Annotated in this window: 45 protein-coding genes (2 of these 45 cut by a window edge); 25 read left to right on the plus strand and 20 right to left on the minus strand. The window is 68.0% G+C overall.

Going from position 1 to position 57671, the window contains the following annotated elements; translation table 11 throughout:
• The 3 genes from QHF85_RS01260 to QHF85_RS01270 form a co-directional block, all read left to right on the plus strand.
• Positions 1–264, plus strand: partial view of an MgtC/SapB family protein gene (locus tag QHF85_RS01260; RefSeq protein WP_281325150.1) — the 3' portion only. 423 nt of this gene lie to the left of the window's left edge; 264 of the gene's 687 nt are visible here — the last part of the coding sequence; the start codon falls outside the window, past its left edge; it ends in the stop codon at positions 262–264.
• A 263-nt stretch (positions 265–527) separates the two neighbouring features.
• Positions 528–2492 (plus strand): PDZ domain-containing protein, encoded by a 1965-nt coding sequence (locus tag QHF85_RS01265; protein ID WP_281325151.1) that lies wholly within the window; start codon positions 528–530, stop codon positions 2490–2492.
• Positions 2493–2675: 183 nt separating this feature from the next.
• Positions 2676–3719, plus strand: a complete 1044-nt coding sequence (locus QHF85_RS01270) for a GntR family transcriptional regulator (RefSeq protein ID WP_281325152.1) — start codon at positions 2676–2678, stop codon at positions 3717–3719.
• A 167-nt stretch (positions 3720–3886) separates the two neighbouring features.
• Here the strand turns inward: QHF85_RS01270 and QHF85_RS01275 are convergent, their stop codons facing one another.
• From QHF85_RS01275 to QHF85_RS01285, 3 genes are all read right to left on the minus strand, one after another.
• Positions 3887–4579 carry a hypothetical protein gene (locus QHF85_RS01275; protein ID WP_281325153.1) on the minus strand — a complete coding sequence of 231 codons (693 nt, stop codon included), beginning with the start codon at positions 4577–4579 and terminating at the stop codon, positions 3887–3889.
• An 85-nt stretch (positions 4580–4664) separates the two neighbouring features.
• Positions 4665–5396 carry a hypothetical protein gene (locus QHF85_RS01280; protein WP_281325154.1) on the minus strand — a complete coding sequence of 244 codons (732 nt, stop codon included), beginning with the start codon at positions 5394–5396 and terminating at the stop codon, positions 4665–4667.
• A gap of 35 nt (positions 5397–5431) precedes the next feature.
• Positions 5432–7390: a serine/threonine-protein kinase gene (locus QHF85_RS01285; RefSeq protein WP_281325155.1), complete on the minus strand. Its 1959-nt coding sequence runs from the start codon at positions 7388–7390 to the stop codon at positions 5432–5434.
• Between the two features lie 300 nt (positions 7391–7690).
• On the opposite strand from QHF85_RS01285, the gene QHF85_RS01290 reads away from it, so the two are divergent.
• Complete coding sequence (locus QHF85_RS01290; protein ID WP_281325156.1) at positions 7691–8503, plus strand: calcium-binding protein; 813 nt, start codon at positions 7691–7693, stop codon at positions 8501–8503.
• A 6-nt stretch (positions 8504–8509) separates the two neighbouring features.
• On the opposite strand, the gene QHF85_RS01295 is transcribed toward QHF85_RS01290, so the two are convergent.
• Both QHF85_RS01295 and QHF85_RS01300 read right to left on the minus strand, forming a co-directional pair.
• Positions 8510–10243: a hypothetical protein gene (locus tag QHF85_RS01295; RefSeq protein WP_281325157.1), complete on the minus strand. Its 1734-nt coding sequence runs from the start codon at positions 10241–10243 to the stop codon at positions 8510–8512.
• 83 nt (positions 10244–10326) lie between these two features.
• On the minus strand, positions 10327–11121 hold the full coding sequence (locus tag QHF85_RS01300) for a hypothetical protein (protein ID WP_281325158.1): 795 nt from the start codon (positions 11119–11121) through the stop codon (positions 10327–10329).
• Between the two features lie 147 nt (positions 11122–11268).
• Here QHF85_RS01300 and QHF85_RS01305 point away from each other — a divergent pair, with 147 nt between their 5' ends.
• The 3 genes from QHF85_RS01305 to QHF85_RS01315 all read left to right on the plus strand — a co-directional run bounded on the left by QHF85_RS01305 (position 11269) and on the right by QHF85_RS01315 (position 14877).
• Positions 11269–12513: a hypothetical protein gene (locus tag QHF85_RS01305; RefSeq protein WP_281325159.1), complete on the plus strand. Its 1245-nt coding sequence runs from the start codon at positions 11269–11271 to the stop codon at positions 12511–12513.
• 133 nt (positions 12514–12646) lie between these two features.
• Complete coding sequence (locus QHF85_RS01310) at positions 12647–13441, plus strand: energy transducer TonB (RefSeq protein ID WP_281325160.1); 795 nt, start codon at positions 12647–12649, stop codon at positions 13439–13441.
• Between the two features lie 359 nt (positions 13442–13800).
• A complete protein-coding gene (locus tag QHF85_RS01315; RefSeq protein ID WP_281325161.1) occupies positions 13801–14877 on the plus strand; it encodes an SMP-30/gluconolactonase/LRE family protein in 1077 nt (358 codons plus the stop codon).
• On the opposite strand, the gene QHF85_RS01320 is transcribed toward QHF85_RS01315, so the two are convergent.
• The 6 genes from QHF85_RS01320 to QHF85_RS01345 form a co-directional block, all read right to left on the minus strand.
• Positions 14864–15688: an AraC family transcriptional regulator gene (locus QHF85_RS01320; protein WP_281325162.1), complete on the minus strand. Its 825-nt coding sequence runs from the start codon at positions 15686–15688 to the stop codon at positions 14864–14866. The two genes, QHF85_RS01315 and QHF85_RS01320, sit on opposite strands and share 14 nt — an antisense overlap.
• An 88-nt stretch (positions 15689–15776) precedes the next feature.
• Complete coding sequence (locus QHF85_RS01325) at positions 15777–16802, minus strand: DUF2891 domain-containing protein (RefSeq protein WP_281325163.1); 1026 nt, start codon at positions 16800–16802, stop codon at positions 15777–15779.
• On the minus strand, positions 16780–17730 hold the full coding sequence (locus QHF85_RS01330; protein ID WP_281325164.1) for a DUF979 domain-containing protein: 951 nt from the start codon (positions 17728–17730) through the stop codon (positions 16780–16782). Before QHF85_RS01330 ends, QHF85_RS01325 begins: the two co-directional genes overlap by 23 nt.
• Entirely contained in the window at positions 17727–18404 is a 678-nt protein-coding gene (locus QHF85_RS01335; protein ID WP_281325165.1) for a DUF969 domain-containing protein, read from the minus strand. Before QHF85_RS01335 ends, QHF85_RS01330 begins: the two co-directional genes overlap by 4 nt.
• A gap of 39 nt (positions 18405–18443) precedes the next feature.
• Positions 18444–19388 (minus strand): polysaccharide lyase, encoded by a 945-nt coding sequence (locus QHF85_RS01340; RefSeq protein ID WP_281325166.1) that lies wholly within the window; start codon positions 19386–19388, stop codon positions 18444–18446.
• A gap of 61 nt (positions 19389–19449) precedes the next feature.
• The gene (locus tag QHF85_RS01345) at positions 19450–20100 is read right to left on the minus strand and encodes a HutD family protein (RefSeq protein ID WP_281325167.1); all 651 of its coding nucleotides are present in this window, start codon (positions 20098–20100) and stop codon (positions 19450–19452) included.
• A gap of 111 nt (positions 20101–20211) precedes the next feature.
• Here QHF85_RS01345 and QHF85_RS01350 point away from each other — a divergent pair, with 111 nt between their 5' ends.
• The 13 genes from QHF85_RS01350 (at position 20212) to QHF85_RS01410 (ending at position 41258) form a co-directional block, all read left to right on the plus strand.
• Positions 20212–20688 carry a MarR family winged helix-turn-helix transcriptional regulator gene (locus QHF85_RS01350; RefSeq protein WP_281325168.1) on the plus strand — a complete coding sequence of 159 codons (477 nt, stop codon included), beginning with the start codon at positions 20212–20214 and terminating at the stop codon, positions 20686–20688.
• An 84-nt stretch (positions 20689–20772) separates the two neighbouring features.
• A complete protein-coding gene (locus QHF85_RS01355) occupies positions 20773–21396 on the plus strand; it encodes a hypothetical protein (RefSeq protein ID WP_281325169.1) in 624 nt (207 codons plus the stop codon).
• 79 nt (positions 21397–21475) lie between these two features.
• Positions 21476–22279, plus strand: coding sequence for a hypothetical protein (locus QHF85_RS01360; RefSeq protein ID WP_281325170.1), 804 nt, complete (start codon positions 21476–21478; stop codon positions 22277–22279).
• A gap of 177 nt (positions 22280–22456) precedes the next feature.
• Positions 22457–23809, plus strand: a complete 1353-nt coding sequence (locus tag QHF85_RS01365; protein ID WP_281325171.1) for a hypothetical protein — start codon at positions 22457–22459, stop codon at positions 23807–23809.
• 268 nt (positions 23810–24077) lie between these two features.
• Positions 24078–24677, plus strand: coding sequence for a hypothetical protein (locus tag QHF85_RS01370; RefSeq protein ID WP_281325172.1), 600 nt, complete (start codon positions 24078–24080; stop codon positions 24675–24677).
• 135 nt (positions 24678–24812) lie between these two features.
• Entirely contained in the window at positions 24813–27386 is a 2574-nt protein-coding gene (locus QHF85_RS01375) for a tetratricopeptide repeat protein (RefSeq protein ID WP_281325173.1), read from the plus strand.
• Between the two features lie 97 nt (positions 27387–27483).
• Positions 27484–29736 carry a DUF4215 domain-containing protein gene (locus tag QHF85_RS01380; RefSeq protein ID WP_281325174.1) on the plus strand — a complete coding sequence of 751 codons (2253 nt, stop codon included), beginning with the start codon at positions 27484–27486 and terminating at the stop codon, positions 29734–29736.
• Between the two features lie 179 nt (positions 29737–29915).
• Entirely contained in the window at positions 29916–30335 is a 420-nt protein-coding gene (locus QHF85_RS01385; RefSeq protein WP_281325175.1) for a hypothetical protein, read from the plus strand.
• 396 nt (positions 30336–30731) lie between these two features.
• Positions 30732–35102 carry a myxochelin non-ribosomal peptide synthetase MxcG gene (mxcG, locus tag QHF85_RS01390; RefSeq protein WP_281325176.1) on the plus strand — a complete coding sequence of 1457 codons (4371 nt, stop codon included), beginning with the start codon at positions 30732–30734 and terminating at the stop codon, positions 35100–35102.
• 34 nt (positions 35103–35136) lie between these two features.
• Positions 35137–36456: an aminotransferase class III-fold pyridoxal phosphate-dependent enzyme gene (locus QHF85_RS01395; RefSeq protein WP_281325177.1), complete on the plus strand. Its 1320-nt coding sequence runs from the start codon at positions 35137–35139 to the stop codon at positions 36454–36456.
• A gap of 7 nt (positions 36457–36463) precedes the next feature.
• Positions 36464–39010: a TonB-dependent siderophore myxochelin receptor MxcH gene (gene mxcH, locus QHF85_RS01400; protein WP_281325178.1), complete on the plus strand. Its 2547-nt coding sequence runs from the start codon at positions 36464–36466 to the stop codon at positions 39008–39010.
• Positions 39011–39042: 32 nt separating this feature from the next.
• Positions 39043–40290: a hypothetical protein gene (locus QHF85_RS01405; protein ID WP_281325179.1), complete on the plus strand. Its 1248-nt coding sequence runs from the start codon at positions 39043–39045 to the stop codon at positions 40288–40290.
• Between the two features lie 74 nt (positions 40291–40364).
• Positions 40365–41258, plus strand: coding sequence for a PepSY domain-containing protein (locus QHF85_RS01410; protein WP_348652704.1), 894 nt, complete (start codon positions 40365–40367; stop codon positions 41256–41258).
• 19 nt (positions 41259–41277) lie between these two features.
• On the opposite strand, the gene QHF85_RS01415 is transcribed toward QHF85_RS01410, so the two are convergent.
• From QHF85_RS01415 to QHF85_RS01450, 8 genes are all read right to left on the minus strand, one after another.
• The gene (locus QHF85_RS01415) at positions 41278–42054 is read right to left on the minus strand and encodes a 2,3-dihydro-2,3-dihydroxybenzoate dehydrogenase (protein ID WP_281325181.1); all 777 of its coding nucleotides are present in this window, start codon (positions 42052–42054) and stop codon (positions 41278–41280) included.
• A complete protein-coding gene (locus tag QHF85_RS01420) occupies positions 42038–42970 on the minus strand; it encodes an isochorismatase family protein (RefSeq protein WP_281325182.1) in 933 nt (310 codons plus the stop codon). Before QHF85_RS01420 ends, QHF85_RS01415 begins: the two co-directional genes overlap by 17 nt.
• A 19-nt stretch (positions 42971–42989) precedes the next feature.
• A complete protein-coding gene (locus QHF85_RS01425; RefSeq protein ID WP_281325183.1) occupies positions 42990–44636 on the minus strand; it encodes a (2,3-dihydroxybenzoyl)adenylate synthase in 1647 nt (548 codons plus the stop codon).
• Positions 44636–45871 carry an isochorismate synthase DhbC gene (gene dhbC, locus QHF85_RS01430; protein ID WP_281325184.1) on the minus strand — a complete coding sequence of 412 codons (1236 nt, stop codon included), beginning with the start codon at positions 45869–45871 and terminating at the stop codon, positions 44636–44638. Before dhbC ends, QHF85_RS01425 begins: the two co-directional genes overlap by 1 nt.
• A gap of 52 nt (positions 45872–45923) precedes the next feature.
• Positions 45924–47384, minus strand: coding sequence for a 3-deoxy-7-phosphoheptulonate synthase class II (locus QHF85_RS01435; RefSeq protein ID WP_281325185.1), 1461 nt, complete (start codon positions 47382–47384; stop codon positions 45924–45926).
• A gap of 14 nt (positions 47385–47398) precedes the next feature.
• Complete coding sequence (gene mxcK, locus QHF85_RS01440) at positions 47399–48661, minus strand: myxochelin export MFS transporter MxcK (protein WP_348652705.1); 1263 nt, start codon at positions 48659–48661, stop codon at positions 47399–47401.
• A gap of 375 nt (positions 48662–49036) precedes the next feature.
• Entirely contained in the window at positions 49037–49930 is an 894-nt protein-coding gene (locus tag QHF85_RS01445; RefSeq protein WP_281325187.1) for a metallophosphoesterase, read from the minus strand.
• Positions 49931–50072: 142 nt separating this feature from the next.
• Positions 50073–51002: an SMI1/KNR4 family protein gene (locus QHF85_RS01450; protein ID WP_281325188.1), complete on the minus strand. Its 930-nt coding sequence runs from the start codon at positions 51000–51002 to the stop codon at positions 50073–50075.
• A 360-nt stretch (positions 51003–51362) separates the two neighbouring features.
• Between QHF85_RS01450 and QHF85_RS01455 the strand changes: the two genes are divergently transcribed.
• Together QHF85_RS01455 and QHF85_RS01460 are read left to right on the plus strand one after the other, a co-directional pair.
• Entirely contained in the window at positions 51363–53000 is a 1638-nt protein-coding gene (locus tag QHF85_RS01455) for a S8 family serine peptidase (RefSeq protein ID WP_281325189.1), read from the plus strand.
• A 50-nt stretch (positions 53001–53050) separates the two neighbouring features.
• Entirely contained in the window at positions 53051–53608 is a 558-nt protein-coding gene (locus QHF85_RS01460) for an NADPH-dependent FMN reductase (protein WP_281325190.1), read from the plus strand.
• 33 nt (positions 53609–53641) lie between these two features.
• Here QHF85_RS01460 and QHF85_RS01465 read toward each other — a convergent pair whose 3' ends face one another.
• Entirely contained in the window at positions 53642–54487 is an 846-nt protein-coding gene (locus QHF85_RS01465) for an oxidoreductase (protein ID WP_281325191.1), read from the minus strand.
• 101 nt (positions 54488–54588) lie between these two features.
• Here QHF85_RS01465 and QHF85_RS01470 point away from each other — a divergent pair, with 101 nt between their 5' ends.
• The 3 genes from QHF85_RS01470 to QHF85_RS01480 all read left to right on the plus strand — a co-directional run.
• Positions 54589–55551, plus strand: coding sequence for a LysR family transcriptional regulator (locus QHF85_RS01470; protein WP_281325192.1), 963 nt, complete (start codon positions 54589–54591; stop codon positions 55549–55551).
• A 101-nt stretch (positions 55552–55652) separates the two neighbouring features.
• Positions 55653–56093 (plus strand): hypothetical protein, encoded by a 441-nt coding sequence (locus QHF85_RS01475; protein ID WP_281325193.1) that lies wholly within the window; start codon positions 55653–55655, stop codon positions 56091–56093.
• Positions 56094–56138: 45 nt separating this feature from the next.
• A protein-coding gene (locus tag QHF85_RS01480; RefSeq protein WP_281325194.1) for a hypothetical protein crosses the window boundary here: on the plus strand, positions 56139–57671 show its 5' portion. Its footprint extends 66 nt past the window's final position; 1533 of the gene's 1599 nt are visible here — the first part of the coding sequence; it begins with the start codon at positions 56139–56141; its stop codon lies off the right edge, out of view.

Genomic DNA, 57671 nt, shown 5'->3' on the forward strand with positions numbered 1-57671 from the left:
GGCAAAAGCAACGCGCTCGTCCGGAGGCGCATCGCGGTGGTCCTCGCCGAGGACTCCAAGCAACTCGACAACGTGGAGGCGCTCCTCAAGCAGCTCGGTGGCGTCGTATTCAACATCGAATACGAGCGGCGCCTCGACGAGAAACGGAGGATCACGCTCGCCTTCGACGTGGGTTTTCCCCCGGCGCTCCGCGTGAGCGACCTGATCGAGCGGCTCGAGCGAATCGAGGATGTTCGGCGGGTGCAGGTCGAGAATACGCACTGATTCGTTCCAGCGCTCCCCGCGAAATCTCGATATGCGTCAGGCAGAACGCGCGCGGTGTCACGCGCCTGATACGTTGTCACGTGGCCGTTACACCCTCTGTGACGCGCATGTACCGGCCCTCCCCGAAGACTCTGGATCCGAGCCTCGCGCGCACGCACGAGCGACACCGAGACGGAGGCCCCGCCACGCCACCACGCGCCGGCACGTGCCTTGCTGTATGTCCCGGCATGAATACCAGATTCCACTTCAGAATCGGTCTCATCATGGCTGCCCTGTCGTGTATGACGGGGTGCCCCGATGGGTCTGTCCAGGAGGGGGCCGGACCCGACGGCATCTACTGCGACGCTGAAACTCCCGACAGACACTACTACAGCCTGGATGCGTATTGCTCGATGCCCCAGCTCTGGGCCATCAACAGCCTCACGAAGGATTGCACGGTCGACAATTGCTTCGCGATCAATCAATATTGCCTCGACGAGATGGAGGCCGTCGTCGCGGATATCGTCGAGGGGACGCCGAACTATGGTACGACAGCGGTCAAGAACGCGTTCCTCACGGCGTTGCAGCAGCTCTTCTATGGGCCGATGGCTCGCGAGGTCGGTACCACCGCCGATCCCGAGACCAGCCTCGTCCTGCCGCCGAGCCTCGGGCATGTGGACACCTCCGACCTGTGTTACTCGTCGACCCATAATAGCACGAGCTTTTACCTGGGTCTGATCGATGACATCCCCGAGATTCCGGACATGCCTTACCCCGTCATCGTCGGCTCGGAAGGGTCGTTCCGCAACGAGCGGCACTATCAGTTCGTCCTCGAGCGCCTGAGCGGCATGCGTATCGATTTCGATTCCGACGCCAGCTACAACGCCGCGAACAAGGCCAACAAGAAGCTCATCCTTACCCCGAAGTTCGCCGCCGGAAGCAGCATGTTCGGTCCCGCGCACAAACTCATGCACGAGTTGACACACGGCCTGGGCGGTGACTTCTTCCAAGAGCACCACCTCGGTTCGGTGCACGTGGATGCGAATTGCCCGATCACGGGCACCGAACAATGTGATCAAACCAAGTACAGCGCCTATGGAATGGGGATCCTCACCGAGCACGCGCTGGCCCTGGGGTACCAGAATACCCGCGGTCATATCGAGGACCTCCAAAATGATCCGGTGACCGGCGAGGTGATCGACGTCGGCCCGGATATACGGGCGGCTTGCGACGCTTCCATCAAAAACGCCTACTGGAACTCCTGTGAATGGGCTCAGGAGAAGATCGTCGACGTCTTCACGGAAGACCCCCCGAGCACGTACAATTGCGCGAGCGAAGCCGCGACCTACCTGAGCACGCACGCGGTGAGCGGGACGATCGAGCCCACAAGCTGCCTGATCACCCTCACCACCAGCCTCGACACGATGGTCTGCGGCGACTTCGCCGCCGATACGACCGGCGTCGCCCTCAGCTCGACCACGAACACGGTGACGCTCCCACGGACGATCCACGACGAGCTTCTGAGTGACCCCGCGCTGCTGATCAGCGATGTATACTCTTCGCGCGTGGGTATGAGCGTAACGCAGGACGTCACGGGCGCCGACGTGTTCACATTCACGGACGTTCACGCGTCGTCGCTCGCCTACAAGGCGGGGATCTTGGCCGGCGACAAGCTGACGCACGTGAATGGCGCTCCCCTCACGCTGGCCAGCCTCGCCGTGCACGCGGCCCATCCCGAGCGCGTGGAGAGCTTCACGCTGAGCCGCCCGCTCGTGAGCGGGGGCTGGCAATCGATCACGAGAACCATTCGCGAGGACGGCGGCGGATGCGCCGCGACGTCTGCGGTTCAAGGCGAGCAGGCATTCACGTCGAGCATGGTCGGCTGCGCGGGCACCGTCACGTGGGCGAATCGCGCCAACCTGTGCAAGGACGGCTGGCACGTCTGCAGCGCCGATGAATACGTCGAACGAAACTTCGACGCGCCCGTCACGACGAACGCGCCGACGTATCACTACTGGACCGACGACAACCTCCGGTACTCGGGCACGAATGGCAGCTGCTCGGTCTCCACGAGCTCCGGGACGACCTGCTCGAGCCCGATGCGGGTCTGCGCGCCGACCAGCACCGGCTACGACCCACTGAACAACCAGTGCAACTGGACCAATTGCGGCTACGACGGTAACAACACGAATCGCTACTTCGGTGGTTGCGCCGGGAACCTCACGGCCGGCACGCTGTGCTGCAAGTGAACCTTTGGTAGGACGCTGAACGAGGGCGATCGTGAAACGCGGTCGCCCTGCCCCGCCTCCCTTGGCCACGTTCGATACGATCACGACGCTCACGGTCGACGTCGCCCGCGCAGTACGGGCAACGTGGTTACACGAGCACCTTGCCCCGTGGGATATCCGCCGTGATAGTCTCCGCGTCGGACCATGCCTGCGCGGAAAGTCGAAGCCATCGCGCGACTGCTCAAAGAGCAGATCCTGGCAGGGCGGTACGCGCCCGGCTCGCGGCTGCCGACATACGACGCGTTGATGGAGCAGTTCGGCATCACGCGGCCGACCGTCGTGCGCGTGCTCGACACGCTCCGGGAGGAAGGTCTCCTCACGGTCAAGGGCCAGCGCAAGGTCTTCGTGACGCAGCGATTCCCGCATCACGACCGCTACGTCTGGGTCACGAGCGAGCAGCCTGGCTCGAACGAGTGGTCCCATTTCCTTGCCATCACCCACGAGATCATCGAGCGGGGCGAGAGCGGGATTTCCGGTCAGGTGACCCCGCTCGTGGGCGTGGACGGCCGCGCCAACAACCCCGAGTACCGGCAGCTCTGCGACTTCGAGGCGCGCGGGTCGGCGGCGGGGCTCCTGCTCGTCAACTCCGCGATGATCCATCTGCTCCCGGTGCTGCAGAAGCCCGGGTTGCCCCGCGTCGCGATCGGGGCGTCATTGCCGCACGCAAACCTGGTCACGCTCGACTTTGCGGGGCTCATCGAACGCGCATCGGCTCGCTTGCTCGAGAAAGGGCGGCGGCTCGCCGTGATGTCGCCTCACGCGCCGAAGCTCGCCGCGGCCCAGGAGTGCCTGGAGGGGTTCGGCGTTCCGGCCGATCGGGTGCTCACGTTGCACGCGGCGCCCATTGGGTGCGAGCGCTTGACCGAGCTGATGTTCGATCGAAGGAGCCGGCCCGACGCGATTTTCGTGATGGACGACAACCTCGTCCCGCCGCTGCTCGCGGGGCTCCGGCGCGCGAAGGTGAAGGCCGGCGAGGACGTTTACGTGCTCGCCCATTGCAATTGGCCGAGGCCGCTCGGCATGGCGGAGGGCGTGGAGCACCTCGGCTTCGACGTCAGGGAGGTCCTCTGCGCGGGCAAGGACCTCATCGATGCGCACCGGGCGGGGGAAGCGTGTCCGCCGCGCCTCATTCCAGCTCGTTTTCTGGAAGAGCTGGCGCACGGGTCGGGCTCGCCCCAGTCGTTGTGATAGCGGCAGTACGGCGTCAGCGCTCCGCATTGGACCAGCGCACGGCGCGCCTCGCCGGGATCGTGCAGGGCGCCCGCGCTGCTCATCGAGGGCGCCGCGCGAGCCTGCGTTCTCCCGCGCGCCGCACGCATGGGCGCGAGGAGAGCGCACGACCACCGCCCCTCGCCCTACTTCAGCGACGGATCGCCGCCACGCCAGTCGCTGAATGCGCCGCGCTCCCGTCGACACTCCACGATCACGACGCGTTTGTTCGCATCGGAAGACGTGCCCCACTGCGCGGGCATGAAGAGGGCGCCGGTGCCTTCGCCGCAAGCGCTCAAAATCTGCGGTCGAATCGCTTCGACTTCCTTGGGGCCCTTGGCTGCGGGCGCCTCGGGGCACGACGTAAAATACCATCCACGCTTCGGCTGCGAGATCGTCGGGTCGGTCCAGCCCGCCGGCGTGGCGCGGCTCTCGACCGAGACCTGTCGAACGCCACAAGCGGTGACGCTCGCCGATTCGAATTCGACGAACTTCCGCTCGCACTGTGCCCGCATCTCGGCGGCCGAAAGCTCGCCTTTCGAGGTGGCGAGCTTCGCCTCGGAAGAATCGCGGGCGAACGTCTTCCAGGCGTGCATCTCACCCGGAGGGACGTCACCACCGCACGCCCAGAGCTTCTTTCTCGCCTCGCCGCGCGCCTTCACGTCGGCCTCGGTCTGGAGATCCACCGGCACGGCGGCGCTCATGGCCGCCTCGAACTCGGCGAGCCTGGCATTCGCCATATCCGGATCCGGGGAGCGGGCGCTGCCACCCAGCATCCCTGCACAGCCGGTTACGAGCAGGACCAGCGCGTTTGTCACGATCAACGCCCCGTATTTCATGGGGATCGGCTATGCCGGGCGCCATCGCCTGTCAAGCGCGAAGGAGTGCGCATTCATACGCCAATGACGATTCTACGAAAAATCTTCACTCATCGCCTTTTTTCGCGGGACCCAGGCCGAACACGCGCTCGTGGCGCGCGCTCACGTGACAGCCCATGCACGACGCGACGCGCCCTGCGGACGTCACCTCCCCTTCGGGTGTCACCGTTCCATAGACCCACCCTGTATCCGTGCCCGGCGTTCCCGGCGCGACCTTGAGCACGACATAGGCCCCGGCGAGGCGCGAGGCCACGTAGATTCGATCGCCGACCCGCGCATACGGATTGAAATGGTCCTCCTTCATGGTTTTTTCCTGGAGGTAGGAGAGGTCTTCCGGGGTCTTCGCCTTGTCCAAAAGCTCGGGGTGATAGCTCTCCTTGACGAGGATCTGCCCCACCGGCTGGGGCACGGGCGCGTCCGTATGGACCATCGGATAGCTGTGCTGCTCCTTGACGAACACCGAATAAAGCTTGCGCGCGTGGCCGCCGTCCTCCGCGCCGCTCATGCGCGCGCGGCCGGGCTCGGGCATGCGGCAGAGCCAGGGCGCCCAGCGCAGCTCGTCGTCGGCGCGACCCCAGGCCTTGTAATCGCGAAACGCAGCGGCGACGAGCGGGACGAACCGGGGATCGATTTCGGTCGAGGGACCCGGCGCGGCCGAGGGGTTTGCCGCGGCCGGCGGCGTCCGAGCTTCTTGGCTGTCGTTGGCCGGCGTGACGGGCTCGTCGAGGGGGCGGGTGCACGCGGGCGCGAGGGCGAGAAGGAGCACGTAAGGGCGCATCGGGCTCGATGATACGTGCGCGGCGCGTGGAAGATCTATGCCTCCGCCCGACGCCCGTCACACGCGTGGCGCGCCGCGGCCGCGTCCTCGGAGGCGAACGCCAGGATGCGCGCGCGGTCGGGCAGGAGGGCCTCGAGCTGCCAGGTGAGCACCCGCGCCTGCTCCTGCGCCTTGCGCTGCGCCAGGCGGCTGCGCCCGACGAGCAACGAGGTGCCGCCCGTGCCCAGGATCAAGCTCGCCGCCATGACGATCAGCGTGTCGTGAAAGCCGAGCTTCGCGCAGGGCAGGAGGAGCTCGACGGTGTCGCCGTGGACCACGTAACTCGGCGAAACGAGGCCGAGCGGCTCGATCAGAAAGCAAGCGACGATGCTCAGCACGCCGAGCGCGACGAGCACCCGCCTGCGCGGCGTGCTCGACTGCAACGCGAAGCCGATCGTGTTGAGGCCGAGGAAAAACGGCGTGATGAGGAGGGGGACGAGCAACCGGCCCGCCACGATCCACGCCACCGCAGTGAGCACGAAGCTGCCGTACCACGCAGGCGCGGCGAGCGTGCGTCGCCACCACATGACGAACTTGGTCGCGCTCGCGAAGAGCATGAGGCCGACGCAGCTGAGCACCGGGCCGAGGAGCGCGGCGCCGCGCGCGAAGGCGAGCGCGAGAAACGCCATCGATGCCACGCCCTGCGCCGCCCCCACGAAGAGCAGGCGCGCGAAGAGGTCGCGGTTCTCCTCGTCGTCGAGTTTGTCACGAACGACCGCGGGCACCTCGCGGGGCGGCTCCTTGAGCACGCGCGCGACGACCGTGAGGGCCGCCTCGTTCGACGGATCGAGCGCGAGCGCCCGCCCGGCCTCGTGCAGCGCTTCCTTGCGCGCCCCCATGTCGCCCGCGCCGGAGAGCGCGCGCGCCGCCGCCTGCCCGGCCGCCTCGGCGTGTTTGTCCGCGAGCGCGCGGCGCAGCGCAACGTCGCGATCGCCGGCGAGATAACGCTCGACGGCCTCGTGCAGGCCCCGCGCGCTCGGATGGCGGTTCGCCGGATCGAGCGCCGTCGCGCGCACGCAGATCTCGTCGAGCTCGGGCGGCACGTCGCGGCCGGGGCACCGCTCGGAGGGGCGATTGCCGGCGAGGCCTCGGGCCATGCTGAGGAGCATCTCGACCGGATCCTCCGAGCGCGGGTGCAGGGGTTCGAGCGTGAGGATCTCGAACAGAATGGCGCCGAGCGCATAGACGTCGCTACGGACGTCGACGAGATCGAGTTTGCCGCGCGCTTGCTCGGGCGCCATGTACCCGAGCGTGCCCACGATGCGCCCGTCCTGCGTGGCGGCGAGGCCGGGCGCGGCGACGACGTCGAGCGAGCGCTCCGGCTCGGGCGCGCCGCGCACCCGGGCAATGCCCCAGTCGAGCACGTACACCTCGCCGAAATCGCCGATCATGATGTTGGCCGGCTTGAGGTCGCGGTGGAGTACGCCGCGGGCGTGCGCGAAATCGACAGCGAGGCAAACCGCTGTAAAAATGCCGAGCAGCTTGTGGCGCGTGTACGTGGCGAGGGCGCGCTCGTCGCCCGCGGCGAGGTCTTTGAGGACCTGCCGGAGCGTCTGTCCGCGCAGGCATTTCATGGTGAAGTATACCTCGCCGCCCTCGCGCACGCCGATGTCGTAGACGGGGACGATGGAGGGGTGTTCGAGCTGGCCCTGCACGCGCGCCTCGCGCAGGAAGCGCTCGCGTGCGTCGCGCCCGCGCCCGGGAAGGAGCGTCTTTCGGGCGACCTCGCGCCCGATCCACGCGTCCTTGCAGAGCCGGACCTCGCCCATTCCGCCGCGCCCGAGCAGCTTGCGTGGCGCATACCGGTGCTCCTCGGCCACGCCTTCGAGGGCGGCGCGCGCCGGATCGACGGGCTCCACGGCTTGCGCGGTTTCGCTTACGCCGTGCCGGGGGCGATCGATCGTCGGGGAAGGGAAATCGAAATCGGTGGGCTCTTCCGGCGCACGCTGCGGCATGGAGAGAGCAGAACGGCTCGGGAGGGCTCCGTCAAGCGAGCGGAATTCGCCGCCATGGCTGAAAAAACCGCGCTTTGCTTCACGTGCGGAGGGCTCGTTGCGGTGGATTCATCATTTTCGCGCAATGCTTCAGGGCTCCGACGATGTAACCCACGGCCCACATGTGCCATAGGTGCCACAATGAGCCGATGCAGGCCTCCTATTTGGCTCAACAGGGAACAGGCATCCTAAATTCAGCAATTTGAGTCGCGCAAATGCATGGCACGAGCGTTGCCATGTAGAGACGACGGAGAACCCAACATGACCCACTTTGTCGCTTCCCTGGCTCATCGCGCTCGTCTCTTCGTCTCGCTCGTCGGCCTCGCGGCCGCGGGCCTCATGCCCGCGTGCGCCGTCGACGTCGACGACGGCGGCAGCGACGAGGGCGCGAAGGCGGCCGAGGAGGATCCCTGCACGATCGGCGAACAGCGCGAATGCGAAATTCCCGATTCGGTGAACATGCCCCCCGGGCAGCAGACCTGCATCGTGCCGGATACCGAGGGCGCGGAGCCCGCGTGGGGCCCGTGCGAGCTTTCGTCCTCCACCACGTCCACGCCCCTCGTGCTGTCGTTCGACGGCGGCCCCGTCGTCTTCTCCGCGGACGCGACGGCCTCGTTCGATCTCACGGGCGGCGAAAAGAGCATCGTGACCGACTGGCCGGCGGCCGCGACGCCGTGGCTCGCACTCGACCGGAACCACAATGGCGCTATCGATGACGGCGGCGAGCTCTTCGGATCGGCCACCGTGCTCGCGAACGGCGCGCGCGCGAAGAACGGGTTCGCGGCGCTCGCAGAGCTCGACTCCAATGGCGACGGCCGCGTCTCGGCCGAGGACGCGGCGTGGAACGAGCTCCAGGTGTGGAGCGATCGAAATGGCAATCGCGTCTCCGAGGCTTCCGAGCTCGCTCCGGTCTCGTCGTTCGGGCTCGTGTCGATCGAGCTTTCAAATACGCTCGTGCCGCTCTGCGACGCGCGCGGAAACTGCGAGGGCGAGCGCGCCTCGCTGCGCTTCATGGCGGAAGGCGGCCGCGAGCAGCGCGGCGCGGTGATCGACGTGTACCTCGCGCACCGCTGAGAAGCGCTACGGAGGCGACGCGTCGGGCGCGGCGAATCGGCTGAGGATCGCAGGCGCGTCGCCCACGGAGATCACGACGATCTCGTCATCACCCGTGGCGATGGCGATCCGATCGGCGGCGGGGCTGAATGCGGCCGCGTGAATCATCGCGTTGATCCGGCAGAGCGGCTTCTCGCCGTCGCTGACCACCCCGGTGGCGTGGAGGAATCGAAACCGATTCTGCGGGGTCAAACCCATCGCCGTTGCCATTTCTCCGGCGTCGGCTACATCATGCACATCGGGGCCATCGGGGGACACGTGCACAACGAGGTCGTCCGCGTGGGCATCGGACTGCATGACAGGGTCGAGCTGCGGGATTCCCGTGTCCAGGTCGAGGACGGCCGTGCTGTCCCACTCGCCCACCCAGGCGAAGCGGCCGTCGCGCGTGCTCGCCAGCACCGCGGGCCGATCCTCGCCCCATCGAAGAGGCGCAGGTCGGACGGGCGACGCCTGCGATGCGCCGTCGCCGGCGACGCTGCCGACCACGAGGTCCTCCGGCTGGTCGTGCTCGAGCAATCGCTCTGGCATGTCCGCGGGATAGGTATCGAGATATTCTCTCGTATCGAGGTCGAGCACGGCCACGCTCGCGCGGCCTGAGACGGCGTCCCAGTACTCGTCCTTCCCAAACCAATCCCACGCGTTTCGGATCCACTGCGCCATGCGCAAGCGCGAGCCATGCACGCTGGTGGCGATTCGACCACACGAGGGGACGTGCGCGAGCACGTCACCGCGCGTGGTGACGAGCCACGATCCGTGGGGCCGCTGCACGAAGAGCTGCTCGTCGTCGACGAAGAAGAGGCCCGCGACGTCGGTCCTGACATCCTCCGGCAAGCAGCCCGGCGCGCCCACGAGGCGCACGGGCGACGAAATCGGCTTTGGCGCGGGCCACGGGGGCGTCGCCGCGGGTGGGGCCACGGTCGCTTGCACGAGGGCCTCGAACAGCTCCTGCACCGTGCGCTGCTGGCTCATCAGAAGGATCGGCGGCGGCGATTGCTCGACGAGCTTTCGCTGGCTCTGCGCCGCGAGCACAAATGCGCGCCAGGCCTCGTTGAGCGGGCCGATCCACGGGTCGATCATGGCCGGACCGAGATCGGCGTAAAACGGACGCATCCCCGGCGGCGGCACCGGGATGGCGCTCGTGACGACCTCCGCGACGAGCGCCGGGTCGGCCCCCGCGCGCACGAGCGCCGCCTCCAGCGCGGAGGGGCCCGTCGCGTCGGCATTCTCGTGCGTATCCATGCCTTCGGCCGGGCGGACGGTGTCGCCGTCGAGCCAAGCTTCGCAGCGCGCGATCGCTCGAACCTGATCGGCCGACAAACGCAGCACGTCGGCCACGAGGGGCGCGAGCGCAGGGTGCAGGACACCCGCCACGAGCACGTGGCCATGACGACGCTCGCGCAGCACGGGCGTGGAGCAGAGGACGCCGCACTTCTCGCACGTCTCGCCCGCGTGCTCCTCCCCGCACAACGCGCCGCACGCGCAGCGAAACCGGCTCACGGGCCCGAAGATGCGCTGGCAGAAAATGCCGCCCCGGGCCGGCCGCCGCCCGCTGTTCGACCAGCGCCGCGCGAGGTCGATGCTGGTCACCTGTCCGTGCGAGCGAATGTCCTCGGGCGCCGTAGGATCGAGGAGGTTTTTCCGGACCCATTGAAGGTCCGCCACGACGTCCGAGGGAGAGAAAAACCGATCTCGAAGAGACATGTGCGCGAACCTCGTTCGAGGCACGTACGCGACCTTCCAAACCGAGTCAATGGGCGAATCGCGCGTCGCCGCCGCGCCGCGGTTCAGGCCGGAATCCGCGCCGGTTCACCGCCGAAGCGGGCACGCAGGCGCGCGTGGCGATGGGTAAATACCCCGGTGACGAGCAGCCGAGAAGGTCGCCCGAGAGCACCCCATCGCGGGGTGAAGCGCAGACGGTCGGTCAATCGCGCGCGGGCGCCGGAGCCGACCGGTTCGAGGGTGCGCTCGTGCACCCAGGCGAGCTGCGTCCCCATCGAGGACGTCTCGAGAAAGCCGCGGCCCGATTCGAGGCGCGAAAAACAGAGGTCGTCGTATTCGACGGGCAGAAGGCCGCCGAGGAGGAGCCAGCTCCGAAAGAGCGATTTGCCGAGCGGTACGCCTTCGTCGAGCCGGTTCGAGGTGCCGGGAGCCGTGCTCATCTTCAGCCACGGGCCGAGCTCGTCATTGACGCCCTCGAAGGTGGCGACCCGCTCCCAGATCCGCGCGGGCGACGCGTCGAGATCGGAGGCCACGACGACCTCGAAGGTAGAGCAAAAGCCCGGGACGGGCAGGAGAAACTCCGGCTCGACGCGCAGATCATGGCCGGCGCCGCCGAAGCGGGGCTCGACCTCGCGGCTGACATCGAGGATCCATTGACCCTCGCGGGTCTGCTCCACGAGCGGGAAGGTGCGGGCGAGGCAGAATCGCAAGACGGCCTGCAATTCAGCAGGGAGGCGTTCGGTCCCCGGAGGCAGGACGGCAAGCAGGGCCCAGCCGGAGGGATGCAAGGTGGGGGGCGTGTGCTGGAAGAGAGGCATGGAAATGGATGCGCCTTGACGCGTCTCGCGGACGTTTATCATCGAATCTTCGTCGATCCAACCGGAATCGCCGCGGCGGGGCCGCCGAGCGTGGGGCAGAATTTAATCGGCTTTAACGTGCGTGGCGGACGCCGCGTGGCCACCCTGGGCGCGCCTGCTCGATCGGGGCGGGCGAACGAAGGAGACATCATGTTCGAGATCGTGGGCGCCTGTGGACGCGCAATCGCGGCAGGCGCAATCGTGGTCGCCGTCGCGGCGTGCGGGAGCGAGGTCGAGGTCGATACGACGGGCGCGGGGGGCGGGAGCAGCACGTCCAGCGCCTCCAGCGGCGACGCGAGCGTGTCGTCGTCGAGCGCCGGCGGCAGCGGCGGCAGCGGCGGCAGCGGAGGCCTCCCCGCGCCCACCTGCGCGAAGGGCGAGGCCGCGATCCTCGCGGCGCTCGCCTGGCAAAACGGAAAGGTCGTCGTGAATCACGAGGGCACGTGGACCGAGGGCGCCCCTTCCCTTGCAGGCGCGTATGCGGTGACGACGTACGTGGACGTCTACAATCACCTCGGCGTGTTCTGGACCGAGCAGATAGACGCCTGGCGGAGCCATTTCGCGACGACCTCCGACGGGACGAGCTTCGACGTCCACGATGCCCACGGCTGGTTCCCGCAGGCGTGGAGCCCGCTCGTCACGGTGGGGCGCTCCTTGCTCCTGGGCAATGCCGGTGAAGGGTCGGTCCTCGCCTATTTCGATCCGGACGCGTTCGATTGGCATCCCTATCCCGATCCGGCGCCCTTCGACGTGACTTCGGCTGTCATCCGGGAGGCGGCGGGCACCGTCCTCGGGGTCGGTCTCGGCCCTTTGCACGATCTCTGCGATACGGAGATCTTCTGGGCGGATGGCGGTAGCTGGACGGATCCGCATTGTCGCGACGACGTCGAGGTGTTCATGGGCAACGAGATCCCCGTCGCGCCTCCACGCGCCGTCGCGCTGCCGAACGGCGATGTGGTCGTCGTGTACCACGAAAGCTACGTGAAACTCGCGGCGACGATGAACCACGCGGGAATCTGGTCCGCGCCGGAAAGCATCACCTTGCCGGAGCAGGGCCTCGATGTCGCGCTCACCACGACCCCCGGGGGCGACGTGATCGTGGGCGTCCCCGGGACGTCGGGCGGCGTCTTCGCGCTGCGCTACGGGCCCGGCGTGGGCTGGGGCGAGCCTTTCCCGATCGGCACGACGTCCTCTTCCACGTCGCCGATCAGCGCGGCGCCCGGCATTTGCGGAGATGACGCGCTGATCGCCTACGTCGACGGCGGGATCGACGGCGAGGTTCGCGTCGCGCGCATTCGAGGCGACGCGGCCGAAGTGAGCACGGTCGAATGGTTCACGGAGGACGTGCCAAATTCCATCAGCATCACCACGCGGCGGCCGGATCCCTCGCCCTGAATCGTCGTACCACCTCCCTGCGCAGATCGCGCAACGGGCTTGCGCAAATTGCGCAACGAGCAACCTGAACCTGGCGCTGCGGCCGTTTGTCGTGCAGACTGAGCTGGCCCGGGGCTTGCATCGGGGAGATCTCGTGGAGGAGGGAGCTCTGCACGTCGGCTGGTTGGTTGCGGCGGCCGCCGCTCATGTGGCGCTGTTCGGCGCGGGATACCTGCGCGACGAGAGCGGGGCCGTCCTGCGCGAAATGCGCATGGCGATCCGGGCCGAGCTCGACGCGTTCGAGGTCCCGATCGAGCCGCCCCCTCCCCCGCCCGAGAAGCCGGAGCCCGAGACGCCGGAGCCGCCCCCGCCCCAGCCCGCGGCCATGCAGGCGCCGCGGCCTCTGCCAAAGGATCCACCCGATATCCCGCCGAAGGAGGCCCCCCCGGAGGAGGCCCCCGAAACACCGACGCCGCTCCCCATGGAGGCGCCGCCGGTGCTGGTGCAAGAGGGTTTGTCGGACCCATTGGCCGTCGCGTTCGTGACCGGCAACGGCAATGGCGCCGGATTGGTCTCGACGTTTGGCACCGGGTTTCATCCGGTACGCTGGCCGCCCGGGGGTGTTCGTACCGCGGCGCCCCCCCGCCCACCGCCGCCGGAGCCCGATCGATCCCGATCGGCGTCGCTTTACGGCGACCGCGCGTGGGATTGCGATTTCCCGCCCGAAGCCGACGTGGCCGGGGTCCGGGAGGCGGTGGTGACGCTGCGGATCCTCGTGCGCGCGGACGGCCGCGCGCAGAAGGTCGAGGTGGTGTCCGATCCCGGATACGGCTTCGGGGCCCAGGCCCGCTACTGCGCGTACGAGCACCGCTACAGACCAGCGCTGGATCGCGCGGGGCAGCCGATTCAAGCGTCGCTCGGGCCGGTCCGGATCCGGTTCACCCGCTGAGAACCTCGGCGCTCGTGAAGCGCCGCCATGAGCACGAGATTGCGGCGGTGTTCGGCTTGGCCAAACCCGACCGGGAATGGAAAGAGGACATCGAGAGGCGACGGACGCCGGGGGCTCCGGCGCGGCATTCTTGTGGCAGCTCCCGTGAGCGCGCCGCGTCCTCGACCGCAAGATTCTTCCAAACGGCCCCTCCTCGGTCTCCGCGCCGCGCCCGTCGAGGCACGGTTTGCGCCTGGGCCCCCGCGATTTCTCGTTTTTTTGCGGGGGCGCAAGGCGCGTCCATACGCCACGCCTCGCCCGGCGCATCTTGCCCTCGTCGGCGCGCTCCTTTCCTCCGCGTCGACGAGGAGCTCACGACCATGCACAGCCGTTCCCTGTCGATTGCGATCGTCTCGTTTCTGGTCTCGACCTCGGCGCTCGTCGTCGGATGCAGCGATGATCCCGCGCCCGCCTCGACCGAGAGCTCCTCGTCGGGCTCGGGCGGCAGCGGCGGCAATGGCGGCGCCGGCGGGGCGGGCGGCCATGGTGGCGCCGGCGGGGGCAGCAGCGCCCCCGAGGTGGTCGCGGCCTTCGATCCCATGAAAGGCGAATACGTCGAGGGGCTCGACATCAAGGACGGCGTCGCCTACGTCGGCGCCGTCCTCACCGGGCAAATCCTGAAGGTCGACCTCGCGACGGGCGCGATTTCGCCCTTCGGCACGATGCCCGCCTTCCCGCAGAACGGCGGCGCGCTCGTCGGCCTGACCCTCGGCCCGGACGGCGCCGTCTACGGCGCGCTCAACATCACCGCGCCGGGCGGGCCGCAAACGGGCATTTATCGCGTGACGGCCGCGGGCGGCGAGGCGACGCTCTTCGCCTCCGACCCGGCCATGATCTTCAACAACGACCTGCGCTTCGACGCGGAGGGCAACCTCTTCGCCAGCGACTCGATGTCCGGCGCCATCTTCAAGGTGGACAAGGACGGCACGGTCTCGAAATGGCTCGATGACATGCTCCTCACGCCCGACCCGACGATCTGCGGCGTGGAGACGAACTTCCACCTCGGCATCAATGGCTTCGTGCGCGCCGGAGACGCTTATTACGCCACGAACACCGATCGCGCCTCGATCGTGAAGATCCCCCTGAACGCGGACGGCAGCGCGGGCAAACCCGAGGTCTTCCTGGCCACGGATTGCGCCACACTCTCGGGCGCGGACGGGATCGCGGTGGACCCGAGCACGGGCGACCTGATCGTGGCGATCAATTACAAGGAGACGATCCTCCGGGTCGGCATGGACAAGTCGGTGAAGAGCATCGCGAGCGGCGAACCGCTGCAATCGCCGGCGTCGCTGGTCGTCGAGGACAAAAACCTCTACATCACGAATGCGGCGTTCGCGGCGCTGGCCTCGGATCCCTCGAAGGCCAAGCCGTCGCTCGTCAAGCTCACGCTCCCGTAGGCGCGGGAGCGCGTGGGCCTTCGAGGCGCGCGCGGGCGCGTGGCGGGGCGAGGGCCCGAAGCCACGCGCCCGGCGTCGTGCCGAACTCGGCCCGAAATGCGCGGGTGTAATGGCTCTGATCCGCGAAGCCGAGCTCGTAGGCGATCGCGGATGGCGATTGCCCCTGCCGGAGCAAGAAAAGCGAGCGGGTGAGGCGCAACCGGAGCTGGTAGGCGTGCGGCGGCATCCCCATCGCGGCGCGGAACGCGCGGACGAGGTGGTATTTGCTGAGGCCCGCGACCGCGGCGAGTTTGTCCAGGGACACCTGCTCGCCCGAATGGGCGTGCAGGTACTCGCGGGCGAGCGCGACGCCGCGCGGCTCGGAGAGCAGGCCCTTTCCGTCGGCCGCGCCGCCGAACAGCCGCCGGAGGCTCGTCACGAGCCAGCTCTCCCATTCGAGCGACCCAGCCCCGGACCAGAGGCTCTGGTGGAATGCCTGAAGCCCGAGCGCGGCGACGGGATCGGCGAGCACGAGCGGCGCCTCGGGCAACGAGAGGCGCGCCGCCGCGGCCTCTTCGAGGTAATGGGAAAACACGCGAGCGTCCATCGAGGCGCCGAGGTTTTCGGGCGCGTGTCCAGGGATGGCGGTGACGGCGTAGGTGGTGTGTGCTGGCATGATCCAGACGCGAGGCGACTCCCGCGCGTCGCTGACCAGGAGCCCCCCGGGCGTCTCGGTGCGGACCATGCCGCGGCGCAGCACCCCCACGAGGATCCGCGCGCTCTCGGCGCCCTCGGTCGCGAACGATCGCGCGCTGGAACGAAAGAGCTGCACGGAGGCGCCGGTTGCGGGCGTCTGAAATTCGCAAGCATGAAAATGTTCCGCAGGTTTCCCCATTCTCGGGCAATCGTAGCACCGATTTTCACGGGGCTGCACCTGCTTCGAGCGCCAGCAGGGCGAAGGTCGCCAGCCAGTGCTCGCCCATATAGTCACCGGCCACGTGGGCGAGCCCCGCGGCGAGGTGCTCGTCGGCAGCCGAAAGCACGACGGCGCGGACCGGATCGTCTGCCGCGAGGGACCCTGCAATCGATCGAAAACACCAGGCCCGGCTCAGGTTCAGACCGTCGAGGTGGGCGATTTTGCCGTCGCTGCGGTCGCTCACGATGGCCGGCGTGAAGAGGCTTGCCGGCATCCGGTCGGCCGCCCTGGGCAGGAAACGCGCGAACCACGGGCGAAACTCGTCCGCCGGAAGCAGGCGGCGCAGGCATTCGGCTTCGACCAGCGTGGGGGACAGGAAATCGTCGCCGCTCGGCTCCCAGGCCGGAGCGTCGGCGTCGGCGAGGTACCATCCCCTGGCGGTGGATTCGATCAACCGGCCGAGATCGTGATCGTTCACGGCCTCGGCATACTCGGAGGCGAGCCCCAGGGCGAATGCCGTATTGAAATGCGTGCCGACGCGGATCGGATAGGTGGCCTTCGGCAGGAAGGCCTTGAACCGCTCGGCGAAGGCGCTCGCCAGCGGGCGCAGGGCGTTTCGATGGGAGGCGCCCTCATGGCGCTCGAGCTCCGCGCCGAGCATCAACATCCACGCCCAGCCATAAGGCCGCTCGAAACCCGAGCTCTGCGGGCGGGCGAGATACGCGAGCTCTCCAGCGACCTTCTCCGGCGTCATCATGCGATCGAACAGGGCACGAATCTCGGCCGCCGGGGCCATGTCCGGGAATCGCCGCGCGAGGCGCGCGAGCAGCCAGTAGCCGTGGACGCAGGAATGCCAGTCGAAGCTGCCGTGAAAGATCGGGTGCAGGACCCGCGGCGGCAGGACGTCCTCGTCGCCGGCCATCACGTGGTCGAGCTTGTACGGGTAGGGCCTCTCGACGTGGCCGAGGGCGAGACGCGCGAATTTCGCGGCCAGCTCGGGGCCGAGCTCAGGAGCGGAAGACGAGGACATACATCAGGACCGTATTGGTGAGGAGGAGAAGGAGCGCAGTGGGGACCTGCGCCTTGATGACGCCATGTCGATCGGAGAGCTCCAGGAGGGCCGCAGGCACGATGTTGAAATTCGCGGCCATGGGGGTCATCAGGGTGCCGCAGAACCCCGACAGCATGCCCACGGCGCCCATGATCGCCGGATTGCCGCCGAAGCGATGGACGATCAGCGGCAGGCCGATGCCCGCGGTCATCACCGGAAAAGCGGCGAAGGCATTGCCCATGATCATGGTGAAGAGCGCCATGCCGATGGTATAAGCCGCCACCGCGGCGAGCTGGCTTCCGGCGGGCAATGAGGCCGAGGCGAGCTTCCCAATGGCCGTCCCGACCCCGCCGGCCGCGAAGACCGCGCCCAGGGCGGCGAGCATCTGCGGCAGAATGGCAGCCCAGCCGACGGTATCGAGCAGCCGGCGTCCCTCCTGCATCGGGACCATGGGCCTTGCGTGGAGCATCGGCATGGCAATGGCCAGCGCGACGAAGACGCCGAGGATCAGCGATACCAGGGTCGCCTGCTTGGGATCGACGAGCCCCGCGAGCTCCGGGCGCTTGAACAGGAACGTGCCGGTGAGCGCCGTGAGGGGAATCGCGAGCGCCGGCCAAAACAATTTGTTGCCCAGCCGGGCCGCGCTCGCGCGGCGCTCCTCGGGACCACTCGTGGCCGGCTCCCCGCGGCCCAGGCCGGATACGCCCGCCGTGAGCACCATGGCAAGGACGACGAGGCCGTTGAGCACGTCCGGCAGGTACGAGCCGAACAGGAAGCTCACCGCAAAGAGCCCCCAAAAAACGGTGTTCTTCCAGCGCTTCGGGTTCGTCGCGTCACGCGCGCTCAGCACAGCGATCGCAACGAAGAAGAGGCCGGCGACGACATAGAGGCCCCCCAGCCCGATCATCGCTTGCCCTCGGCGATCATGCGGGCCAGACGTCGATCGAACAGCATCATCTGCGTACCGTGGATCAAGAGGGCGCAGATCGCCGTGGGAATGGCCCAGACCGAGAGCTGGAGTGGTTCGACGAGGATCCCGTTTTGCGCCAGGAACCCCTTGATCAGGAGGATCGAGGCAATCGCGATGAAGATGTCCTCGCCGAAGAACAGCGCGATGTTATCGACTGCGGCGGCGTGCGCCCGTACGGTCTGGCGAGCCTCCTCGGGGAGCGGCCCGTGGTGACTCTCGGCCGCCGCCTCGGCCATCGGCGCGATCAGCGGGCGCACCATCTGGGCGTGGCCCCCGAGCGAGGTCAGGCCGAGCGCCGCGGTGATCTGGCGGAAGACGAAATAAAGCAGCAGCAATCGGCCGGCGGTGGCCGCGTGGATGGCGCCGATCAGGGTCTTTGCCCGCTCCTGCAATCCGGCCCGTTCGAGGAGCCCGATCACGGGCAGGACGACCCACACGACGCTCACGTATCGGTTCTCTTGAAAGGCCTTGCCGAACGTCGCGACGACCTCGACGGGCCCCATGCCGCCAGCGAGTCCCGTCACCAAGGCTGCTGCCGTAACGACCAGCAGCGGGTTCATGCGGGCCATGAAGCCCAAGACCACCACGGCGATCCCTATCAGCGACAGCACGTCCCCCTCCAGTTTGTCTAGTAAAGCGATCAGCGCCGTTCAGTGCGTGATGGGCCCCGTGGAGATGGTGAAGTCGTCGTAGTCGACGGTCTGCGCCGAGGGCGGCGCCCAGCTTGCGTCGCTGCCGCCGAAGAAGGTCGAGAAGTACAGCGCGTCGATGCCGTACGTCGCGCCGGCGAGCCGGTACAGGAAAGCCTGCTCGTCGAGGACGGGCGCTCCGTCGAACCAGGCCGCGAGGATGCCGTCGTGCTGCCCGGGCGTATTCATCACCAGCCGGTGCTCCACCGTGTGCCAGGTCCCCGGCTCGAAATGGGTCGCGCTCCCGCCCGACATGTAATCGTAATCGTCGCCGCAGTCGTTGTTCTTCTCGGGGAAGTACATGTACTGGACCGCTGCTCCCCCGGTGCGCCACATCATCCGCGCCGAGAAGCCGGTCGTGTCCTCGACGCAGCCCGTGGGCGCCGAACCACCGACGAGCCCCGGGAGCTTGCCGCCCTTCACGAAGGCGAAGCCGGCTCCAAACCGCACCCGGTAGGCGAGGAAAAGCTCCTGATACGTCTGTCCGAGCGGCACTTTGAACTGCACGCCGCCATTGGCAGGGCCAACCTCGCCTGACGGATACGTGACCCGCAAGAATCGATTTCCCGCCTCGTCGACGATGCTCGCGCGCCCCTCGTCGAGCCCATTGTTCCAGCTCGGCGCCCCGACGAAATCACCTGCGACCATGTCCTCGCTGTACACCCCGGGCGCGCGTTGCTGAAAATCTGCATGTACGAGCACGCTCCCCGGACTCGCGCCGCCTGCGCCGCCTGCGCCTCCCATTCCCCCGGCGCCCGCGGCTCCACCGGCCCCCGCGGTTCCGCCCGCGCCGCCGTTTCCCGCGCCACCGGCGCCGCCCGTGGGCGAGGAGGGCCCATTTTCCGTGCATGCGAAAATCGACGCCCCGATCAGAACGAGAACGACGGACGCGATCCGGTGGGCCATGGCGGGATGGGAATGAAATTCGCTTGGCCTGTCAAGCGGGAACCACCACGATTGCACCGCGTCAAGGACGGGAACCACCGAGCCCCACGGCGAACACCACCGCCTCTTCCACGTCCGCGGCGACCTCGAGCTCCGCCTGTCCCTCCACGATCAACGTCTCCGCGCCGAGGAGATGGGTGGCCGCAGCGGACCCGTCGACACGAACCGCGACCCTCCCACGGAAGACATGAAGGATCTGCGTCTCCGCCGCCAAGCAGAGGTGGACGATCGAGCCGCGTGCCAGCGAATGGACAGCGGCGCTCGGGCGGAAGAGGGCGCGGCGCGCCATGATGTTGAAATCGCGCGCCGAGGTCGCTCCGAGCTCGCCGTGCGTCGGCCACGCGCCGTCGAAGCGATAGGGGGCGAGGAGCGCGAGCCTCCGCCGGCTGCGCCCCTCGTGCACGAGCTCCATGGGCTCTCCCTCAGTCTGGAGGAGGATCCTCTCGATACCCGGGAACGTGGAGAACGGTCCGGACGCCGCGAGATCGGCGATGCTCAATCGCCAGGCAAAGTCGTCGAGCCCGGCCCCAGGCGGATCGACGGCGATCTCGGTCGTGGTGCCGAGACCGTTCTTCCAGGGCATCACGCGGTAATCGGACGGCCGGAGGTGGCGAATTCGTACATGGCGCGCAGGGGCCGTGAGGACGAGAGGATCGGGGGAGGAGACCGGCATGCGGATGAGGATAGCATCCTTCCCGGAGGGCGATGGCGGCGCCCGCGCACTTCAGCCTCGCGCCTCCTCGGGAACCTGCCTTGGTTGACAGGGTCCTGTCAACATGACAGCATGCTGTCGATGTCGAAGCTGACTCCGGACGCAACGACGCTCAGCGAGCTGATGATCGAGGTGTTTCGCGTCAACGGGCTCGCGCTCGCCGCCGGGGATCGTCTGAGTCGCCCGGCCGGGCTCACCAGCTCGCGCTGGCAGGTGCTCGGCGTCATCGACCACGGCCCCGAATCCGTCGCCACCGTGGCCCGCACCATGGGGCTGACGCGGCAAACGGTGCGGATCATCGCCGCGGCCCTGGAGCGCGAGGGCTTCGTCGCTTACGAGGAAAACCCGCACCATCGCACGGCCAAGCTCCTCGTGCTCACGGAGGCCGGCCGGAAAGCTCTGCGTCGGGTGGAGGCCCGCCACGCCGGGTGGGCCAAGGCGCTCGCGAAGTGCCTCGATCACGAGCGTCTACGCGTGACGCTCGAAGGCCTCCGCCAGGTCGGCGATGCGCTCGAACGGGACGCCTCGCGAGCGTCCAGAAAGGCGTGAGCCATGGCGGCCCGCGTGATCCCCGTCCTTCCGTGCATTTCGCTCCCCGAGACGTTGACGTTTTACCGGACGCTCGGGTTCGAGGTGACGCACGAGCAGACCAAACCGAACGTCTATGCCGCCACCGCACGCGGCGACATCCATCTGCACTTCATGGGCATGAAAGGCCTGAACCCCGCCGAGGCCTACAGCACGTGCTTGGTCCTCGTTCCCGAGATCGAGACGCTTCACCAGACATTCTCGGACGCTCTGCGCCGGCTCTACGGCAAGCTGCCGATCGCCGGCCAACCGCGGATCACACGCCTGCGAAAGGGGCAGAGCCGCTTCACCGTGGTCGATGTCGCGGGCAATTCCGTCATCTTCATCAAGCATGGTGCGCCTGACGATGACGACGAAGGGGCCACGCCGCAGAGCCATTCTCGCCTCGGCAAGGCATTACGCGCCGCGGCCCGGCTGCGCGATTTCCGCAACGACGACGCCGCGGCGGCGAAGGTCCTCGACCTGGCGCTCGCCCATGACGGTCCGTCCGACCGAATCGAGCGGGCCCGCGCCCTCGCCGCCCGGCTCGAGCTTTCGCTCGCCATGCACGACGAGGAGCGTGCCAGGACGTTGCAGACGGCTCTCTCCGCAATGGCCCTCCACACCGAGGAGCGCGCGCAGGTGCCGGAGCTCCTCGCCGTGGACTGGCTGGAACGGTCGCAGCGGTAGGGCGCCTGTCACACTTCGGTCCCCCGATCCGATGACGGGTCGCCATGCAGACAACCGCAAACCCACCGGGAGAATCCTCATGCGTCCCCTCCTCCCCCTGATGATGCTCGCGTTATGCGCCTGCAAGCCGGCGCCCTCGCCCGAGCCGAGGCCGTCGGCCGGTGTCCCGGCGCCCCTGACCGCCGCGCGAGCAGAACCGACGGCCGCAGCGTCGGCGCCGGACGTGGCGGTACCCGCAGCGTCGAGCGAGGACGATACTCACTGCAAATGTCCCGCCCAAGCGACTGCGGGCGGGGCGACTGCCGATACGACTGGCGACGAGGCGGTCGACGACGAGGACGCGGAGGCGCGCAAACGAAGCGCGCCTCCGCGACCGGAGCTCCCGAAGGCGCTCGTGGACCGACTGCGCGCCCGCTGGCCAAATCATCAGGTCGCCTGTGACATCGCGTCGTCGAGCCCGTGTGCCCTCCAGGGCGATCTCGACGGCGACGGCGTTTTCGACAACATGGTGCTCGTGCGTAGCCGCGCGGGCGCCGGTGGAATCGCCATTCTCTGGGGCACAGGCGCCACGGCGCTGCTCGGCGGAGGGCGCCGCGGGCAATGCTGGACGAAGACGGAGGTGGCCGACCTCGAAGGCCATCCTGTGGTGAAGCCGTGCGCGACCGAGATCGACGCCAATCTCGACTGGATCGCGCGCTGGGAGATGCGGCCGCGAACGCTCCGCGAAGGCGCTGCCGTCCTCGTGGGGCGGAAGGGCGCGAAGACCCTCGAATCGCCTGCGCCGGGCGCCCTCGGCGACGGGCTGCTGCTCGACGGCGGCGACGCGGCGGCCATTCTCTACCGCACCAAAAACGGCTGGACCCTGATGCATCTCGGCTATTAGCGCGCGCTCGAGCGTGGTCCGCCCGAGCTCGATGTGGCTGCGCGAATTGAGCAAGCACGTGCAATTTGCGCAAGCTTGCGCGATTCGTCGGCGCCGTCGACGGGCAAATATCCGCGAAAACGCCCCGAAAGCTCGTGGCATGCGGCGTGCCTGATGCGCCGGCCAAGGAGACGGTGGATGAAGAAGAAGAATGCCCTCGTGGTGCTGGGTTTGCTGGTGCTCGCCGCTGGGTGCTCGCCGGAGCCGGAGCCCGCGCCGGCGCCGGAGCCGAAACCGAACGATGAAGAGTCGCTGCGGGCCGCCGTGGAGACGTCAGGCTCGGAGATCGAGGCGCAGGTATCCGAAGTGGCGCGCGAGCAGGTCACAGACGATGTGCATCATTACAGCTTTCTCGTGAAGCTGGGAGACACGCCGAACGCGCGCGTGCGCGTGCACCGGATCGTACGCGAGGACGCCCCCTGGCGAGCGCGCCCCGCGGACCACGCCATCCTGCTGCTGCACGGCGACTTCGCCACGTTCACCACGAATTTCGCGCCGTCGCTGACGAGCTCCGCTGCGGAGCCCGATCACGGCCTGGCCGTATACCTGGCCCAGCGCGGGATCGACGTGTGGGGCCTCGATCGGCGATGGACCACGGCGCCCAAGGACGGCGCCGATTTCTCCGATTTCGCAGACATGGGCGTGGCGCAGGCGATCTCGGACACGGACCGCGCGCTCCTCTTCGCGCGCACGATTCGCAGCCTGACAGACGCGGGCGAGGGCGGCATGTTCCTCGGCGGATTCAGCAGCGGCGCGCAGATCACGTATCTCCATGCCGCAGAGGAGACGCAAAAGCCGGCGGAGCAGCGGCAAGTCGAGGGCATCGTCCCCATCGACATCTACGCGAAGGTGGCCCCCGAAGACGAGGCCAGCAGGCAAGTGGCCTGCAAGCTCGCCGCCGAGGAGCGAGATCAGGTCGACCAGGGCTCGGTGGACAGCGACAACACCGCGTTCTTCCAGCCCGTCGGCGAGCTCGCCGCCTCCGCCCCCGCAGACCCGTCGCCCTTCTACGACGGCTATACGAACCGCGACGTGATGCTGGGCTTCGTGACGCAGACGTTCCAGTTTTACGAACCCAAACCCCAATACCACCTCATCGCGGGCGCCTTCAAGGACAGCGCGCCGACCGACCTTCGTTATGCGCCCGAGGCGCTGATCAACGATTGGCTCGCGCATTCGCCGCCCCACCAGGCGGTCGTGGAGAGCGCCGATCGAGATGCCCTCTGGTGCGGCGAGGGGCCGCTGCCGCTCGTCGACCACCTCGCCGAGATCACGGTCCCGCTCTTTTACCTCGGCGCCGCGGGCGGCTTCGGCGATCACGGCCTTTACAGCACCACGGTCGTCGGCTCCACCGACGTCACCACGCATGTCGTCCGCCTCCTGCCGACCGAGAACGAGCCCGAGGACTTCGGTCACGGAGACCTGCTTTACGCAGACGACGCGCCCACGCTCGCGTGGGACCCGCTCGCGCAGTGGTTGCTCGCGCATTGACGAACCAGCGGTCCCTACGTTCCTCGACGGAGCGCCGCCCGCCCGAGGCATACGCGCGGGGGTGCAGGCTCGAGCCTGCACCCGCTGCGTACTCGGGCCTGCGACTCCGGGGTGCGATCGTGCCCGCGCCGCGTGTTCGTACGGTGAAGCCGCCAGAACCGAAGGCTTTTTGCGGTATCGATGAATTGGCGCGACTCCTGCAATGGCGCCGGGCATCCGCCGGGGGGCATGACCCATCGTCCCACAGCAGCCTGGAGCTAAAATCGACATGAGCATTCTTCGTCATCTACAGTTGGTCGCGGCCACGTTCGTCCTCGCAACGTCCTCCCTCGTCGGGTGCATGGGCGCGCCCGATGAGGACGGCGAGGAAAACATCGCGGAAGCCGAGGGCGCGTTCGGAGAGTCGACGTGTGGCACCACGAGCGGAATCGACGGGTCCTACCCGAATTCGTCGTGGTCCTGCGGAGAGTCCTCTTCGACGTTCACCTCGCCGAACACCTCCTACGGCCATACCGATTGCACCAAGGGGTGGATCGTCGACTTCCAGAACCCCAGGGTGGGGGTCGCGGCGTACGCGGTGCTCGGCGAGGCCCTGCCGACGACGCAGACGGCCTGCCAGAACACCCTCGTGCGACTGGACACCTATGACGACGCCGGAACGATGATCGCGTCGACCTATTCGATCGGATCCTGGTCGGGTGGCCACTGCACGATCCCCTATGCGGGCGGGAGTCTCTACGCTTCCGGAGGCTCGACGGCGTGGGGTCGTGCCGTCGCGCAAGCGTTCACGTGCAACGACAACCTGTGGACGTGCGCGAGCAGGACCTATCGCAAAGTGGCGGTCTGGGCGCAGTATCCCGTCTGCTGAGCGGAGCCTCGGCGGCAAGCCAGGCATCCGTCGGAGCACCGGCGAGCGCCCCGCTCTGCATGCGCTCGCGCTCGCCGGCGAGGGATTGCTTCGGCCAGGGACGGCCGCGGCCCTTCGCGCTACGCTCGGATTCACATGCCGCCGCGGCCCGACAAGACGCAAATCTCTCGGGACGGAGGCGAGAGCCAGTTCGTCGGTCGCGAGCGCGCGCTGGAGAAAATCGCCGAAGCTTTCGCGCGTGGTCGCCTCGTCGAGCTCGTCGGACCGCCCGGCGTCGGCAAGACCCGGCTCGCCACGGAGTTTGCGCGGCGGACGCCGCCCCTCTCCGCGCTCCGGTTCTGCGACCTCTCGGAAGCAGCCTCGCTCAGCGCGTTCCTGTTCCAGGTGGCGCGCGGCCTCGGCGCACCGGTGCCGCTCGACATCTCCCCCGACGAGCTCGCGCGGCGCGTGCGAGAGCAGGTCGGCAAGGACGACGCCCTGCTGCTCGTGCTCGACAACTTCGAGCAGCTCCCCGCTTCGGCCGACGCGGCGCTCGCGGCGTGGTTCGAGCGACCGGGGGCGCGCGTGCTCGTCACGTCGCGGCGGCGCCTCGCCGGTGCGCCCGCGACGACGATCAGCCTCGCACCGCTCTCCACCGAGCGGCGCCCGGGCGAGCCCTGGTCCGAAGCGGCGGAGCTGCTCGTGACGCGCGTCTCGGCCTTCGCGGACGGCGCGTTCGACCCCGAGCAGGATCGCGCGACGATCGAGGAGCTCGCGCGCGAGCTCGATGGCCTGCCCCTCGCGCTCGAGCTCGCGGCGTCGCGCTTCCGCATGCTCGCGCCCAAGCAGGTGCTCGCGCGCCTCTCGCAGCGCTTCCGCATGCTGCGGCGGCCCGACGGGACGATCACCCGGGCAAACCTCCGCGAGAGCATCGAGATGTCCTTCGTGATGCTCGCCCCGCCGGAGCAGGACGCGTTCCTCGCGAGCTCCGTGTTCCGGGGTGGCTTCTCGCTCGACGCCGCCGAGGCCGTGCTCGGCGAGGAAGGGGGGTCGTGGCCGCTCGACCTGCTCGAGTCGCTGCGTGACCAGTCGATGTTGACGGTCGACCAGGATCCGAACGAGCGCCGTTACGATCTCTTGATCTGCATCCGCGAGTTCGCCGAGAGCGAGCTCGCGCGCCGGGAAGGGGGCGCGGCGCGCGCGGCCGAGCGGCATGCTCGCTACTACGTGGGCCTCGGCGAACGGCTCGTCGGATGTGCCGACCCGGGCTCGCGACGCGCCCTCGAACGCGAGCGCGAGAACCTCGCAGCGATCGTCCATCGGCGCGGGCTCCTCGGGGCCGACCTCGCGCTCCGCGCGGCGCTCGTGCTCGCCGCGCCCGCGTCCGGCCTCCCGTACATCACCGTCGAGGAGCTGCTCGGCGGCGCGCTGGGCGACGATGACGCCCGAGGTGCGTCGCCTCCCCTCCTGGGTCGCACGCTCCTCGCGCGAGGGACCGTCCGCCGCTTCCTCGGCCGGCTGCCGGAGTCGACGGCCGATCTGGATCGCGCGCGCGTGCTCGGCGAATCGATCGGCGACCGCGCGCTGCTCGCCGAGGCGTTCGCGGGCCTCGGCAACACGCTGGCGGGCCTCGGCGACTGGGGACGCGCGCGCGCCTTCTTCGAGCGCGCCCTCGAAGCGTGCGCCGACCCGAAGCTCCGCGCGCGCCTGCTCGCGATGCACGCGAACAGCTTCGGCGGCACCGACGAATACGACCGCGCGATCCCGCTCTTCCGCCAGTGCATCGCGGAGTCCGATCGCGTTCGGGACGAGAACACCTCGGCCACGTCGCGCCTCGCGCTCGGGGTGATCCTGCTCGCCGCGGGTGACTTCGACGAGGCGGAGCGCCTGCTCGACGAAGCGCTCGAGGCCCACACGCGCATCGGCTCGCCGCACTGGGAGGGGATCGCGCTGTCGTACCTCGCGCGCTGCAAGCAGGAGACGGGTGATCTCCCCGCGGCCCTCACGCTCTACTCCGACGCCTTGACCCGCCTCGACGCGGCGGGCGTGCGGCGTGCCCAGGCCGTCGCTTTGTACCAGTTCGCGACCGCGCTCATCGAGGCGGGCGAGCTCTCCGCCGCCGGCAAGCACCTGCGCGCCGCGTTGCCTCTCGCGCGCGAGAACTGCGGCGAATACGAGGGCGTCGTGCTCGCCGCGCAGGGCGTGGTCGCCGCGCGGCGCGGCGCGGCCGGCGACGCGGCCATGCTCTATCGGCGCGCCGAAGCGTCGCTCCGCGCCTACCCCAAGCCGATGTTCCTCGCGGCGGTGCGTGTGCTGCTCGGCGAGGCGCCGCCCGCCGCGTTCGCGGGTTGCTCCGAGGTGCGCCTCGCCCTGCGCCTGCGGAGCCCGGCCTCGGCGCCGCACACCACGCCGCCGCTCCTCCTCGCGCGCGACGGGAGCTGGTTTCGTGCGCCTGGCAGCGACGCATCCATCCCGCTCGATCGACGCAAGGCGATCCGCGGCGTGCTGCGGGCCCTCGCGCGACAGCGGGAGGAGCGCCCCGGCGAGGCCGCGTCGGTCGCGGCGCTCATCGAGGCGGGATGGCCTGGCGAACGGATCCTCGCTTCCGCCGGCGCCGAGCGCGTCTACGCCGCCGTGGCGACGCTGCGCCGCCTGGGCTTGCAGGGCGTGATCCAGCAGAAGGCGGGCGGCTACCTGCTCTCGCCCGAGTACCCCGTGGTCCTGAGCTGAGTCCGGCCGGCGCGCTGCCTTTCAACAAACTTTCAACGCGATGCCGCAAGCGTCGGGGCCATGGTTTCAGCGCAGGCTTAACGACGAGGTCATGACCATGATTCGCAAGCTTATTTTTGCCACGGTCGGCTGCGCGATGGTGCTCCTCGCTGGCTGCTCCGACGACGTCCCGCCCGCGCCGAACAACGGCACCGGCGGGAGCGGCGGCGCGGGCGGCAACGGCGGGCAGGGCGGAGAGGGCGGTTGCACCACGCTCGACGTCTCGCTCACGCAGATCTACCGCTTCACAGACGCCTACTTCTCCGTGCAGGCGCAGGTATCGCCCGGCGTTCCCGACGCGTACCAGACGCAAGCCATCCTCGAGATCTACAACGAGTGGGCCTCGCCGAACTTGCCGCCGCTCGTGCCGGGCACCTTCGATCTCGCGGCCGCGCCGAACGATCGCTACGGAAGCTGCCAGCACTGCGTCACGGTAATCACGCCGGACGGGAGCGAGATCCCGACGCGCACGTACTTCCAGACGAGCGGCACGATCGAGCTCACGAAGCTCGATGCGAACGATCCGAGCATCGCCGCCGGCAAGATCACGGACGTCACGCTCTCCGAGGTCACGCGCAAGGAGGACGGGACGTGGGAAGCCGTGCCCGGGGGCGGCTGCTTCACGATCCCCTCGTGGTCGTTCGACACGACGCCCGTCGACGGCATCCCCTGCGAGAAGGCCGAGGACTGCGGCAACACCGCGCGCCAGGTCTGTTCTCCGAAGACGAACACCTGCACGCCCTACGAGTGCCTCTTCACGTTCGACGTCGTGTGCCCCGACGGCGAGCAGTGCCTCGCGCAGGTGCCCAGCGAGAACTCGATCGGTGCTTGTTACAAGGCGTGCACGCCGCTCGCCTCGGGCGCGTGTCCCGAGGGCGAAGCGTGCATCGCGATCGACCCCGTCCAGAACTACGGCGTCTGCCGACCGACGGGCGAAGGCGCGCCCGGCGAGGCGTGCAGTGGGCCCGACATCTCGACGGGCTGCGAGGCGGGCAGCCTGTGCGCGGGCGTGCCCGCCGCGTGCGAGCAGACCTGCGCGTACCTCACGCCCGACCCTGGATGCCCCGAAGGCCGCGTCTGCGGCATGTCGAACGTGTGCCTCGCGCCCGAGAGCGGCGATCCGGCCCCGATCGACGGCGCGTGCCAGCCGAGCTGGGTGCCGTACCGCGGCTGCGGCTCCGACGGCGAGGCGTTCCGCGGCCTCTGCATGAGCCTCTATCCCGAAGAGCCGATCGAGCATTGCGAGCGCATCTGCCGCACGGCCGACGACGACTGCCCCGCGGGGGAGTACTGCGCGGGCCTCTTCTCGAACACGAACGTCGGCATTTGCTGGACGATCCCGGTCTGCGGCGACGGCGTGCTCGACCCGCTCAACGAGATCTGCGACGACGGCAACACCATGTCGGGCGATGGATGCTCGGCCGATTGCGACACGGCCGAGTTCGACGTCCTCTGCAAGCTCGCCGAACCGCTCGCGCTCGACGTCGACATCCAGGGCACGACGGAAGGCGCGCCCACCGGTTATGGCGGGAGCTGCGAGCTCTACATCGTCGTGCCTTCGAAGACGTTCACCTTCGACGTGCCGGGGCCGGGGCGCCTCTCGCTCAGCCTCACCTCGAATGCGGACCTCGATTTGCTCGTGCTCGGCGATTGCGCCGATCCGAACGGCAGCGAGCTCGCTTGCAAGAGCACGGCTGCCTCGCCCGAGCTGCTCGACTTCGACTTCGCGGCCACGCCGAGCGGCCCCGTGATGATCGTCGTCCGTGGCAATACGATGAAGGACGCGGGCCCGTTCACGCTGCACGCGACGTTCACGCCGGCGGTCTGCGGCGACGGCGTCGCCGTCGGGCCCGAGGCTTGCGACGACGGCAACACGATGCAGGACGTCGGCTTCTGCTCGGCCGATTGCCTCAGCCCTGACTGGCCTGCGGCCTGCGGAGCCCTCGCGATGCTCTCCACGTCGTCGCCCAACGTCGGCGACACGGCGAGCGCGCCGAACCTGAACAATGCCGACGGGTATTGCACCTACACCACCGGCGGCGAGGTCATGTACCGCTACGTCGCGCCGAAGGACGGGACGCTCACGCTGCACCTCGCCGAAACGGACGCGAATTACGCGCTCTATGTGATCGACGGCTGCGGCGCCGCCACGGAGGCCACGACCCTCGCGTGCTCGAATGCGGGCTGGCCGCCGGAGAGCGCGGAGGACCTCGCGGTGCCTCTCGTCGCGGGGCACGAGGTGACCGTGGTCGTCGACACGATTCCGCAAAGCAAAGGCGGCCCGTTCAGCCTCGAGGCGACCTTCCAGTAAGGTCCCACGACGACGCGTTCGCCCTCCCTCTCCCGCCCTGTCACGGTGCGCTGTCACGTCCGCGTGACACTGTCACGGCCCCGTGACGCCCTCCCCGCCACATCTCGCAGTTTTTCGCGCAAAAAGTCGCTGGCGAGCTTCTTGCCAGTGTACCCTCCCGCATCGAATGCGAGGACACCATGCGCTACTACGTGACCATCCAGAGCGGGGACGAGAAGGGGCCGTACGAGGAGAACGAGGTGCGCGCCTGGCTCGCTGCTGGCACCATGCCGAGGACCGCGCCGACGCGCGCCGAAAACGAAGCCACCACCCGTCCTGCCTGGGAGGTTTTTCCCGGCGTGGCGCCGTCGCTGCAAATCGCTGCGAATGAAATCGCCCTCGTCGAGGACAACCCGCTGCCCGTGGGGAGCTTCTGGCTGGGGTTTCTTTTTGCCGGGTTCTGCCAGATCATTGCCCTCCTTTACTTGCTCTTCGGCACGGCCATCGCCTCGGAGACCCGTCGCGGCATCAAAATGGGCCTGATCATCCAGTTTGTCATCTTTCCGCTCATTGGCTTGTTCTTCTGGTCGCTGAAGATCATCGCGACCGGCGAACCCTGACCGCTCCTCCGATCTCGAAACGCCCCGCGCCCCGTTTCCCCGAGGGCACGAGCACCGCCCCCCCGCCGACGCCCGTGAGCCCCTCTCGCGGGCCGCGTCCCCCCCGCCGCACGCCCGGTCCCTCGCATGTCTCCTCGGGCCGCGCAGCGTGTTCTACCCCACCACAACGCCCACCCACGCGGCACGATTCACGCCGTCTACATCACAATTTTGCATGCATGTGCCACCCATCTCACCCAAACACAGAAAATGCACTTGACTTTGAACATCATTTTCAACAAATGTGGGGACGGTTCGCCTAAGGAAGTGTGCAAGCCAACATGATCGAACGAGTCGGTCGAACCCGTCTCCATGGCGGGCACATCGTCGCGGGGCCGCCCGCGGGAGGGGCGTGCAATGCCTGAGCCCTCGCATGCCGGCTGGCCTCTCTCGGCTGCGCAGCACGGGATCTGGCTCGGCCAGGAGCTCGACCCGACGCTCCCGATCTACAACGCCGGCGAATGCATCGAGATTTGCGGACCGCTTGATCCGGCCATCTTCGAGGCCTCCCTGCGTCAGACGATCACGGAGGCCGAGGCGCTGCACATGCGCCTCGTCGTGGCGGAGGATGGCCCCCGACAGCTCCTCGCTCCTTCTTTGGATTGGCCGCTGCACCGGATCGACGTCGCTCGAGAGGCCGATCCGTGGGCATTCGTGGACGCCTGGATGCGGGCGGACCTCGAAAAACCCGTCGATCTCCGCCGCGGGCCGCTCTTTGCGGAGGCTCTTTTCACGGCCGGCCCCGAGCGAACCTATTGGTATCAGCGGGCCCACCACATCGCGCTCGACGGCTTTGGATTCTCGCTCGTCGCGCGCCGCGTCGCGGAGCTTTATACCGCCCGGATCGAGGGCCGCGCCGGCGCCGGCGCGCCATTCGGCTCGCTTCTCCGGGTCGTCGAGGAAGACCTCGCCTACCGCGCGTCCCCTGCTTACGAGCGCGACCGCGCCTTCTGGATGCAACGCTTCGCGGATCGCCCCGCACCCGTGAGCCTCGGCGCTCGCGCCGCGATGGTCTCTCGCAGCGCATTACGGAAAACCACCTCGCTCTCGCCCTCCACGATGGAGCGAATGCAAGCGGTGGCGCGTGGCGCGGGCGCGAGCTGGCCCGACGTGATCGTCGCGGCCATGGCGGCGTATACGCACGGCCTCACCGGCGCGCCGGAGATCGTCCTCGGTCTCCCGGTCATGGGCCGCCTCGGCTCCGTCTCCCTGCGTATCCCGAGCATGGTGATGAACATCGTCCCGCTGCGCGTCGCTGTCTCGAAAGAAACGAGCCTCTCCGGGCTCGTCCGAGCGGTCGCCGAGGAGATGCGCGCGCTAAGGCCGCATCTGCGCTACCGCTACGAGCAGCTTCGCCGGGATCTCAAGCTCATCGGCGGGGCTCGGCGGCTCTTCGGCCCGGTCGTGAACATCATGCCGTTCGATTACGACCTGCGCTTCGCCGGCCACCGCGCCATCGCGCACAACATCTCCGCCGGGCCGGTCGAAGACCTCGCGATGAACGTGTACGCGAGGTCGGACGGCCGTGGTCCTCGCCTCGATTTCGACGCCAACCCGGATTGTTACACCACCGAGGAGCTCGCGGCGCACCAAACGCGATTCCTCGATTTTCTCGAGGCATCCCTGTCCGCGCCCGCGCAGCCGTTCGCCGAATTCGCGATCCTCGGCGCCGCGGCGTCGACATCCCCCAATGCAGCTCTGCGCCCCGGCGAGGTCCTCGACGGTGGGCCGTTGCCTGCCCCGGCGCGCGACGTCGTCGAACAGATCCTGGAGCACGCGCGCGAAATGCCCACCGCGATCGCCCTGGAGCACGGCTCGCGGCGAATGACGTATGGCGAGCTCGTCCTCGCGGCCCGTCGGCTCTCGGCCCGCCTCGTGGCCCTCGGCGCCAAACCCGGCACGCTCGTCGCGCTCCTCTTGCCTCGCAGCGTCGAGGCCATCACGGCCATTCTCGCCGCGTTGTTCGCCGGCGCCGGATACCTGCCGCTCGATCCCCAGGGGCCCAGCGGCAGGACAGAGTCGATCCTCGCGGACGCCGGCCCCACGTTGCTCGTCACGATATCGCCGTACGCCGAGCAAGCGAGGCGTTCGACGCAAGCCCACGTCCTTGTGCTGGACGAAGAGGCCCTCTCGGATGCGCTCGAAGACCCGATCCGCGAGGGCGACGAGCATCCGGCGTACGTGATCTACACCTCCGGCTCGACGGGCCGCCCCAATGGTGTCGTGATCAGCCGCGCTGCGCTCTCGCACTTCGTGGCCGGCGCCGCGGCTCGTTATGGGTTTCGCCGGGACGACCGGGTGCTCCAGTTCGCGCCGCTGCATTTCGATGCGAGCGTGGAGGAAATTTTTCTGACCCTGTGCATGGGCGGCACGCTCCTCTTGCGCACGGAGGAAATGCTGCAGTCCGTGCTCCGCCTGCTCGACGCTTGCGCCGAGCACGCGATCACCGTGCTCGACCTGCCCACCGCCTTCTGGCACGAGGTGGCCTACAGCCTCTCGACCGGCGCGGCTCCCCTTCCCCCGAGCGTCCGCATCGTCATCATTGGCGGGGAGGCCGCGCTCCCGGAGCGGGTCGCGCGCTTCCGTCGCTCCGTCGGGCCCACGGTCCAATTGTTCAATACGTACGGCCCCACGGAAACGACCGTCGTGGCCACGTGCGCCACGCTATGCGGCGGCGAATCCTCGCCCGAGAGCGACGCGGAGGTCCCGATCGGCACGCCGCTGCCCGGCGTCCGCGCGGCCGTCGTCGGCGCGGACGGGCGGCTCGTCGCGCGGGGCGCCGTGGGGGAGCTCCATTTGATGGGTGGCGGGCTCGGCACGGGGTATCTCGGGCAGCCGGAGCTCTCGGCCGCGCGGTTCCGGCCCCTCGAAGCCTTGCCCGATCGGCCGCGTGCTTATCGCACCGGGGACCTCGTCCGGCAGAATGACGCGGGCGACCTCGTCTTCGTCGGCCGCGTCGACGAGGAGCTCAAGATCAGCGGGCACCGCGTCGATCCGGGCGAAATCGAGACCGTATTGCTTCGTTTCCCCGGCGTGCGCGAGGTCGCGGTGGTGGGGTCCGTCCTGCCGGGTGGAATCAAGCGCCTCGCCGCGCACATCGTGGCCGACGCTCCCTTGCCCGCCCCGGCCGCGCTCCGGAGGCACGCGCAATCGGCATTGCCTCCTGCCTCCGTCCCTTCGGCGTTCCTGTTCACGGATCGATTGCCGCGCACCAGCACGGGCAAGATCGACCGGGCCGTCCTGCGCGACGCGAAAATCCCCACCTCGACCGAGTCGGCCGTCGCGACGACGGACCTCGAAAAGGTCGTGATGACGGTCTGGGAGCAAATCCTCGGGGTTTGCGACCTCTCCGTGGAGGACGATTTCTTCGAGCGCGGCGGGCAATCGCTGCAAACCATCCAGGTCGCCACACGCCTCGGGGTCATGCTCGGGCGCGAGATCCCCGTCGCGATGGTGTTTCGACACCCGACGATCGCGGAGCTCTCGCGCGCCCTCGAGCAGGCCGGGGGCGTCACGAAGGCCTCCGCGGGGCTCACGGACGCCATGCTAGCCGACGCCGTGCTCCCGGCGGACATCGTCCCTCCCGCGCTCGTGCCCGCGGTGCATGCGCCGCCCCGGCAGGTCGTATTGACGGGCGCGACGGGGTTCGTCGGCGTGCATCTCCTGCATGCGCTCTTGAAACGAACGGATGCACGCGTGGTTTGTCTGGTACGTGCCGCGGACGAGAAGCAAGCGGCCGATCGGCTCCGCGCCGCCCTGGAAAAGCAGCGCTTGCCTGCGGCGCATTTCGAGGATCGCGTGGTGGCCGTCCCCGCCGACCTCGCCTTGCCCCGCCTCGGCCTCCGGGACGAGACGTGGGATCGCCTGGCCGCGGAGTGCGACGCGATCTATCACGACGCCGCGATCGTCAGCCTCGTACGCGATTACCGCAGCATGCGCGCGGTGAACGTCCTCGGGACACGCGAGGTCTTGCGTCTCGCCGCCGCGGCGCGCCCGAAGCCCGTGCACCACGTGTCCACGCTGGCCGTGGCGCCATCGATATCGAAGAGCCCCGAGGTCCCCGAGGCGTTCGTCCCGCCGCACCCGGAGCTCGGCGACGGCTACAAGCAAAGCAAATGGATCGCCGAGCGCCTCGCGGAGCAAGCGGGCGAGCGAGGATTGCCGGTCGCCGTGTATCGCCTCGGTCGCGTCGTCGGCGCGCCCGAGACGGGGATCGTCAACGAGCAGGACCTCGTCTTCCGGCTCCTGCTCGCCGGCATCCCCGCGGGGGCCTTGCCCGATCTCGACGTCGCGGAAACGTGGACGCCCGTCGATTACGTGGCTCGCGCCATTGTGGAGCTCTCGCTCACCCGCCCGCCGCGCGGCGCGGTGTACAACGTGGCCCCCGCGCCCGACGTCCGGCTGAGGGACGTGTTCCGCTGGGTCCACGAATACGGCTACGCCGTCGAGACCTGCTCCGTCCCCGCCTTCCGCGCGCGCCTTGGAAATGGCGCCGGCGCCGCCGAGAGCGCCACGCTCGCCTTCTTCGACCTTCAGGCCGACGCCGGAGAGCAACCGCAAAGCTTCGGCCTGGGGCGCGTGCGTTGTGACAACCTGATCCGCGACCTGTCCGAAAGCGGAATCGATTGCCCCGCCGTCGATCGGTCGCTCGTGTTTCGTTATCTGGATCATTGCGTCGAGACCGGCAAGCTGCCGCGGCCGTCGAGCCGGCGAGAAGGCCGCGCCTGAAGCGACGCTCCACCCGAACCAAAGGAAATCGCCCATGACCGCACGAAATCTTGGTGTCGACGAAGGCAGGCAGGAACGAGGCCTCCCGCGACCCATCGCAGGGGAACTGAAGCTCGACCGCTCGAATGCGCTCCTCGCCGAGGCGCGCCGGCTGGTCCCGGGCGTCACCCAGTCGCTCATGAAGCGGCCGGAGATGTTCGCGCTCGGCTCGTTCCCTGTGTTTCTCGACGGCGGCGAGGGCGCGCTCGTGCGCGACGTCGACGGCAACGAGTACATCGATTACATCTGCGGCCTCGGGGCGAACACGCTGGGGCACAACCACCCCGCCGTCGTCCAGGCCATCCGCGAGCACCTCGAAAAGGGTTTGCTGCATTCGCTACCGACCGAGATCGAGGTCACGGCCACGCGCGCGCTCGTCGACCTGATTCCCGGCGCGGAGATGGCCCGCTTCTTCAAGACCGGAGCGGACGCGACCTCCGCCGCGATCCGGCTCGCCCGCCACGTGACGGGCAAGGAGAAGGTCGTCACGATCGGCTACAACGGCTGGCACGACCATTTCATGTTCGACACGCCCGGCGTGCCTGCGGTGCTGCGCGAATACACGTATCGCATGCCGCTCATGGCCGAGGCGGACGAGCAACCGCTGCTCGACTTGATTGCCAAGAAAGGCTCCGAGATCGCGGTGGTGCTGCTCTCGTTGCCCTACAAGCGCGTCGTCTCGACGAATTTCTTGCGTGTCCTCCGCGAGACCTGCCACGCCCACGGCGTGCTCTTCGTGCTGGACGAGGTCGTGACGGGCTTCCGGCTCGCGCTCGGCGGCGCCCAGGAGTTCCACGACATCAAGGCGGATTTCGTCTGCCTCTCGAAGGGCATCGCGGCGGGTATGCCGCTCTCGGCCATCGCCGGCCCGCGGGAAGTCATGAGCCGCCTCGCGGAGCTTCAGGTATCGACGACGTTCGGCGGCGAAATGCTCTCCCTGGAGGTTTGCAAGGCGGTCCTCGGCGTTTACAAGGACACCGATTACATCCCGCGGATCGCCACGCTCGGCAAGCGGCTTCGTGAAGGCATCAATGAGAATGCCGCGAAAGCAGGGGCACCTCTCCGCGTGCTGGGGTATGACGCGATCCCGTTCTTCCTCTTCGCCGACGATCTCGCGATCCACACGAAGCTCGCCGCGCAGTTCGTCGGCGCCATGGCGAAGCGCGGCGTGATCCTGCGCCGCGACGTGAACTTCATGTCGGGCGTGCATACGGAGGCGCAGATCGATTTCACGATCGGTGCCGCGCACGACGCGCTCGTCGAGATGACGAAGCGCGGCGCATTCGCGGACATCCCGGCCGGCGCGAGGTCCTGATTCTCCGATGGTCCGTGGACGTCGTCGCTCGTGCGCCGGATGGGCCGGGGGCCTCGCCCTCGTCCTCTCGGTGACCTCTCCCTCTTCTGCACAAGACGCCGGGCCAAGCGGCTCGGCGCCTGCGCAGGCGAGCGCGACGAGCGAGCGCGTGATGCATCCGCCCGAGCTCATCGAGCCGGCCGAGGCGGCGTATCCGGCGGAGGCACGCGCAACGCGGCGAGAGGGCCGCGTGGTGCTGAAACTCCGCATTGACGCCGAGGGGCGCGTGACCAAGGCCGAGGTCGTGGAGCCGGCCGGAAACGGGTTTGACGAAGCCGCACAAGAAGCGGCGCTGCAATTCCGTTTCGCGCCGGCCCGCCGCGGAGACAAGCCCGTCGCGGCGCTCATCCTCTACGCCTACGAATTCAGGTTGCCCCCGGAGCCCACCCCGGCCGAGCAGACTCGGCCCGCTCCCGCCCCACCCGAGCAGGCGCCGCCCGCGGCGCCCGCAGAGCCGGCGACGGTCGGTCCTGCCAAACCATCGATCGACGTCATGGTCCGCGGCGCCTCCGAAGCCGACCGACTTCGCCGGTCTGCCCAGGCCGTCCACGTCATCGATACCGAGGAAGCGCAGCGACGAACCGCGGATCTCGGCGAGGTGCTGGCGCGCTCCGAGGGCGTGGGTGTACGCCGGGCGGGCGGACTCGGATCGAATGCGCGCCTCTCGCTCAATGGCCTCACGGGCGATCAGATCCGCTTTTTCCTCGACGGCGTCCCCCTCGACCTCGCCGGATATGCGCACGGGATCACGAATGTGCCCGTGAACCTCGTCGAGCGCATCGAGATCTACCGCGGCGTCGTCCCCGTGCGTTTCGGCGCGGATGCCCTGGGTGGCGCGGTGAACCTCGTGACCGATACGGACGTCCGCGGCACGCACGCCTCGGCGTCGTACCAGGTCGGCTCCTTCAAGACGTACCGATGGACGCTGAGCGCCCGGCATCTGCACGAGCAATCCGGTTTCTTCGCTCGCGTGAATGGGTTCTACGATTACACGCGAAACGACTATCCGATCGACGTCGAGGTCTTCGACGAGCGAGGCCGCCTCTCGCCGGCCCACGTCCATCGGTTCCACGACGGCTACCGCGCCGGTGGCGGGAGCGTCGAGGTGGGGCTCGTCGGACGCCCGCGGGCGGAGCGGCTCCTCCTGCGCGCCTTCTACACCGAGCATCAGCGGGACGTTCAACACAATCCCCTCATGTCCGTCCCTTATGGCGCGGTCACCTACGGCAAGCAATCAGCGGGCGCGCACCTGCGGTATGCTCAGCCCTTCTCCAGGAGAACGCGGCTCGACGCGGTGGCCGGGTACACGTACACGCGCACCGCATTTCAAGATCTCTCCACGTGTCGTTACGACTGGTACGGTCGTTGTGTCTTCGAGCTCCCGCAACGCGGCGAGATCGAGGCGCGCGCGATCGATCAGGTCGTCCGGCAGCACGACGCCTTTGCCCGCCTCAACCTGACATGGAACCCCGCCCCCTGGCATTCGCTGCGCTTCGGGCTCTCGCCCACCTACGCCAGCCGGACGGGGAAAGACCACGCCATTGATGCGAACGAATACGACCCGCTCACCGCGCAGCGAGGGCTCCTGAGCAGCGTGGCCGGCGCCGAGTACGAAGCGCGCCCATTTGCAGGCAAGCTCGCGAACATCGCCTTCGCCAAGGCGTACGTGCAGGTGGCGCGGACGAAGGAGCAGTTGCCGAACGGAAACCTCCGCGACCTCGACCGAACGACCCAGCGCGGGGGGATCGGCGACAGCCTGCGCCTCCGGTTCTCCGAAGCATTGTACGCCAAGGCATCGTACGAGTATGCCACCCGTTTGCCGAGCACCGACGAGGTGTTCGGCAATGGCGCGCTCGTCATCGAGAACCTGCACCTCGAGCCCGAGACGAGCCACAACGTGAACCTCGGCCTGACCCTCGAACGCGCCGAGACCGCCGCCGGCCTGTTTCGATGCAACGTGAACGGTTTCGGGCGCTTCGCGGAGAACCTCATCGTCCTGCTCGGCAACGGCAATTATTTTCAGCACGAGAACGTTCTCTCGGCTCGATCGGTTGGCGTCGAGGGGTCCCTCGGATGGACCTCCCCGGGGGATTGGGTCGCGCTCGACGGATACGTCACGTGGCAGGATTTTCGGAACACCGCGAGCGAAGGCGCATTCGGCAAATTCGAGGGGGATCGCATCCCCAACCGCCCGTACCTGTTCGCCGGCGCGAGCGCCCGCGTGCAAGGGTCCGATTTGCTGAGGCCCCGCGACGTCCTCTCGCTCGCGTGGCAAGCCCGGTACGTCGAGGCCTACTTCCGAGGCTGGGAGAGCGTCGGGGCCGCCGATTCCAAGCTCGTCATTCCCTCGCAGCTCGTCCACACGCTCGCGCTCACGTACTCCATGAAGCACGGCGACGGCTCCGTCAGCGGGACCCTCGAGGTGCAGAACCTGACGGACGAAAAGGTCTTCGATTCGTTCGGGGTCCAGCTTCCAGGGCGAGCGGCGAACGCCAAGCTCGTCGTCGAGCTCTGACCCTCCCATTCCTTGGCCAAGGAGATACATCGATGAAAAAAATGACAGCGCTCCTGATCATGCTTGCTTTCCCCTATCTCGCCGCTTGCAGTGACGGTGGCGACAACAACGGCCAGGGTGGCCAGGGCGGCCAGGGCGGCCAGGGCGCCGGGGGAAATGCCCCGACCGACCCCTTGTATGCCCTCACGACGCAGGTATTCGGCGCCAATGGGGGCGACAACCAGAGTTATGTCATCGTGACCGACAAGCTCGGAAATGAGGCCGCGCTCGCGCTCGATGACGGCATCGAAATCGCCGGCCGCGCCCTCGGCGTTGGGCCCGAGAACGGAGGCGCCGTCTTCATCGTGGGCGACGCCGGGCCGACCGTGACACGTTACGACCTCCAGGCGGATGGCACCTTGAAGTCCGGCGCCACCATGAGCTTTCAAGGCAAGGGGATCGCCACGATCGGCGAGTACCAGGGCCAATTTCAGTTCGTCTCCGAGTCGAAGGCGTATTTCTTCGACGGCCCCACGGCCCAGGTCATCGTCTGGAATCCAAAGGACATGACGATCACGGCGGATATCCCGCTCCCCGAGCTCGTCGTCGCGGATACCACCTTGACGTTCACGGCCGCGCCGCTGCGCCTGGGTGACGACGTCATCACGTTCGCCGGCTATCGAAAGGGCCCGGAGGTCCCGAGCCGCGCGGCGGTCGTCGTCGTGAATGGCAAGACGGACCAGGCGACGGTCGTCACGGACGATCGTTGCGGCTACGTGCGGGATGGCATCGAAGGACCCGACGGCAAGATCTATCTCGCCACGGAGGCCTACGGCGCGGCCGTGCACCGGCTGAACGACGCCAATGCCGCGCCGCCGTGCATGCTCCGGTTCGACCCGGCGACGAAAACGTTCGACGCTGCGTTCCACGTCGAGCTGAACACGCTCTTTGGCGGACAAACCGCCGGCTCGCTGATTCGCGGCCCGGGCAACGAGGCCTTCTTGAAGGTGCTCGACGAGAGCGCCTTCCCGATCATGCCGGACACGCACCCGCGCGTCCTCGCGAGCGCCGCGGCCTGGAAATGGGCGCTCGTGACGCTCGGAGATACCCCGACCGCCGAGGTGCTGGACGCCGACCCCAGCAATGGGAGCGTCGTTCCGGTCCAGTTCGGCGACCGGAGCTTCGTGGCTCTGTTCCAGGGCCAGGACTCCACGAAGCTCCTCGAGCTCGGAGCGAAGGGCCCGACCGACGTGGCGCTGAGCACGCCGGGCCTCGCCTTCTCCGCCTTCAAGATCCGATGACACCTCCGGACTCCGCGAAAGAGGCACCGCCGCCGCGGGCTGAGCCCCCTCGCCGCCGAGGGTATGGCGCCGTCATGAAATTCGTTCGGCGCCTGCACATGTATCTCGGCCTGCTCGTATTCCCATGGATACTCCTCTTCGGGGCGAGCGGCGCGCTCTTCAATCACCCCGAGATCGGGCGTGACATCGAGCAGCGAAGCCTCTCCGCGGAGGAGCTGACCGCGCTCACCGGAATGAAACCCTGGGATCCGGATGACGTCGCGCAGAAGGTCGTCGCGCAGCTCAATGCCGGATCCCCGGGGGGATACGTGCTCGATACGGGCGCGCCGCGCTCCTTCTCGGGCTGGCCGCTGCTCGCGACGCCGAGCCGCGGCGGAGGGCGTCACGTGCTCATCGTCAGCCTCGACGGCGGCGGCGCGACGCTCTCCACGCATGCCCCGGAGCCGAAGACCGACCCTCCCCCCTTCTCCGGCGTGACGGTCGAATTGCCTGAATACAAGATGGCAGCGGTGCAGGAGCAGGTGAAAGAGCTCCTGCCGAAGGTGGGTATCGACGCGGAGGCGCCCTTCCGGGCGCATCCGAAGGTCCACCCCGAGCTGCGTTTCCGCGTGCGTGATGCCAATGCCCGCACGTGGAACGTCGTGTACGACATCGGCACGGGCCGCGTCGACGGGCGGCCTTCTGGCCCGGGCCCGCTTCGCTTCGTGGAGCTCCTGGAAAAACTCCACACGACGCACCATTTCCCCGTGCACGGCGACATGGCCTGGTTCTTCGCACTCTTCGCGGACCTCACCGGCATCACGCTGATCGTCTGGGCGCTCAGCGGACTTGCGATGTGGTGGCAGATGAAACCCACGCGGGTCCTCGGCGCGCTCGCGATTGCGGTCGCCGTGGCCGCCGCCGCGCTCGTCTGGCGCGGGACGGCGGCGGAGGTTCAATTCGGCAACGTGCAGGGCGACGGCCCCTGAACGCCCCGCGACGGCGGCGTTACACCCCGAGTGTGGCGCCGCCGTCGACGCAGAGGTCGTGCATCGTGATGTGCCGCGCCTGATCCGAAAGGAGAAAGAGCACGGCGTCCGCGACGTCCGCCGGCGTCGCGATCCTTTGCAGGGGAATCCCCACCTTGAACGCGGCGGGCGCGCCGTCGATCGCGGCCTGCGCCCCGCTTTCGTCCTTCCACAACGCTCGCTGCATCGGCGTATCCGTCGATCCCGGCGAAACCACGTTGCATCGGATGCCGTGCTTCGCGAGCTCGAGGCCCAGGCATTGGGTGAACATGGCGGCGGCCGCCTTCGAGGCCGCATACGCGGACATGTGCATGCGCGGCGTCCGCCCGGCGTTCGATCCGACGGTCACGATGGCGCCGGAGCGGCGCGGAATCATGCGCCGCGCGACGGCCCGGCAAAGGGAAAACACCCCTTGGGCATTGACGGCGAACGTCCGCGCCCAGTCCTCGTCGCGCAGCGCCTCGATCGGACCAACGTGCAGCACGCCCGCGACGTTAACCAAGAAATCGAGCGGACCGAGCTCGCGCTCGATCCGGTCCACCGCCGCGTCGACCGCCGCGCTGTCCGTGACGTCCGCCGGGAACGCCACCGCGTGATTCCCGCTCGCCTTCATTTCGGCGATCACCCCGCCGAGCCGCCCCGCATTCGAATCCAAGGCGGCCACCTTCGCGCCGCGCGCAGCGAGCGCTCGCACGACGGCCTCCCCGATTCCTTGCGCGGCGCCCGTCACGAGCGCGACTTTACCCGCGTACTCCATGCGCCGCCTCCGCTCCCCGTCGAGGCCATCGGGCCTGTTGCAATCGAGGCGCGAGCATGTCCCACCATTCTTCGAGCGTCGCTCGCTCGGCGAGCTCCACGAACGAGATTTCGATGCCAGCGCTACGGAGCCGCTCGACGAGCGTCATGAGACGAATGGAATCCAGGCCCAGATCGAGGAGCGAATCGCCGTCCAGGATCTCGGAGGCGGGCCGCTCCAGGAGCTCGGCAATCTCGCCGCGCAGGCGCTCGATGTCGAGCGGCGCGCCGCCCGACGTGCCCACCTCGAGCGCGTCCATCACGTCGCGGGTCGAAAGCACGACGCCGCAACGCTGCGCCACGTACGTCATCGCCATCTCGTGCCAGTTTCGCGTGAAATCCGACGTCGCGTCGGCCACGAAGAAAGGCTGCACGTCGTTCATGAATGCCTCGCCTGCGGTCAGCATGCACCCGATGTGCGCGTAGACGCCGCAGATGATGAGCTGATCGCGGCCCCATCCTCGCATGAGGTCGAGGAGCTGGGTGCGTTGAAAGGCGCTGTAGCGCCATTTCGTGAGGACGGTGTCCCTGTCCTCCGGCGAGAGCTCGTTCACGATGGGATGCTTGTGCGGGTGCGCCGTCAGCCCGGGGCCCCAGAGATCGAGGAGGAGGCCGCGCTCCTCGGCCGTCTGCTCGGGCGGCTGCATGGTATACACGACCGGGATCCCGAGCGCCCGGCACCGCTTTCGCACCTGCCGGATGTTCTCCAGGAGCTCGACGACCGGCGAGGCCCGGGCATCGTAATAATCAATGAAATATTGCTGCATGTCGTGAATGAGGAGGGCGGCGCGGCGCGGATCCACCGTCCACGACATCCGGTTCTTCGGGAGCTCGTCCTTCCTCGGCATGAAATACGGCTGGATGCTGGGAATTCCCATGGTCGATGTTCTCCGATCGTCACTGGCCCTTCGGGGCGATCTTGTCGGCGATCCATCGGCGGAGCGCCTTTTTGTCCACCTTCCCCACGCTCGTCTTGGGAAGGTCGTCGATGAGCTCGACGCGGTCGGGGATCTTGTAGGGCGCAAGTCCGCGCGCCCGCAGGAATGTAATGAGGTCACGCGACGCGACCGGCCGGTCCCGCGGCACGACGAACACGCACGAGCGCTCCCCGAGGAATGCATCCGGCATGGCGACGAGCGCCGCGTCGCGCACCGCCGGATGGGCGAGGACGTGATTCTCGATCTCCTCGGCCGCGATCTTCTCGCCGCCGCGGTTGATCTGATCCTTCGCTCGTCCCTCCACGACGAGGTGACCCGAGGCAGCTTGCCGCACGAGGTCCCCCGTGCGGTAAAACCCGTCGCGCGTGAATGCCCTCTCGTTATGGGCGTCAGCCTTGTAGTACCCGCGAATGGTATAGGGCCCCCGCGTGAGCAGGTGCCCCACCTGCCCGATCTCGACGTCACGGTCGTCGTCGTCGACGACGCGGATCTCGTCATCCGGGGAAATGGGCCGACCCTGGGTCTCGACGATGACGTCCTCGGGATCGTCGAAGCGCGTGTAATTGACGAGCCCCTCGGCCATTCCGAACACCTGCTGCAACGTGCAGCCGAAGGTGCCTCGCACGCGGCGCGCGACCTCCGCGCCGAGCTTCGACCCGCCCACTTGCAACACGCGGAGGCTCGAGAGATCATGCCGGTTATTGCGCGCGGCTTCGAGCCACACCGCGCAGAGAGGCGGCACGACGGCGGTCACTGTGACGCGCTCTTCCTCGATCCAGCGGAATGCCTCGTCCGGGCTCGGGCGCCGGCTGAGCACGACGCGGCCACCTGCGTGGAGCACGCCCAGGCTCCCGGGAGAGCTCAGCGTGAAATTGTGTGCGGCGGGGAGCGCCGCCAGATAGACGCTGTCTGCATCGAGCGCGCAGATCTCCGCGCTCGCCCGGACGCTGTAGAGGTAATCGTCGTGCGTTCGGGGGATCAGCTTGGGCACCCCCGTGCTGCCGCCCGAGAGCTGAAAGAATGCGACGTCTCCCGGCGCGGTCTCCGGGAGCGGCGCGAGCTCGCCGTACAGGCTCTCCAGCGCCGTGAATGGCCCTGGTTCGCCGGCGACGAGGACGTGGTTCACGGTCTCCGCTTCGGCCCGGATCTCCTCGGCGAGCGCGCGGTAATCGAATCCCCCGTCCTTGTCGGCGATGATGTATGCGACGGCCTCCGTGAACTGGCAGAAATACGAGATCTCGGATCGTCGATGCGCCGGCAGCGCGAGCACGGGCAGCGCGCCCAGGCGAAACAACGCGAAGCAGACCTCGAAAAACTCCACGACGTTCGGGAGCTGCACCACGACGCGATCCCGCGGACGGATGCCCAGGCGGAAAATACCCGCGGCGAGACGCGAGGCCCGCGTATCGAGCTCGCGATAACTCAGCCGCCGCTTTTCGCCGACGAGCACGATCGCATCGCCGAACCGTTCCGCACGCGCGCGCAGCCATTCTCCGAAGGTCTCCCCGCGCCAGTAGCCTGCTCGCCGATAACGATCGGCGAAATTAGGCGGCCACGGCGTGAAACCTTCGAGCGGCAGCGTCTCCGAGGACGCATCGACGCGCATCAGAGGTCCTCCGGCAAGACGCCGAGGCCGAGCGCGGACAGGACGGTGCGCATCTTGGCCGCGATCTCGGCGCGCTCGCGCTCGGGCGTCGACCCCGCGACGACGCCGGCCCCCGCGTACAGGCGAACCATGTCACCACGGATGTCGGCGCAGCGGATGGTCACCGCCCATTCGCCGTCGCCCGCCGCGTCACAATACCCCACGAGGCCCGTGAAGAAGCCGCGATCGAATGGCTCGATGGATTCGATGGCCGCGCGCGCGCGCGCGGTCGGGTATCCACACACCGCCGGCGTCGGGTGCAGGGCCATGGCGAGCTTCAGCGACGAAATCGAAAGATCCGCGAGCTCCCCCGTGATCGGGCTCGACAGGTGCCACATGGCCTCCGTGTGCAGGAGCGACGCGCGGGGTGGGACGGACAAACTCCGGCAGAAGGGCCGAAGCGCATCAGCGACGGCTTCGACGACGACCGCGTGCTCGCGCCGGTCTTTCTCGGATGCGAGCAGCGCCTTCGCCCGCCGTCGATCTTCTTCGGGATCCGGGCTTCGCGGCGCGGATCCGGCCAGCGGATTGGCGAATACGGTTTTTCCGGACCGCGACACCAAAAGCTCTGGGCTCGCTCCGATCAAGGTCCGGGGCTGCGATGGTCCGGAGCCGCGCCCCTCGGGGAGCCTGACCGCGAACGTATACCCGCTGGCGTTCTGCTTCGACAACCGTTCGAGCAGGGGGTGAAGCTCGACCGGATCCGACAAGCGCAATTCCAGCATCCTGGAAAGGACCACCTTCGAAAGCTCGTCGTCGCGGATCGAGGCGAGAGCTCGCTCGACCCCGCGCAGATACTCGTCCCGCTCGGCCGACATTCGCATCGCGTCGACGAAGACCGGCGGCGGGGGGCGAGGCGATATCGACACCGCGTCCACGGGCCCGCCGATCCGGATGGATGTCGGCACGAGGAGGTGCGCGGGGGAATTCGCCTGGAATGGGAGCGCGCCGACCGCCATGGGGCGGTCGTGCCCGGCCCTTTCGAGCGCCGCGAGCACCGTGGCGACGCGCTCCGGAAAGGCATCCTCCTCCGCCGATCCGCACGACCCTGCGATGATCTCGCGCACGCCCTGCGCGAGGATCGTGCGGACCTTCGAGGAGAAATAGAAGGACGATTCGAGGTCGTACTCCCCGAGGAGCTCGGTGCCATTGCGCGCGGGGCTTTCGGCGGCTTCGGACGCCGGAATCGATGTCATGAATCGACTCTCCTTGCAAACTTGGACGGGGCCATGAGCACGAATGCGCGGGTCACGGGCTCGTCGCCCGCATCCGACGCGCGATGCAATACGACAGCTCCAGCGCCTGCGCCTGGTTCAATCGTGGATCGCAGAGGGTCTCGTAGGCGCGCGTGAGATCCTCCTCGCGCACGCTGCCGCCGATGCATTCGGTGACGTCGTCCCCCGTGAGCTCGAAATGGACGCCGCCCAGGTACGTCCCGCAGGCGTCGTGCGCGTCGTACGTCCGCTCGATCTCGCGCAGGATCGACCCGAACTCGCGCGTCTTCACGCCCGACCTCGTGGTGATCGTGTTGCCGTGCATGGGGTCGCAGATCCAGAGCACGCGCCGGCCCGCGCGCTTGACGACCTCGAGCAGGGGCGGCAGCGCGTCGTCGACGCGCGTCGCGCCCATCCGCGTGATGAGCACGATGCGCCCGGGGATCTCGCGCGGATTCAGCGTGTCGAGCAGACGCAGGACGTCGACGGGCGATACCGTCGGCCCGAGCTTGATGCCGATCGGATTGCTGATGCCCCGGAGGAACTCGACGTGCGCGCCGTCGAGCGCCCGCGTGCGCTCGCCGAGCCACGGCATGTGCGTGGTCAGATCGTAATGCTCGTCCCGGTATGGCGCGGGCCGGGTCTGCGCGGACTCGTAATGAAGGTTGAGCCCTTCGTGGGACGTGAAAAACTCGACGCGCGAGAGCTCGTTCCCCGCGCCGCCGAGCGCGTCCATGCATCGAAGCGCGTCGCCGAGCTGCTGCGTCGTCGCCTGGAAGCTCTCGCGCACGGACGTGGGCAGGTCCTCGCGCTCGGAGAACGAGAGGTCCCAGCACTCCGGGCGCTTGAGGTCCGACAGCCCGCCCGCGGAGAACGACCGCACGAAATTGAGCGTCATCGCGGCGTGCTGGTAACAGGAGAGCATCCGCTCGGGATCCGGGCGCCGCGCCTCGGGCGTGAATTCCGGTCCGTTCACGAGATCGCCGAAATAACTCGGCAGCTCGACACCACCGCGGACCTCGGTCGGGCGCGAGCGAGGTTTGGCGTATTGCCCGGCGAAACGCCCCACGCGCACCACGGGCTTTCGGCCGCCCACGATGAGCACGAGCGACATCTTGAGCAGGATCTCGAGCTTGTTGACGATGGTATCGGCGCGACAATCCCGCATGATCTCGGCGCAATCACCGCCCTGGAGCAGGAAACGCCGGCCGAGCTGCGCGTCCGCGATGAGGGATCGCAATCGCTCCACCTCCCACGAGCTCACGAGGGGCGGCAGCTCCTCGATTCGCCCGACCACGCGCTCGACCGCGCCGGGATCGTCGTACTGCACTGCTTGCGGGTCGGGCTTCGATTTCCAGGACGTGGGGCTCCAGCCGCCCGCGCGTGAAGCGGGGCGCGGGCGCGTGAGCGAGCTCTCGGCGGGGGGATGCTCCGCGGCGGCCTCGCTGTCCGAGGATCTCCGCACCGGCGCGCCCATGGTGATTTCGTGCATCATCGAAGGCTTCCGGATCAGGTATGCGCAGCGCGCTCGGGGACGGGGCTACGCCCGAGCACCCAGAGAATGCCAATCGCGAGGAGCGACACGCTCGCCGCGAGAAAACCCATGCGGCCGAAGCCGACCAGCGAGCCGTCCGGCGCCGTCGTGAGGAAAAGGCCGCTCGTCCAGGCGGCGAGGCCGGAGGCGCCGTCGCTCGCCGCCATGTTGACCGAGAGATAACGCCCGCGCAGCGCGGGCGGGACCCGGGACGTGACGAGCGCGATCGTCGGAATGGCGCGTCCCGAGGTCAGCGTCATGAAGAGAACGAAGATTGCGGCCACGATGGCCTTCGGCGAGTCCGTCAAGTGCGTGAACAGGAGAAATGGGCACAGGGTCGCGACGAGCAGAGTGCCCAGCACCCGGGGTGGACCGTGACGGTCCACGAGGTGACCAATGAAACGCGAGCTGAAGAGCGTGGCCGCGCCGCCGCATAGATACACCCAGGACAGGTCCGAGAGGCGGAGCCCGAGATTGCCCACCATGAACGTGCTCAGGTACGGGATCAGCAAAAAGCCTGCGAAGACCACGCTGAACGTGAGCCCCCAGCCCAGCGCAAGCCCGGACGCCCAGAGGGACGGGGCGCTCGCAATCGAGCCCTTCTCGCGCGTCGCGGCGAGGTGACGATCGACCGCGGGCAGGGCTCGCCAGGCGAGGACCCACAGGACGCCGGCGAGCGCGCTGATGACCCAGAAGGGCGCGCGCCAGCCCCATTGACTGGCGATCGAGAGCCCCAGCGGGACGCCGCCCACCGCCGAGAGAGCGTAGGACGACATCACGGTGCCAATGGCGCGGCCGCGCCGCTCGGCCGGGATGCAATCGGCGAGGATGGCCATGACGACGGCGCTCATCAGGCCTGCGGAAGCGCCCGCCACGATCCTCGAAAGGAGCAGCCACGTCGGGCTGGGCGCGAGGCCGCAGGAAGTCGTGGCCGCGACGAACACCGCGTAAAGGAGCAAAAACGCATATTTGCGATCCCACCGATCCAGCCAGAGCACGCCGAGAAGGCCCATGGCTGCCGAGGCCAGCGTGTATGCCGACACCATGGCCCCGAACCCCGCGGCGGAGATGCCGAACTGCTGAATGAGCTCGGGCCCGAGCGGCATCAGGATCATGAAATCGAGGGTGTGCGTGAACTGCACGGCGGCCAGCAGCCAAAGCAGATGTCGCTCTTGCTTTGTTATGGGGGAATCGGCCACGAAAGGACTCCAGGGGACGCCGGGGGGGCGAGGCGACACACGCGCGGGGGATCGATGAGTGCGTTCACTCACGATCGCACACGACCTGCGATCTTGCTGAAAATGATAATGAGAACCATTATCAATTGTCAAGGCGATGGTGTTGTCCGCGACGAGATTTCAGACTCGGAGGTAGATTTTTCCGCTTACGCTACAGTTTTCGTGAGACGCGCGTGGCATGCATCACCAAACTGGCACCGCTGCGCATCACACGTGTGACCTTAGACACACAGAACGAGGGCATCGCGCTCGTTCTGGGCGACATACAGATTGCGGCGAAGGCGGCAAACCGGTGATGCGCCGCACAGAAGAAAGGTTGCGGCGGACGGCGTGGGCACGACGCGGAACACGCTCCGAGGCAAGAGCGAGCGTCGCTCAGAGGTATCGATAGGTGCTCTTCGTGTATTCCTTGAGCCAGGGTGCGTCCAGGAATGACATTCCGATCGCGCGGGCTCCCTGCCACTGCAAAATGCCGATACACCCCGGATTCAATCGGTGCGGGCGCCAGAAGCCCACCGCGTTCATGTGGTAGCTCCTGGTGGTCGAGGTGAAGAAAATCTCCTGTCCCTCCTCATGGTAGTGCCCGCAAAAGTGATACGTCGGCTGAAAGTTCTGGATGAATTCTCGCGCGGCTCTGGACCCCGCGCCTGCATACTTGGGGTGAATGCCGATCGCCGCGTCCAGCGGCGGTTCATGCGACAAGAAGACGTCGAGCCTCTCTTTCAAGGCGAAGAGCCGCTTGACGTCTTGCCGAGTGTAGCACTCCCCGCCGTCATTCTTGACGGGGTTGCCGTCCTCGTCCGCGATCCCTCCCAGTCCGGCGATCCGTAACGAATGACCGTCCTTCTCGTATGTGAACGGCACGCCGCTCTTGAGGTAATGAATCCTGTCGAATGCGTCGACGGGCACCGGCCCCTCGTCCGCGCCGGCAAGCTCGCAGAGATAGGAGAAGTCCTCGTGATTGCCGCGGATGAAGATCGTGTCCGCGTCGATCCTGCGGTGCTCCGCCGCGTCGGGGCCCAAGATCTCCTCGGCCTCGGGCTCTCCTTGAAAGTATGCCGTGAAGCCCAGCTCGTCCGGATCACTCTCCGCGAAGCGCTTGGTGGCCTTGTCCAGCCGATAGGGCGGAGGAAACGCGCCGAAATCTCCGACCTGCAAGATGAGATCGATCCGCTGCCCTTCCTCCTCTTGCCAGCGCTTCAGGATTCGGTAAGCGAGCGTCAGGTGACCGTGTGTGTCGCCGAGGATGGCGATGTTGAGGTGACCCATCGCCATGGTGGTAGAGCAGATGTTCGGATCGTGTCAATCGCAAGGACGCGCCTCACCCTGGGATTCGATGCTGGGTGGCCGCCCCTTCGTCGCCCATGGAATGGAACGAGGGACGCGGCGGCGACGACGATCGCTGAGGAAGTCAGCTCGACGCGGCGGTCCGCGCCCGCGCGAGGGCGATGTCACGAATGGCGTTGTTGCCGATGCGCGCGCCGCCCTCCGCGATGATCTGCCACTGCGCCGCGGACAGCGTGAGCCGGTTCAACATGGGGCGCAAGGTGCCCGCGAGGAACGCCGGAGAAGCGCCCGCGGCGAAGAGCAACGAGACGGCTTCGGCAAACGCGGCCTGCGACGTCCGCTGCGCTCGCTCCAGGACCTCCTGCGCCGCGCTTTCCCGGTCTCGCGCGACGGCCTCGTCCAGGAGCTCTTTCACCGACATCTTCTGCTTGCGCTGCCGTTCTCCCTGCTCGAACCGAAGGCGCTCCTCGTCTCTGCGCTCTGCATCTCGGTCGCGAAGCTCGAGATAGTAATCGCCGAACCCCTCCTCCACGCGGTAATCGTCCGCGACGACGCGCGACGCATACTGCGTCGCCCAGGCCACGATCGAATCTGCGTGCAGGCGAAGCGGAGGCGAATCGTCGTGGAGAACCTCGAACACGCGCCCGCTCACCGTGTTCACGGCGAGCCCATCGGAGTCGCGGCCGGCAAAGGGAAGCCAAGCATCCGAGAGGAGCTCGTCCTTCGTGAGCCCCGACTCCGGCACGGCCCGGGGGCTCTCGCGCAGGAACGCGAGCGCGTTGAGGACGCAGTCCCTCTCGGCGAGCGCTCGTTCGATCGAATAGAGGTCGAAGGCTTCGACGAAGCCGTTCATCTCCTCGTGTTGTCCGTCGTGGAGCGACCACAAAGCACGCAGCTCGCGCCCGAGCGAAAACCCGAGCTCCTCCTCGGCCTCCGTCAATTGCTCCTCGCTCGCGCCGGGCGCGAGGTTCTGGACCAGGAGCTCGGCGTCATGCTTCGCCATCCATGCCTTGATCTGCTCGAACGCCTCGCGCAGCGACTCTTCGGGTTTCATGGATCGAACCTGTAGCAAAACCGCCCGCGAACGCGCAAGCGCGCGCTGCCTCCGCGGCACGTGGGCGCACGCACAACCTCGCGCATCGGAGCGCCTTCGTGAATGACGAGACAAACTCCGGCGACTTCAGGCTCCGGCCAAATCTACCGCCGGACGATGCACAGCTCGGCAGGTGAACGCCCTGGATGATGCTCTCATTCGAGATCCCGCGACGACGGTCCCACTGTCGAAACTGAAATCGTTGCAACGGTCCCATTCACGGAGCAAAGTCCCCGCCCTGGCGGGAGGCTTCGACGTGCGTGTCGTCGATCGTACATCGATCCGGACGTCGGGCATTCGTCCATCCGGGAAGGAACCGATATGAGACACAGGCTTGGACATGGGTTCATTTTCGTGCTCGTCTCGTTCGCCCTCGCGGCTTGCGATACCGGCACGGACGAGGGCGCGGAGAACGTGGGGACCGCCCCGGCCGCCCTCTCCCCGGATGGCCGGTACATCATCAAGTTCAAGGACTATTCCAAGCGAGGTCCGGTGCTCGCGGCGGCCGGTGGCCAGCTCGAGCTCGAGCTGCCCGACGACGAGGCCGTCGCCGCCAAGCTGCCCGACGCAGCCGTTCAAGCCCTGGCAAAGAACCCGAACGTGGAGTACGTCGAGGTCGACCCGCGACGCGAGCTCTTCACGCAATGGCCACCTTATGGCATCTCGATGGTGCAAGCATCGGATCCGGCCTTGTCGAACATGAGCGGCGGCACGAAGGTCTGCATCATCGATTCGGGTCTCTACGCAGACCACGCCGATCTCCAGGGCGTGCCCGTCTCGGGTTATGCTGGCAACCTGCCATGGAACGTGGACGGCTGCGGCCACGGCACGCACGTCGCCGGCACGATCGCCGCGGTGAACAACGGGCAGGGCGTCGTCGGCGTCGCGCCGGCCAACGTGTCGCTTTACATCGTGCGCGTCTTCGGCGATGATTGCAAATGGGCGTACGCCTCGTCCCTCGTCAACGCGCTCGGCAAATGCAGGTCGGCCGGCGCGAAGGTCGTCAGCATGAGCCTCGGGGGCAGCGGATCGAGCTCGCTCGAGAGCTCCGCTTTCCAGAACGCATACAACGCGGGCGTCCTCCCGATCGCGGCCGCCGGCAATGGTGGCAACACGTCGACGTCCTATCCGGCCGGATATGCCTCGGTCATGTCGGTGGCGGCGATCGACAGCGCCAAGGCGCTCGCCAGCTTCTCGCAGCGCAATGCCGACGTCGAGATCGCCGCGCCGGGCGTGGGGGTGCTCTCGAGCGTCCCCTGGGCGACGCCGAGCGTCACGGTGGGCGCGAACGTCGATTCGGGCGCGCTCATCGGAGGCGCTGCGCTGAAGACCGTCACGGGCGCGCTCGCCGACGGCGGCCTGTGCGACTCCGTCGGCGCATGGGAGGGCAAGATCGTGCTTTGCCAGCGCGGCAATGATCTCTTGGCCAAGGTCAACAACGTGCAGAGCGGCAAGGGCGTCGGCGTCGTCATCTACAACAACGTTTCCGGCTTCTTTTCGGGCGCGCTCGGTACGGGCGTCACGAGCCCGCTCCCGGCCATCAGTTTGCGGATGGAGGACGGGCTCGACCTCAAGAAATCGGTGGGCGCGTCCGCGACGCTGAACACGGTCCGGAACGTGCCGGGCACGGGCTACGAGTGGTGGAGCGGCACGTCGATGGCGACGCCGCACGTCTCGGCCGTCGCAGCGCTCCTTTGGAGCCAGAAGCCCTCGGCGACGAACGGCGCGATCCGCAATGCGATCAACTCGACGGCGCTGGACCTCGGCACCGCCGGCCGCGATTCGTCGTTCGGCTATGGCGTCGTGCAGGCGAAGGCCGCGCTCGACGCCCTCCTGAGGCTCAGCCCCGCCGATGAAAGCGGCAGCGCCGATGTCTGCAAGGCCGTCGGCGAGAGCTGCGCGGACGACGCGGAGTGCTGTTCGGGGGACTGCCAGAATGGAAAGCAGGTCTGCAAATGAGCCACCACCTGCGCGATCCCTCTCCGACGTGATCTCGACAACCCCTCGCCATGAGGGGCGACGCGCCGGATGCGAAAGACGCCTTGGGCGCGTCGAAGTCTGATAGGCTGAGCCTGGTGAAGGTCTTGGCCATCTGTGGAAGCCTGCAGGCGAGCTCCACCAATCTCACGTTGTTGCACAGAGCCGTCGCCCTCGCGCCCGAGGGTGTCGAGATCGTCGTGTACGACGGTCTCCGCGACCTTCCTCTTTTCAATCCCGACCTCGAAGCCGACGCGCCGCCTCCGTCCGTGACCGCTTGGAGGCGCGCCATCGCTGCGAGCGACGCCTTGTTGATCGCTTCGCCCGAGTACGGGCACAGCTTGCCGGGTGCGCTCAAAAATGCGATTGATTGGGTCATCGGCTCGGGAGAGCTCGAATCCAAGCTGGTTGCCGTGACGGCCTCGACGCCCATCGCCGAGCGTGGACGGCTTGGCCTGCAGGCGCTCGAAGTCACGCTCGGCGCCGTCAGCGCTCGGATCGTCGGCGGCGAGCCCACCGTGCGCGGGCCGTCGTTCGATCGGGATCTTCAAGCGCTCCTCGCCGCACTCGTCGCCCGAGCCGGCGCCTGATGCTTTCGGGACACAGGCGCTACGATTTCTGACTCAGCGCGGAAAATCGGTCGAGATCGCGACGTCGCGCCACGCGTCGAGCTCCTTCGTCACGAACGCGTTCTTCGCCTCGATGGCCGCGACGGTGTCACTGCCGAGCGGCAGTCGCAGCGGGGGATTTTCTGCGCGCGAAAGATCGACCACCGCGCGGGCCAGACGCGCCGGATCCCCCGGCTGCTGGAGGCTCACCGATTTCGCTAGCGCACGAACCTTGCCCGCCGTATCGGCATAGTCGGCAATGGCCGCATTCGTCTCGACCACCGATTTCGCCTCCAGAAACTCCGTTCGAAAATATCCCGGCTCGAGGACCGTGACGGCGATCCCGAGAGGCGCGAGCTCGGCGTGCAGCGCCTCCGAGATTCCTTCGACGGCGAACTTGGTCGAGCAATAGACGCCGAAGCCGGGGCCGGACCGGTAGCCGCCGACCGAGGACAGATTCATGATGTGCCCCGATCGCTGCTTCCTGAGCGCCGGAAGCACGGCGCGCGTGATCGAAAGGAGCCCGAAAACGTTCGTCTCGTAAAGCCGCCGCACATCCTCGGCGGAGGTCTCCTCGACCGCACCGATCAGGCCATACCCCGCGTTGTTCACGAGCACGTCGATCCTGCCGAAGCGCGCGAGCGCCGCCTCGACCGCCAGCGCGACCGAGCTCTCGCTCGTCACGTCCAGCGCGACGGGGAGCAGCGCCTCGGAGCTCCCGAAGCGCTCGGTGATTCGCTGCGGATCACGCGCCGTCGCGACGACGTCGTCGCCCGCTGCCAGCGCGGCGCTCGTGATCTCCGCGCCGATCCCTCGCGACGCACCCGTGATGAACCAGACCCGCTTCGCTTGCTTTGCCATGATGAGCTCCTTTCGACAACAATGAACATAGCCTCGCTCGACCGTGAAGAAAATCATGCGAGCGGTTGATGGTTCATGAAGTCCTGGTTCATAATCCGCCCATGGACGACACGTTCGACGGGCTTTCCGCGTTTCTCGCCGTGGCCAATCACAAAAGCTTCACGGCAGCCGCCGCCGAGATGGGGGTGTCGCCCACGGCGATGAGCCAGAAGATCAAGCTGCTCGAACGGCGCCTCGGCGTCGTGCTGTTCCAGCGCACGACCAGGCGCGTGGCGTTGACCGACGCGGGAGCGAACCTCTTCGCGCGCATTGGGCCCGCGATCGCGGAGGTCGAGGGCGCGCTCGCCGCGCTCGGCGATTACCGGGGCCGCCCCTCGGGGCGACTGCGCATCACCGCGCCGCGCGCGAGCGGGACCTGGTTCCTCCCGCCGCTCGTCGTGCGGATGGGCGAGCTGTACCCGGAGATCGCCCTCGATATCTCGCTCGATGACGCATTCGTCGACATCGTGGCGGCAGGCTTCGACGCCGGAATTCGGCTCGGGGACGCCATCGAAAAGGACATGGTGCGCGTGCCCATCACGAAGCACTCCGCGTGGTCGATCGTCGCCGCCCCGAGCTACCTTTCGCGGGCCGGACGGCCGCGCAAACCCGAGGATTTGCTGCGCCATCACGGAATCCGCCAGCGCATGATCACGACCGGCGTCGTCTATCGGTGGGAACTCGAACGTCATGGCAAAGCGATGACGGTCGACGTGCCCGGCTCTGTCGTCGTCAATGACATCGGTCTCATGGTCGGGCTGGCCCTCGAGGGCGCGGGGCTCGCGTACGTGCCCGACGAGGCGATCGCCGACGCCGTCGCCGAGGGCCGGCTCGAGCGCGTGCTCGAACCCTTCTTGTCCCCCGGCCCGGGGCTCTGCCTCTATTTTCCCGCGCGCATGCAGGAGCAGCCCAAGCTGCAGGCCCTCGTCGAAACCGTGAAACGTATGCGTGAAAACTTCCGTACCGGTGGGCGGGGAGCGGCCCCAAAAACCAAAGCCACGAGCGACGCGTCACAGAACAGATAGTCGCCCCGGACGATCCGCTCCCTCGTGCCGGGCTTCGGGCAATTTATCGCCGCTTCTTCCCTTGCTGACATGCGCCTTCGTATGCGATGGAAGGGTTCGTCATGGCCGTCAGCACCAGCAGGGGAAAGCTCACGGAAGGCGAGCTCTTCCGGTCGAGTCAGTTCGTGCTCTTGCGAGAGGCCGGCGGGAGGCTCGTGCGAATCCGCCGGACCGACGTCCCGCTCGACGAGGGGGCCCTCGAGGACCTGCTCACGTTTTTCGATCGGTTCTTCCCGCCGCTCATGCGCGCCCAATTCGTCCTCCTGTTCGACTCGCGGGAGGCGCCCATGGCCATCGATCGCGACATGGAGCGGCGCATCAACGAGGCCGGCGCGCGCCTCCTTTCGGGGTTCACCCGCTCGGCCGTCCTCGTCGCAAGCGCCACGGGCAAGCTCCAGGCCGCGCGCATGACGCGGGAGAGAGGCAGGGCGCCCGTGTTCGTCGACGAGTCCGAGGCGCTCACGTACCTCCTCGCGGAGCTTTCATTCGCTGGAAGCCCTTGAGCCCGCCGCCGCGCCGCGGTAAGCATGAGTACGGAGTCGGCGCTCATGATGAAGCGAATGCGCGACGTCGCGACCGTTACCGCGTTATGCACGGCCCTCGGTGGCTGCTCGCGTGATCTCGTGTTCGGGCGCGAGCCGCAGTTCGGGTACCCGCGCGTCGGCATGTCCGGCATCGGGAACGGCCGCATCCTCGTCGAGGCGGTGCCGGAGGGCTGTGGGGTCGAATGCCTCGACTACTGGGGCAAAGGAATCGCCCTCCGGCTGCGGGCGGTCCCCGACGATCGTTCGACGTTCGTCGGCTGGGCCGGCGCGTGCTCCGGTACCGACACCTGCGAGCTCATGCCCGAGCAGTTCTGGATGACGGCAACGGCTCGTTTTGCCGACCGCTCGTCGATGGGGTCGACCGTCATCGCGTCGCGGGCCAACCCGAGCGGCGCCTGGGGCCTCGCCATTGCAAGCACGGGAGACGCGCTCGTCGGCGGCTCGGACGACGCGTTCCTGTCACGCTTCGACGCGAACGGCGCCCGCGTCTTTCGCCTCGACGCCCGCGGCGCGTCCGCCCGCGCGGTGGCATTCGATCCGGACGGTAACGCAATCGCGGTGGGCCTCGCGCGGCGCCCCACGCGCGACGCCGCGGACGTCGCATGGCTCGGTCCGGTGGGCGATGCCCCGAACGAGGCGCCGAGCGCCTTCATTGCCAAAATCGCGCGCGACGGACGCGTGCTGTGGTCGCGCGTTTTTCCGTCATCGTTTTCCGCTTCGTTCGAGGCGGTCGCGGTCGGCCCAGCCGGCGACGTCTACGTCGGGGGCGGCTTCCAGGGGCGATTCACGATCGGTGACCTCACCTTCGACGATCCGAATGGCACCGGCCTCCTTGCGCGCTTCCAACCGGACGGCTCGCTCACATGGGCGCGCGCGGGCGGAGGACGCGGCGTGCACATGACCAGCGTCGCATTGACGCTCACGGGCGACGTCGTCGCCGCCACGGCGAGGACTTCTTCGCAACTGTCTCCCGTGGGCGCCGCCGTCCTCGCCTTCTCGACGCGGGGCGAGGACCGCTGGAGCTGGCATAGCGGGCCCGTCGAGCTCGACCTCGACGCGCTCACGCCCTTGGCCGTGGGCGACGTCGTCGTCGGGGGCAAGATCCGGGGGCCGGTGCGCCTGGCAGGTCATGATCATCCGCCGCTCGGGCGATTCTGGGAGGATGCAATCGTGCTGCGCCTCGCGCCGCCCGGCGTCGAGCGCTGGGCGCGTCGCTTCGGGGGGCCGGGACGTGATCATGTGACCCACCTCGACGGCGACGGGCGCGGCGAGCTGATTGCGACCGGGGCTTTCTCTGGCCCGATGCGCTTCGGCGATGCGGTGCTCGGAAGCGAGCGTTATGACATGGAGGAGCCCATAGGCACGACGTCGACGCGCGATGGCTTCGTCGCGGGCTTCGGTCCGAATGGCGAACCGCGCTGGGCAAACCGCTTCGGCCACGCGGGCGACGACACCGTGTGGGCCGCGGGCGTGGACGCGCGCGGTACGCTCCGATTGCTGCTCGAACACCAGGACGTGCGCGAGCAGAGAGAGGGC

Source organism: Polyangium sp. 6x1 (assembly GCF_029946515.1).
Taxonomy (GTDB): Bacteria; Myxococcota_A; Polyangia; order Polyangiales; family Polyangiaceae; genus Polyangium.

What these genes read in the sequence shown, in the direction of transcription:
- QHF85_RS01265 (WP_281325151.1), top strand. Translation starts at nt 528, where the DNA reads ATGGCTGCCCTGTCGTGTATGACGGGGTGCCCCGATGGGTCTGTCCAG.
- QHF85_RS01270 (WP_281325152.1), top strand. Translation starts at nt 2,676, where the DNA reads ATGCCTGCGCGGAAAGTCGAAGCCATCGCGCGACTGCTCAAAGAGCAG.
- QHF85_RS01275 (WP_281325153.1), bottom strand. Translation starts at nt 4,579, where the DNA reads ATGAAATACGGGGCGTTGATCGTGACAAACGCGCTGGTCCTGCTCGTA.
- QHF85_RS01280 (WP_281325154.1), bottom strand. Translation starts at nt 5,396, where the DNA reads ATGCGCCCTTACGTGCTCCTTCTCGCCCTCGCGCCCGCGTGCACCCGC.
- QHF85_RS01285 (WP_281325155.1), bottom strand. Translation starts at nt 7,390, where the DNA reads ATGCCGCAGCGTGCGCCGGAAGAGCCCACCGATTTCGATTTCCCTTCC.
- QHF85_RS01290 (WP_281325156.1), top strand. Translation starts at nt 7,691, where the DNA reads ATGACCCACTTTGTCGCTTCCCTGGCTCATCGCGCTCGTCTCTTCGTC.
- QHF85_RS01295 (WP_281325157.1), bottom strand. Translation starts at nt 10,243, where the DNA reads ATGTCTCTTCGAGATCGGTTTTTCTCTCCCTCGGACGTCGTGGCGGAC.
- QHF85_RS01300 (WP_281325158.1), bottom strand. Translation starts at nt 11,121, where the DNA reads ATGATAAACGTCCGCGAGACGCGTCAAGGCGCATCCATTTCCATGCCT.
- QHF85_RS01305 (WP_281325159.1), top strand. Translation starts at nt 11,269, where the DNA reads ATGTTCGAGATCGTGGGCGCCTGTGGACGCGCAATCGCGGCAGGCGCA.
- QHF85_RS01315 (WP_281325161.1), top strand. Translation starts at nt 13,801, where the DNA reads ATGCACAGCCGTTCCCTGTCGATTGCGATCGTCTCGTTTCTGGTCTCG.
- QHF85_RS01325 (WP_281325163.1), bottom strand. Translation starts at nt 16,802, where the DNA reads ATGTCCTCGTCTTCCGCTCCTGAGCTCGGCCCCGAGCTGGCCGCGAAA.
- QHF85_RS01330 (WP_281325164.1), bottom strand. Translation starts at nt 17,730, where the DNA reads ATGATCGGGCTGGGGGGCCTCTATGTCGTCGCCGGCCTCTTCTTCGTT.
- QHF85_RS01340 (WP_281325166.1), bottom strand. Translation starts at nt 19,388, where the DNA reads ATGGCCCACCGGATCGCGTCCGTCGTTCTCGTTCTGATCGGGGCGTCG.
- QHF85_RS01345 (WP_281325167.1), bottom strand. Translation starts at nt 20,100, where the DNA reads ATGCCGGTCTCCTCCCCCGATCCTCTCGTCCTCACGGCCCCTGCGCGC.
- QHF85_RS01350 (WP_281325168.1), top strand. Translation starts at nt 20,212, where the DNA reads ATGCTGTCGATGTCGAAGCTGACTCCGGACGCAACGACGCTCAGCGAG.
- QHF85_RS01360 (WP_281325170.1), top strand. Translation starts at nt 21,476, where the DNA reads ATGCGTCCCCTCCTCCCCCTGATGATGCTCGCGTTATGCGCCTGCAAG.
- QHF85_RS01365 (WP_281325171.1), top strand. Translation starts at nt 22,457, where the DNA reads ATGAAGAAGAAGAATGCCCTCGTGGTGCTGGGTTTGCTGGTGCTCGCC.
- QHF85_RS01370 (WP_281325172.1), top strand. Translation starts at nt 24,078, where the DNA reads ATGAGCATTCTTCGTCATCTACAGTTGGTCGCGGCCACGTTCGTCCTC.
- QHF85_RS01375 (WP_281325173.1), top strand. Translation starts at nt 24,813, where the DNA reads ATGCCGCCGCGGCCCGACAAGACGCAAATCTCTCGGGACGGAGGCGAG.
- QHF85_RS01380 (WP_281325174.1), top strand. Translation starts at nt 27,484, where the DNA reads ATGATTCGCAAGCTTATTTTTGCCACGGTCGGCTGCGCGATGGTGCTC.
- QHF85_RS01385 (WP_281325175.1), top strand. Translation starts at nt 29,916, where the DNA reads ATGCGCTACTACGTGACCATCCAGAGCGGGGACGAGAAGGGGCCGTAC.
- mxcG (WP_281325176.1), top strand. Translation starts at nt 30,732, where the DNA reads ATGCCTGAGCCCTCGCATGCCGGCTGGCCTCTCTCGGCTGCGCAGCAC.
- QHF85_RS01395 (WP_281325177.1), top strand. Translation starts at nt 35,137, where the DNA reads ATGACCGCACGAAATCTTGGTGTCGACGAAGGCAGGCAGGAACGAGGC.
- mxcH (WP_281325178.1), top strand. Translation starts at nt 36,464, where the DNA reads ATGGTCCGTGGACGTCGTCGCTCGTGCGCCGGATGGGCCGGGGGCCTC.
- QHF85_RS01405 (WP_281325179.1), top strand. Translation starts at nt 39,043, where the DNA reads ATGAAAAAAATGACAGCGCTCCTGATCATGCTTGCTTTCCCCTATCTC.
- QHF85_RS01410 (WP_348652704.1), top strand. Translation starts at nt 40,365, where the DNA reads ATGAAATTCGTTCGGCGCCTGCACATGTATCTCGGCCTGCTCGTATTC.
- QHF85_RS01415 (WP_281325181.1), bottom strand. Translation starts at nt 42,054, where the DNA reads ATGGAGTACGCGGGTAAAGTCGCGCTCGTGACGGGCGCCGCGCAAGGA.
- QHF85_RS01420 (WP_281325182.1), bottom strand. Translation starts at nt 42,970, where the DNA reads ATGGGAATTCCCAGCATCCAGCCGTATTTCATGCCGAGGAAGGACGAG.
- QHF85_RS01425 (WP_281325183.1), bottom strand. Translation starts at nt 44,636, where the DNA reads ATGCGCGTCGATGCGTCCTCGGAGACGCTGCCGCTCGAAGGTTTCACG.
- dhbC (WP_281325184.1), bottom strand. Translation starts at nt 45,871, where the DNA reads ATGACATCGATTCCGGCGTCCGAAGCCGCCGAAAGCCCCGCGCGCAAT.
- QHF85_RS01435 (WP_281325185.1), bottom strand. Translation starts at nt 47,384, where the DNA reads ATGATGCACGAAATCACCATGGGCGCGCCGGTGCGGAGATCCTCGGAC.
- QHF85_RS01445 (WP_281325187.1), bottom strand. Translation starts at nt 49,930, where the DNA reads ATGGGTCACCTCAACATCGCCATCCTCGGCGACACACACGGTCACCTG.
- QHF85_RS01450 (WP_281325188.1), bottom strand. Translation starts at nt 51,002, where the DNA reads ATGAAACCCGAAGAGTCGCTGCGCGAGGCGTTCGAGCAGATCAAGGCA.
- QHF85_RS01455 (WP_281325189.1), top strand. Translation starts at nt 51,363, where the DNA reads ATGAGACACAGGCTTGGACATGGGTTCATTTTCGTGCTCGTCTCGTTC.
- QHF85_RS01460 (WP_281325190.1), top strand. Translation starts at nt 53,051, where the DNA reads ATGAGGGGCGACGCGCCGGATGCGAAAGACGCCTTGGGCGCGTCGAAG.
- QHF85_RS01465 (WP_281325191.1), bottom strand. Translation starts at nt 54,487, where the DNA reads ATGGCAAAGCAAGCGAAGCGGGTCTGGTTCATCACGGGTGCGTCGCGA.
- QHF85_RS01470 (WP_281325192.1), top strand. Translation starts at nt 54,589, where the DNA reads ATGGACGACACGTTCGACGGGCTTTCCGCGTTTCTCGCCGTGGCCAAT.
- QHF85_RS01475 (WP_281325193.1), top strand. Translation starts at nt 55,653, where the DNA reads ATGGCCGTCAGCACCAGCAGGGGAAAGCTCACGGAAGGCGAGCTCTTC.